The organism is Pseudonocardia sp. HH130630-07, from assembly GCF_001698125.1.
In the GTDB taxonomy this organism is placed as follows: domain Bacteria; phylum Actinomycetota; class Actinomycetes; order Mycobacteriales; family Pseudonocardiaceae; genus Pseudonocardia.
In genome coordinates this window covers 286,230-343,086 of sequence record NZ_CP013854.1, presented here as the reverse complement: position 1 = coordinate 343,086, position 56,857 = coordinate 286,230, and the positions used below count along the sequence as shown (strand labels likewise).

Below are 56,857 nucleotides of genomic sequence, written 5' to 3'. Positions count from 1 at the left end.
CGCTCGCCCGGTCCGGGAAGACGTCGTCGACGTCGGTGGTGCGGGCGAGCGTCGCGTCGTGCAGCAGGACGAGCTCGCCGTCGGCGGTGCGCTGCACGTCGACCTCGATCGAGTCCGCGCGCTGGGTGATCGCCTCCTCGACGGCGGCGAGGGTGTTCTCCGGGGCGTCGCCGGACGCCCCGCGGTGCGCGACGACCTCGGTTCGGGGGCCGCCGTCACCGGGATCGGCGAACGCGGCGGGGGTGGCGGCCAGCAGGGCGGCCGGGACCAGGAGAGCGGGGAGCACGGTGCCGAGCATGCGGCGTACGGGGCGCACGGGGGAGACCTCCGGACGGGGGGACACGATCGGGTGAGACCCTCCGTTGCCGGGACGGCCGGCGGGTGGCGCGACGGTGACGGCGTGGCGACGTCGCGCCGAACGCTCCGCTCAGGAGCGGGTGACCGCCGCCGTCATCGCGGGCAGGTAGCCGTCGGCGTAGCCGCGTGCCGTGGGGTGGTAGACCGACGGGGTCACCGGGTCCGCGGGCGGGTTGATCCACGGCGCGGAGCTGCAGATGCCGTGCCCCTCGAAGGCGTCCCGCACGTCGACGAACTGGCCGCGGAACCGCTCGGCCGCGTCGGCGAGCGCCGCGTTGAGCGTGTCGGCGCCGCGGTTGATCGCGGCGCGGCGGGCGGCGTTCGGCACCCCGGCGACGTCGCAGTCCTCGCCGGCGTCGAACAGCCGCGGATAGCCGAGGACGAGGATCTTCGCCTCCGGCGCCTGCAGCCGGACGCCGACGATGGTCGAGATCAGGCCGCCGGGCGCGACGAAGCGGGCGGCCCGCTCCCCGCCGCGGACGGCGCGGAAGCAGCTCTCGTCGTCGGGCGCGGTGCTGCAGACCGCCAGCACCGGGCCGAACCCGGTGTCGTTGCCGCCGACCGTGATCGTGACCAGGGTGGTGTCCGCCCGCACCGTGCGGACCTGCTTGGTCACCACCTCACCGCTGGTGGCGCCGCTGCACGCCACCGTGGTGAACGACGCCGGCGAGTTCTCCGCCGCCCACAGGGCCGGGTAGGAGCGGTCGCTGCGCCGGCAGTCGCCGGTGGCCGGGTCGGGCGTCGCGCCGACCCCTGCCGCGTAGGAGTCGCCGAGCGCGACGTAGCGGGTCGCGGTCGCCGCCGCGGCGGCGCCGTGGGCGGCCCGTTCGGCGGTGCCGGCGCGGGTCTCCGCCGCACCGGGTGCGGCGAGCGCCGCCGGCGCGAGGCCGAGGAGCAGCAGCACCGCGAGGGCGCAGACCGGCAGCGTGAGCAGGCGTCGGGGCACGGGACCAGCCAACCCCGGCGGTGACGCCCGCGGCAAGCGTGGGTCCGGGTGAGGGTCCGTACGCGCCGTCGACGCCGGTGTGGGCCGAACGGGGCCGGCGGCCGGGCGTTCTCCGTCCTCGGCGGGGCCGGTCCACGACGCCGGTCGCGAACGTCCTCCCACCCGGCGGCCGGACCCGCAGGCGTCACTCGTCCGGGCGGCGGGATCGCCATCGGCCCAGGTCACAGCATTGTCGTCGATGCGACAGGAGAGTGCTTCCTGCGACGAGCGGCCGATCCCGGGCCCGGTGGGAACCCGGACCCGTTCACCGCCCGGCGGGTTCCGGTGGTCTCGTGATCACTCGAACGGGTGGGTCCCGGGCGAGGGTGGCGCTAGCGTGGCCTGTAGATCACGGAACGGTCACGAACCGGACGCGGCCCGACCCCAGCGGGCCGCCCGCTCCCCACGGGTGTCCGCCGTTCCGCGCTCTGAAAGGACGATCGTGGCACGGCATCGCTCCCCCCAGGGCCGGCACGCGGGCCTCGGGCTCCTGTCGCCGCAGTTCGCCATGGCCGGCGTCGGCGGCATGGCCGGTGCGTTCCCGGCCGGTCCCCGGGTCCGGCACGCCCGGCCCGCCGGCTGGTCCGTCGGCTCCGGATGGCCGACCGGCTCGGTCGGCTCCATCGGCTCGGCCGGCTCCGACCAGGGCTCCCGGATCTCGGCGTCGGCGAAGGTGGCCGCCGTGGTCGTCGCGGTCGGCGGGCTCGCCGGTGCCGCGCACGTCACGTCGGGTTCCGGTGCGCTGCCCTCCCCGGCCGCCTGGCTGGACACGTCGGCCGCCGAGGTGCCTGCCGCCGCCGTACCGGCCCCACGCGCCCCGCTGGACGCCGCACCGATCGCCGACCCGTCCACCATCGCCTCGCTCGCCACACCGGCCGCCGCCGGTGGCTCCGTCGCCGCGCGGACGGCGACCGTCGCTCCCGCGATGAACACCGGCGCGGCCTCGGCGGTCGAGGGTGCCTCGGCGTCGGTCACCGCGGTGCAGAAGGCCGCCGCCGAGCGTGCCCGTGCCGTCGAGGCGGCCCGGGCGGCCGGTGCGACCGGTTCGTTGCAGGCGGCGTCCGCCGGTGGCGCCGTGTCGATCGTGTCCGGCCGGGTCACCTCGGGCTTCGGTTCGCGCTGGGGCAGCCAGCACATGGGCCTCGACATCGCCGCGCCGATCGGCACCCCGATCAACGTCCCGCTCGGCGGCACGGTGATCAGCTCCGGGCCCGCGAGCGGGTTCGGCATGTGGGTCCGGGTCCGGCACGACGACGGGACCGTCACCGTCTACGGCCACATCAACCGTTCGCTGGTGTCGGTCGGGCAGAAGGTCGCCGCGGGCCAGCAGATCGCCGAGGTCGGCAACCGGGGCCAGTCCACCGGGCCGCACCTGCACATCGAGGTCGTCGACCCCGGCGGATCGAAGATCAACCCGAAGCCCTGGCTCGACGCGAACGGCTTCTCCTACACCTGACGGCCCGCTCAGATGTCCTGCAGCGACTGCAGGACACGGATCTTGTTCGTCGCGTCGAGGGCCGCCACCTTGTACGCCTCGGACAGCGTCGGGTAGTTGAGGACGGTGTCGACCAGGTAGTCGACGGTGCCCCCGCAGCCCATGACCGCCTGGCCGATGTGCACGAGATCGGTGGCGTTCGTGCCGAACACGTGCACGCCGAGCAGCGACCCGTCGGTGGGGGAGACCAGCAGCTTGAGCATGCCGTAGGAGTCCCCGATGATGCGCCGCGGGCCAGTTCCCGGTAGCGGGCGAGCCCGGTCTCGTAGGGGACCGCGGCCTCCGTCAGCTCGGCCTCGGTGCGGCCGCAGAACGAGATCTCCGGGATGGTGTAGATCCCGATCGGCTGCAGCTCGTGCAGCGCACGGACCGGCTCGCCGAAGAGGTGGTACGCCGCGAGCCTGCCCTGGTCCATGCTGGTCGAGGCGAGTGCCGGGAAACCGATCACGTCACCCACGGCGGCGATGTGCGGCACCGACGTGCGGAACTGGCCGTCCACCTGGATCCGGCCGCGCCCGTCCGCCTCCAGCCCGGCGTGGTGCAGGTCCAGCTCGTCGGTGATGCCCTGCCGCCCGGCGGAGTACATCACCATGTCCGCGGGGATCTTCTTGCCGCTGACCAGGCTGGTGACCGTGCCCTTCCCGTTGACCGTGACCGAGGCGACCTCCTCGCCGAACCGGAAGGTCACCTTCGAGTCGCGCAGGTGGAACTTCAGCGACTCGACGACCTCCGGGTCGCAGAAGCCGAGCATGGAGTCCCGCTTCTCGACGACGGTGACCCGGGTCCCGAGCGCGGCGAACATCGAGGCGTACTCGATGCCGATCACCCCGGCCCCCACGACGACCATCGACTCCGGCACCCGGCCCAGCTCCAGCACCTGGTCGGAGTCGACGACCCGTTCGCCGTCGAACGCGACGGTGTCCGGGCGGGCCGGGCGGGTGCCGGTGGCGATCACGAACCTCGCCGCGGAGACCGCGTTGTGGTCACCACGGCCCGGGCCCTCGACCACGACGGTGTGCGGATCGGTGAAGCGGGCGGTGCCGGTCAGGACGTCGACGTGGTTGCGCAGCAGCTGGTTGCGCACGATCTCGACCTCCCGGCCGATCACGTGCCGGGTCCGGGCGAGCAGGTCGTCGATGGTGATCTCGGACTTGACCCGGTAGCTGGCCCCGTACATCTCCCGCTGGTTCAGGCCGGAGAGGTAGACCACGGCCTCGCGCAGCGTCTTCGACGGGATCGTGCCGGTGTTGACGCACACCCCGCCGATCATGTGGCCGCGGTCGGCGATGGCGACCCGTCTGCCGAGCTTCGCCGCGGCGATCGCGGCCTTCTGGTCCCCGGGACCGGAACCGATCACCATCAGGTCGTAGTCGTACGCGCGGGTCTCGGTGGTGTCAGCGGTCACAGGTACACCCTTCCCGCTCGGTGCTTCACGTGGCAACCGATTCATGCGTCCGGCACCGTCAGCCGCGGTGGGCGCGCCGCCGCTCGCGGGACAGGAAGTGCGCGATGTCGCGGGTGGAGGTGTAGAGCGACCGGTAGTGCGGGTGGAAGCGGTCGTAGACCTCCCGCGCCACCGGATCCGGTTCGATGGTCCGGGCCACCGGGTTCCACCGGCGCAGGTCCGGCTCGGCGCCGGTCGCGGTGGCGGCCAGCCAGGCGTCGCCGAACGCGGCGCCGACGGTCTGCTCCGGGACGTCCTGCGGGACCCCGGTCACGTCGGTCACGATCCGGGTCCACAACCCGCCCTGGACGCCACCGCCCACCGCGACCAGCCGCTTCGTCCCGCCGCCCGCCTCGCGCATCACCTCGAGGTTGTGCCGGACGCCGTGCGCGATGCCCTCCAGCGCGGCCCGGTAGAGCTCGCCCCTGGTGTGCCCGGTGGTGAGACCGGCGAGGATGCCGCGGGCGTCGGGGTCGAACAGCGGGGTCCGCTCGCCCGCGAAGTAGGGGAGGAGCAGCAGGCCGCCGCTGCCCGGCGGGACGTCACCCGCCTCGGCGACGAGCTCGGCGAAACCCTCCCCGGTGAGGTCGCGCAGCCAGTTCGTGATCGCCCCCGAGGTCGCCATCCCGGCGGCGAGGGTGTGGGTGCCCGGCACGACGCCGCGGGTCGTCCACATCGCCGGGTGCGGCCGGGGGCGGTCGATCACCTCGATCAGGAACATCGTCGTCCCGTACATCACCATCACCTCGCCGGGGGAGGTGACGCCGGCGCTGGTCGCCTCGGCCCACGCGTCGACCGTCCCGGCGGTGACCGGCAGGCCCTCGGGCAGCCCGGTCAGCGCCGCCGCGGCGGCAGTGACGTGCCCGGCGACCTCGGTCGGCCACAGCAGCCGGGGCAACGCGATCCCCGGGGCCGTGGCCTCGGCCCAGTCGTGGGCCCAGTCGGCCGCGGTGAGGTCGTACATCGGGTCGCACTGGCTGGCGGAGTGGTGGTCCAGGACGTACTCACCGGTGAGTCGGTGCACGAGGTAGGACGAGCACATCAGGAACAGCTCGGTCCGCTCGAACACCTCCGGCTCGTGACGGGCGAGCCAGCGCCACTTCGGGCCGACGGCCTGGGAGGACAGTGCCGTCCCGGCCCGCCGGAGGATCGCGTCGGCGCCCAGTTCGGCGGTGAGCTCGTCGATCTCGGTGGCGGCCCGGGTGTCGACGCCGTAGAGGATCGCGGGCCGCAGCGGCCGGCCGTCGGCGTCGGCAGCCAGCAGCGTCGGCCCGATGCCGGAGACGCCGAGGCCGGCGGGCTCGGCGTCCGGCACGGCGTCGAGCAGTTCGCGCACCACGGCGGTGAAGTCGCCCCACCAGATCCGCTCGGCGTCGTGCTCGACCCAGCCGGGCCGGGGCTGCGCGGTCTCGTGCGCACGGTCGGCGCGGGCGAGGACCCGGCCGCCGGTGTCGACGACGACCCCCTTCGAGCCCGACGTACCGATGTCGACGCCCAGATAAACGCGCATGGTGCTCTTCCTACCGTCCGGTCCGCGGCGCGCGCAGTGCCGCGGGACGAGAACATCGGTGCAAGTCGGCCGGTGGACCGGTCCGCCCCGGAGCACGCACCACCGACGCGCCCGCCCGCCCGGCGGACGGGACGGACGCACTTGTCCACGATAGGGCATCGCAAAGCCACCGGGCGACGTGTTGTCCACAGCCGTTCGGTGCGTGCCGCCCGGGCCGCGGCCGGTCGGCCGACGATCACCGGCATGACCGCTCTCCCGCAGCACGATCCCGATCGCCCCCCGCACTGCTCCGCGCCGGGCCGTCCCGGCCCGTCGGCGGGTCCCGGTGGTGGCCCGCCCGAACTCCCGCCGCCGTCCGGTGCGCCGCCCGGCCGGGAGCCGCCCGCCCACGGTGGCGGGGCCGGTGCCCGGATCCGGCTCGGCTCACCGGCGGAGCTGGTCGCGGCCGTCCCCGTGCTCGTCGGGTTCCACCCGCAGGACTCGCTGGTGCTGGTCGGGGTCTCGGGCCCGGGCCACGGCGGCCGGATCGGGCTCACGGTCCGGATCGACCTGCCCGCCGGCCGGTACGCCCGCCGGGTCTGCACGGATGCCGGGGCGGTGCTCGCCGGGAGCGACCCGGCCAGGGCCGTCGTCGTGGTGGTGCGTCGCGGCCCCGGTGCGGGCGCGTCCCGCCCCGTCCGCCGGGACGTGGCGCTGGCCGCGGACCGCGCGCTGCGGGCCGCCGGGATCGAGGTGGCGGCGGTGCTCTGGGCGTCCGGTACCGGGGCCGGTGACCGGTGGTGCTGCTATCCGTTGCCCCGGCAGCGGTGCGGGTGCTCCGGCACCGTGCCCGATCCGGCGGGGACCGCGGTCGCAGCCGCCGCGGCGCTGAACGGCCGGGCGGTGCTGCCGGACCGGGCCGCGCTGGTCGCCCAGCTCGACGGGACCGCGGACGACCGGGCCCGGCGGGCCCGGCTGGGCGCCGTCCGGGATTCCGGTGACAGCCGTTCCGCCGACGGGCGTCGCCACCTGCTGGACGGGTGCCTGGCCGCGGCGGCCGACGGCCGGCTGGCCATGGACGACGGGCTCGTCGGGGACTTCCGTGCGGCCCTCGCCGATCCGGCGTTCCGGGACACGGCTCTGCGCTGCTGCCTGGGGCCGGACGCGCCGCACGCCGAGCAGCTCTGGGCCGTGCTCACCCGGGCCCTCCCCGCTCCGGACCGGGCGGAGCCCGCGGCGCTGCTCGGCGTCTGTGCGCTGCTGCGGGGCGACGGCGCGCTCGCGGGCCTCGCCGCGGAGCGTGCCCTGCGGGACCGGCCCGATCACGTCCTCGGCGCCGCGGTGCACGCCGCACTGAGCGACGCGCTCACCCCGGGGCACGCGCCCGGGCCCTTCGCCGGGCCGGACGGGCTGCGGCGTCTGCTGTCCGCGGTGGCCGGCCACTCGACCGGCCCCGGCCCCGGCGGCGGCGCGGCCGGGGCGGAGCCGGGCCGGTGAACGCCTCAGCGGTCGCCGGCGAACTCCCACGCGTCGGCGACGATGCGGTGCAGATCGGTCCGCGACGGCGTCCAGCCCAGCCGGGCGGTCGCCTCGGCGCTGGACGCGACGAGCACCGCGGGATCCCCGGCGCGGCGCGGTGCCACCACGGCCGGGATCGGGTGGCCGGTCACCGCACGGCAGGCCTCGACGACCTCCCGCACCGAGAAGCCCTGCCCGCTGCCCAGGTTGAACACGGCGTGCCGGCCGGGGACGGCCTTCTCGAGGGCCAGCAGGTGTGCGTCGGCGAGGTCGTCGACGTGGATGTAGTCGCGCACGCAGCTGCCGTCCGGCGTCGGCCAGTCGTCGCCGTAGATCGACACCGAGTCGCGGGTCCCCGCGGCGACCTGCAGGACGATCGGGATGAGGTGGGTCTCCACCGCGTGCCGCTCACCCAGCCGGCGGGTGCCGCCGACGTGGGCGCCGGCCACGTTGAAGTACCGCAGGCTCGTCGCGGCGAGCCCGTGGGCGTTCGCGTACGAGGTGAGCATGTGGTCGATCGCGAGCTTGCTCGCGCCGTACGGGTTGGTCGGCCGGGTCGGTGCCGTCTCGGGGATCGGCACCTGCTCGGGTTCGCCGTACGTCGCGGCCGTCGAGGAGAACACCAGGCGCGGGACCGCGTTCTCCCGGACCGCCTCCAGCAGCCGGAAGGAGGCGACCACGTTGCCCGCCCAGTACTTCTCCGGGTGCTCCACCGACTCGCCGACCAGCGAGCGGGCGGCGAAGTGCAGGACGCCGTCGAATCCCCCCGTGCCGAGCACCTCACCGGCGGTGGCGCCCAGCTCGCCCTCGACGAACGTGGCCCCGTCCGGGACGGCGTCCCGGTGGCCGGTCGACAGGTCGTCGAGCACGACGACCTCGTGCCCGGCGTCGAGCAGGTGTGCGGCGCACACGCTTCCGACGTACCCCGCACCACCCGTGACGAGCAGCTTCACTCCGGTCCTCCCCGCCTGATCCGCACCCTGCCGATCGCGCGGGCCGACCCTCTCACGGCGGGGTGGTGCGGCCGGCGAGCGGCTCCGCGGGGTGCGGAGCCGCCGCGGGCGGTGGGGTCACTGCGCCCGGACGAGCACCGCGTGCGCGACGAGCGGAGCGACGGAGGCCTTCTCGGCGTCGTCGGAGGCGACCGGGACGGGGTCGCCGAAGCGCGGGATCGACCCGACCTCGACGGCGTTGCCCGGCACGATGCCGGCGAGCTTCAGCTCCGACATCAGCTCCGAGTCGTTCTGGACGTGCTCGGCGATCCGCCGGATCTCGACCCGCCCGCCGCCACGGCGGGCGAGCTCGTCGAGCCGCTGCAGGCCGACCTCCAGGCTCGGCGGCACCGAGGACGCGGCCGACGGGCCGTCGTCGGAGCGCTCCAGCTCGTCGAGCCCGGGGATCGGGTTGCCGTACGGAGACACGGTCGGCTTGTCGAGCAGCCGGACCAGCTTCCGCTCCACGTCCTCGCTCATGACGTGTTCCCAGCGGCACGCCTCGGCGTGGACGAGCTCCCACTCGAGCCCGATGACGTCGATCAGGAGCCGCTCGGCGAGGCGGTGCTTGCGCATGACCGACACCGCGCGGCTGCGCCCCTCGTCGGTCAGTTCGAGGTGCCGGTCCCCGGCCACGACGACGAGACCGTCGCGCTCCATCCGGGCGACGGTCTGGCTCACGGTCGGACCGCTCTGGGTGAGGCGTTCGGCGATCCGCGCGCGCAGCGGGACGACGCCCTCTTCCTCGAGCTCGTAGATGGTCCGCAGGTACATCTCGGTGGTGTCGATGAGGTCGTTCACATGGGGCCCCTTCGTTCGAGGTCCAGTCTACCCAGTGTGGGCCCGGGGCACGGCGCGCCCGTCCGGGGCAGGATGGGGTGCGTGTCCGGTTCCATGATGTCCCCCGACGGCCTGGCGGCCCTGCTGGCCCCCACCGGTCCCGCCACGGTCGCACGGCCGGTCGTGCTCGACGTCCGGTGGCGGCTCACCGGTCCGCCCGGCCGCGCGGACCATCGGGCCCGCAGGGTACCCGGTGCGGTCTTCGTCGACCTCGACACCGAGCTGTCGGCCGGCCCGTCTGCGCCGGGCCCCGGCGGGCGGCACCCGCTGCCCGGGGCGGCCCGGCTGCAGCGGGTCCTGCGCGCCGCGGGCGTCGGCGAGGACGACCGCCCGTTCGTCGCCTACGACGACGGGGACTGCTCGGTCGCGGCCCGGGCCTGGTGGCTGCTGCGGTGGGCCGGGCTCGCCGCGGACCGGGTACGCGTGCTCGACGGCGGGTTCGCGGCCTGGTCGCAGGCCGGGCTGCCGCTCGCGGGCGTGGAGGGCGGCGCGGCCGAACCCGAGCCGCTCCCGCCCGGTGACCTGGTGGTGCGGCCCGGCGGGATGCCGGTCGTCGACGCCGACGGCGCGGCGGCGCTCGGGCGCGACGGCGTGCTGCTGGACGCGCGCGCCGCGGCCCGGTTCCGCGGGGAGACCGAACCCGTCGACCCCCGGGCCGGTCACGTGCCGGGAGCCCGCAGCCTGCCCGCCGCCGCACTCGCCGGACCGGGCGGCCGCTGGGTCGCACCGGAGGTGCTCGCCGACCGGTTCCGCGCGGTCGGCGTGGGCCCGGACTCCCCGGTCGGTGCCTACTGCGGATCCGGGGTGAACGCCTGCGCACTCGTCCTCGCGATCGAGGAGTCCGGGGTCCGGGCGCCCGGGGCCCCGGCGGCGCTCTACCCGGGGTCGTGGTCGGAGTGGAGCGCCGACCCCGCCCGCCCGGTCGCGACGGCCGACCGGCCGTGGGCGCAGGAGCAGTGACCGTGCGATCGCGCGTGCTGGCATACGGTTCCGTGTCATGAGCGAGCGGACCTCGGTCGTCTGGACCCCGGACTTCCTGACCTACCAGCTGTCCGACGACCATCCCCTGAACCCGGTGCGGCTCGACCTGCAGATGGAGCTGTCCCGGGAGCTGGGCGTGCTCGACGGGGTGGTGCCGATCGTGCCGGAACCTGCCACCGACGCGCAGCTGGGCCGGGTGCACACCGACGCGTACCGGACCGCGGTGCGCTCGGCACCCGAGGCCCCGTTCGGGGTCGGGCACGGGCTGGGCACCACCGACAACCCGGTCTTCTTCGGGATGCACGAGGCGTCCGCCCTGATCGCCGGCGGCTCGATCGCTGCCGCGCGCGAGATCGCCGAGGGCCGGGCGGACCGCGCGGTGAACCTCGCCGGGGGCCTGCACCACGCGATGCGGGACCGGGCCGCCGGGTTCTGCGTCTACAACGACTGCTCGGTCGCGATCGCCTGGTTGCTGGACCAGGGCTACGAGCGGATCGCCTACGTCGACGTCGACGTCCACCACGGCGACGGCGTGCAGGACTCCTTCTACGACGACCCCCGGGTGCTGACGGTCTCGGTGCACCAGCATCCGCTGACCCTGTGGCCGGGGACCGGCTGGGCCGGGGAGCTGGGTCGCGGGGCCGGCGAGGGCTACGCGGTGAACCTGGCCCTGCCACCCGGCACCGACGACGCGGGCTGGCTGCGCGCCTTCCACGGGGTGGTGCCCTCGGTGCTGGAGGCGTTCCGCCCGCAGATCCTCATCACCGAGTGCGGCGCCGACACCCACTCCGAGGACCCGCTCGCGAACCTGGAGCTGTCCGTCGACGGGCACCGGGCGATCTACCAGGAGCTGCGCCGGCTGGCGGAGACGACGGCGGGCGGCAAGTGGCTGGTCCTCGGGGGTGGCGGATACGCCCTGTACCGGGTCGTGCCGCGCTCCTGGACCCACCTGCTGGCCGTCGCGCTCGACCGGGACCTCGACCCGGACACCTCGATCCCGGCGGACTGGACGGCACGGGCCGCCGCACACACCCGGGCGCCCCTGCCCGTGTCGATGTCCGACGGGGCGGATCCGGCGTTCGACCGGTGGGGCGGGGCGAACGGCCACCGGGTCGACTCGGCCATCCTGGAGACCCGCCGTGCGGTGTTCCCCCTGCACGGTCTCGACCCCGACGATCCGCGGGACTGAACCACACGTGAACGAGACGACCACCGGCACCGGCACCACCGGCACCACCGAGCCCGGCCACCCGTACCCCCGGCACTGGGAGGCCGACGTCGTGGCCTCCGACGGGGGGATCGTCCATCTGCGGCCGATCACCCCCGGCGACGCCGAGACGCTCCTGGAGTTCCACGGCAGGCTCTCCGACCGCACCCGCTACCTGCGGTACTTCGGGCCGTACCCGCGCATCTCACCGCGCGACCTGCAGCGCTTCACCGTCGTCGACCACCGGACCCGGGTCGCGTTCCTCGCGCTGCTCGGCGACGAGATCATCGCCGTAGGCCGCTACGAGGGGCTGACCGCGGGCGGCGGTGCCGCGGCGTCGGAGGGGGCGGGGACCGACCAGCCGGTCACCTCGGCCGAGGTCGCGTTCGTGGTGCGTGACGACCACCAGTCCCGCGGGCTCGGGTCCATCCTGCTCGAACACCTCGCGGCCGCGGCGCGCGAGAACGGGCTGTCCCGCTTCGAGGCCGAGGTGCTGGTCGAGAACCACGCCATGGTGCGGGTGTTCCGGGAGGCCGGCTACCAGATCACCCGGGCGTTCGCCGAGGGCGTGCTGCACCTCGAGTTCGACATCGACCCCACCGAGAAGTCGATCGCGGTGCGCGACTCGCGGGAGCAGGCCGCCGAGGCCCGCAGCGTGGCCAACCTGCTGCGCCCGTCGTCGGTGGCCGTGATCGGCGCGTCCTCGGACGAGACCAAGCTGGGTCATGCGGTGCTCGGGAACCTGCTGCGGGCCGGGTTCACCGGGCCGGTGTACCCGGTCAACCAGGACGCGCGCTCGGTCCACGGGGTGCGGGCCTACCCGTCGGTGATCGACATCCCGGACGAGGTGGACCTGGCCGTCGTCGCCGTGCCGGCCGCGAACATCGACGAGGTCATGGACTCCTGCCTGGCCAAGGGCGTCAAGGTGCTGGTGGTCATCAGCTCCGGGTTCGCCGACGCCGGCGGCGGCGGGAAGGTCGCCGAGCGCCGGCTGGTCACCGAGGCCAGGGCACACGGCATGCGGGTGGTCGGGCCGAACGCGCTCGGCGTCGCGAACCCCGACCCGGCGGTCCGGCTCAACGCCACGCTCGCCCCCCGGCTGCCCGGTCCGGGGCGCACCGGGTTCTTCTGCCAGTCGGGTGCCCTGGGCACCGCGATCCTCGCGAGCGCCAGGGCCCGCGGCCTGGGGCTGTCCTCGTTCGTGTCCGCGGGCAACCGCGCCGACGTCTCCGGCAACGACGTCATGCAGTACTGGCAGACCGATCCCGACACCGACCAGGTCCTGCTCTACCTGGAGAGCTTCGGCAACCCGCGCAAGTTCGCCCGGGTCGCCCGTCGCCTGGCCCGGACCAAGCCGATCGTCGCGGTGAAGTCCGGGCGGCACACTGGGACGCTGCCGTCACTGGCCGGGACCTCGGCGCAGATCGACGAGTCCAGCGTCCAGGTCCTGTTCGAGCAGTCCGGCGTCATCCGGGTGCAGACCCTGCCGCAGCTGTTCGACACCGCGTTGCTGCTCGCCTACCAGCCGCTGCCCGACGGGCGCCGGGTCGCGGTCGTCGGCAACTCGACCGCGGTGAACCTCCTGGTCACCGACGGTCTGCTCGACGAGGGGCTCGATCCGGCCGGTGACCCGGTGGACGTCGGCACGCAGGCGTCACCGGAACGGTTCGCCGAGGCCGTGCGGTCCCAGCTGGCGGGCGCGGAGCCGCCGGACGCACTGATCGCCGTCTTCGTCCCGCCGGTCGCGGTGGCGGGGACCGCGCACGCCCAGGCGCTGCGGGAGGCGGCCGAGGGCGCCGGGATCCCGGTGCTCGCCGTCTTCCTCGCGGCCGAGGGGATCCCGGCCGAACTGTCGGTGCCGCAGGCCGACGGCACGCCGGGCCGCGGTTCGGTGCCGAGCTACGCGAGCCCCGAGCGGGCGACCTCGGCGCTCGGGCGGGTGCTGCGCTACGCCGAGTGGCGGCACACCCCGGTCGGCGAGTTCGTGGTGCCCGACGGCATCGACACCGACCGGGCCCGGCACCTGGTCGCGTCCTTCGAGCCCGAGATCCGGCGCGAGCTGAGCGACGACGAGGCGGTCGATCTGCTGGCCTGCTACGGCATCGCCGTCATCACCTTCCGCACGGTCAGCGGTGCCGACGACGCCGTCGCCGCGGCGGAGGCGGTCGGCTACCCGGTCGTGCTGAAGACCGCCCGCGAGCGGTGGCGGCACCGCGGCGACTTCGTCGGTGTGCGGCTCGACCTGGCGTCCGCCGAGGCGGTCCGCGTGGCGCACGCCGAGCTGGCCCGGCTGACCGGCTCGGATGAGGTCCACGTCCAGCGGATGGCCCCGAAGGGCACCTCGTGCACGATCGAGGTCGTCGACGACCCGTCGTTCGGCTCGCTGATCGCCTTCGGCCTCTCCGGGATGGCGACCCAGCTGCTCGACGACCGTGCCTACCGCGTGCTGCCGGTCTCCACCGAGGACGCGAAGCGACTGGTCCGGGCTCCCCGGGCCGCACCGTTGCTGACCGGGTACCGCGGTGCCGCGCCGGCCGACATCGTCGCGCTGGAGGACGTGGTCCTGCGGGTGGGGCAGCTGACCGAGGACATCCCGCAGATCCGTTCCCTGGCCCTGGACCCGGTGCTGGCCTCGCCGGAGGGCGCGTTCGTGACCGGTGCGCGGGTCACCCTCGGCCCGGTGCCCGACCGGCGCGACGCGGGCCCCCGCCGACTCCGCTGACCGCGCAGGCCGGGAGAACGGCAGGGTGCCCGCCCGCATCGGGCCGGCGGGTCGCCGAACCGGTGCCGGTCGGTCAGGTGCGGAAGGAGACCTGCAGCGTCGGGGCCGAGGTCTCGGCGAAGAAGTCGTTGCCCTTGTCGTCCATCACGACGAAGGCGGGGAAGTCCTCGACCTCGATCTTCCAGACCGCCTCCATGCCGAGCTCCGGGTACTCCAGCACGTCGACCTTGCGGATGCAGTCCTGCGCCAGCCGGGCCGCCGGGCCGCCGATGGAGCCGAGGTAGAACCCGCCGTTCGCGGCGCACGAGTCCACGACCTGCTTCGAGCGGTTCCCCTTCGCCAGCATCACCAGCGATCCGCCGGCCTCCTGGAACTGCTTCACGTAGGAGTCCATCCGGCCGGCCGTCGTCGGGCCGAACGACCCGGACGCGTACCCCTCGGGGGTCTTCGCCGGTCCGGCGTAGTACACGGCGTGGTCGCGCAGGTACTGCGGCATCGGCTCACCGGCGTCGAGCCGCTCGGCGATCTTCGCGTGCGCGATGTCCCGGGCCACGACCAGCGGCCCGGTCAGCGACAGCCGGGTCTTCACCGGCAGCTGCGAGAGCTGCGCGCGGATCTCGTCCATCGGCCGGTTCAGGTCGACCCGCACGACCTCGTCGGACAGGTCCTCCGAGGTCGCCTCCGGCAGGTACTGCGCCGGGTCGCGCTCCAGCTGCTCCAGGTACACACCGGACGGCGTGATCTTCGCCTTGGCCTGGCGGTCCGCCGAGCACGAGACGGCGACGCCGACCGGCAGCGAGGCGCCGTGCCGCGGCAGCCGGATCACCCGGACGTCGTGGCAGAAGTACTTGCCGCCGAACTGGGCGCCGATCCCGAAGTTCCGGGTCAGCTCCAGCACCTGCTGCTCCAGGTCGGTGTCGCGGATCGCGTGCCCGAGCGGCGAGCCTTCGGTGGGGAGCCCGTCGAGGTAGCGCGCCGAGGCGAGCTTCGCGACCTTGAGGTTGTACTCGGCCGACATCCCGCCGACGACGATCGCGAGGTGGTAGGGCGGGCAGGCCGCGGTCCCCAGCGAGCGCAGCTTCTCGTCCAGGAACGCGGCGAGCCGCTTCGGGTTCAGCAGCGCCTTCGTCTCCTGGTAGAGGAAGGTCTTGTTGGCCGAGCCGCCGCCCTTGGCCATGACCAGGAACTCGTAGTACGGGTCCCGGCCGGGCTTGGCGTACAGCTCGACCTGCGCCGGCAGGTTGGTGCCGGTGTTCTTCTCGTCCCAGAACGAGAGCGGCGCCATCTGCGAGTAGCGCAGGTTGAGCTCCTGGTAGGCGTCGAAGATCCCGCGGGACACGGCGGCCTCGTCGTCGCCGCCGGTCAGCACTGTCTCGGTCTTCTTGCCGACGACGATCGCGGTGCCGGTGTCCTGGCACATCGGCAGCACGCCGCCGGCCGAGACGCAGGCGTTGCGCAGCAGGTCGGTGGCGACGAACCGGTCGTTGCCGGACGCCTCCGGGTCGTCGACGATCGCGCGCAGCTGCTTGAGGTGCGAGGGGCGCAGCAGGTGCTGGATGTCGGTGACCGCGGCGCGGACCAGGCCGGTGATCGTCTCCGGCGGTACCTGCAGGAAGGTGCGGCCGGCGGCGTCGATCACCTGGCCGGGCGGGAGGTCGAGCTCGCGGTACTCGGTGTCGTCCGGACCGAGCGGGAGCACGTCGGTGTGGTGGAACTCGGGCATGGTCGCAGACGCTACCGGGCGGGGTCGGGGGGTGACCGCCGGTCGAGACGCAGCCGATGTGTGACCGCCGCCGCTCGGCGATTCAACCGGACGGCCCTCCGGTTCCGGTCGCCACCGGCGTCCGGGCGGCGATAGCGTGCGTGGCATGCCTGGCTCGATCCTGGGAACCTCCGTCCGCCGCGTCGAGGACGCCGACCTCATCACCGGTGCGAGCACCTACGTCGGGAACCTGCGGCGGGAGGGTCTGGCGCACGTGGCGTTCGTCCGCTCGCCGCTGGCCCACGCGCTCGTCACTGGTATCGACACCGGGGAGGCCGCGGCCGCGCCCGGCGTGCTCGCCGTCTACACCGCCGCCGACCTCGGTCTCCCCGCCCACCACGGGCTGATGGTGCTCAACCCGGAGCTGCCGCGCCCGCCGCTGGCGACCGACCGGGTCCGGTTCGTCGGCGAGGCCGTCGCACTCGTGGTCGCCGAGACCCGGGCGCTGGCCGTGGACGCAGCGGAGCTGGTCGAGGTCGACTACGAGCCGCTGCCCGCCGTCGTGGACCCGGAGGCGGCCCTCGCCGAGGGGGCCGAGCTGCAGTTCCCGGAGTACGGCAGCAACCTCGCCGCCGGCCAGCGCGGCCCGGAGCCGGACCCGCTGGCCGGCGCCGAGGTCGTCGCCCGGGCCCGGATGGTGAACCAGCGGGTGGCCGCGGTGCCGCTGGAGGGCAACGCCGTCGTCGTCGATCCCGCGCCGGACCCGGCGGACGGCGACTTCGATCTCACCGTGCACGTGTCCACCCAGATGCCGCACGGCTTCCGCGCCCAGCTCGCCGGCCTGTTCGAGCTCGACCCGGAGCGCGTCCGGGTGATCGCGCCGCACGTGGGCGGCGGGTTCGGGGCCAAGGCCGGTGTGCTCGCCGAGCACACCGCCGTCACCGGTGCGGCGCGGGCCCTGGGCCGTCCGCTGACCTGGGTCGAGACCCGTTCGGAGAACCTGGTCTCGATGCCGCACGGCCGCGGCCAGGTCGGCTACTACGAGCTCGGCCTCACCGCCGACGGCCGGATGACCGGTCTGCGGGCCCGGGTCGTCGGCGACTCCGGCGCCTACGCCGGCTTCGGCGGCGCGCTGCCGCTGCACATGACGTACCTGATGGCTCCCGGCGTCTACGACATCCCGGCGGTCCGGTACGACGCGGTCGCCGCGCTGACCAACACCACACCGATGGGCGCCTTCCGCGGCGCCGGCCGTCCCGAGGCGGCCGCCCACCTGGAACGGCTCGTCGACATCGCGGCCGCCGAGCTGGGCATGGACCCGGTGGAACTGCGCCGGCGCAACTTCCTGGCCAACGACGTCTTCCCGCACACCACGCCCACCGGTGCCGCCTACGACGTCGGGGACTACGACCTCCCGCTGCGCGAGGCCCTGCGCCTGGCCGGGTACGACGACCTGCGGGCCGAGCAGGCCCGTCGCCGCGACGCCGGCGAGCCGGTCCGGCTCGGCATCGGGATCGCCGCCTACGTCGAGGTGACGGCCGGTGGCGGTGGCGGCGAGTACGGCTCGGTCACGGTGCACGCCGACGGCACGGCCACCGTCTCGGCCGGGACGTCGGCCCACGGGCAGGGGCACGCGACGTCGTTCTCGATGCTCGTCTCCGACCGGCTGGGGATCCCGCTGGAGAAGATCACCTACGTCCAGTCGGACACCGCACGGGTGCCGCGCGGCGCCGGTACCGGCGGCTCCCGGTCGCTGCAGCTGGGCGGCACCGCGGTCTCCGAGGCGGCGCACGAGCTGTACGAGCGGGCCCGCAAGATCGCCGCCACGCTGCTGGAGGCGTCCGCGGAGGACGTCGAGATCACCACCGACGGCCGGTTCGGCGTGGCGGGGGTGCCCGGCGGGCCGTCCACCGGATGGCCCGAGGTGCACGCGCACGCGGCGACCACCGGTGAGGAGCTGCACGTCGGGCTGGACTCCGAGCAGGCGGGGGCGACGTTCCCGTTCGGGGCGCACCTGTCGGTCGTGGAGGTGGACATCGACACCGGGCGGGTCACCCCGCTGCGCCACATCGCCGTCGACGACTGCGGCCGGATCCTCAACCCGCTGCTCGTCGAGGGCCAGCAGCACGGCGGCATGGCCCAGGGCATCGCGCAGGCGCTGCACGAGCAGGTGCTCTACAGCGACGAGGGCGAGCCGATGACCGCCAGCCTCGCCGCGTACACGATCCCCACCGCCGCCGACATGTTCGCGTTCGAGGCGGTCACCACCGAGACGCCGACGCCGCTGAACTCGCTCGGGGCCAAGGGGATCGGCGAGTCGGCGACGATCGGGTCGACCCCAGCGGTGCAGAACGCCGTGGTCGACGCGGTGTCCGATCTCGGCGTCCGGCACATCGACCTGCCGTGCACCCCGGAACGGGTGTGGCGGGCGGTGTCCGCGGCCCGGGCCGGCACCCCGGAGGACTCCTGGCGCGAGCCGCCGGCGGTGTTCGACGACCTCCCGGTCCGCGGTGGCGGCTCGACCGACGAGGCCGGGGCGATCTGATCCGGCGGCGTCCGGGCCCGCCCGTGTGACCGGCCCGGACGCCGCCGACCCACCCCCTGGCTACCGTGCGTGCCCGCGGTGGCGCAGACTCAGCGCCGGACGCTCGACGGCGGCCACGAGGCGACACGGGAGGGGCACGCACGATGAGGCTCGCGACGATCCGGACCGCGACCGGGCACCGGGCGGTGCGGGTCGACGGCGACAGCGCCGTCGAGACGGGGGAGGCGGACGTCCGCGCCCTGCTGGAGCGCCCGGACTGGGCGGCGCACGCCGCGGCCGCCGACGGCCCGGTGCACGACGCCGCGAACCTCGACCTCGCGCCGTTGGTCCCGTCGCCCGAGAAGATCATCTGCGTCGGGCTGAACTACCGCGACCACGTGCTCGAGATGGGCAACGAGCTGCCCGAGTACCCCACGGTGTTCGCGAAGTTCGCCCCGGCGCTGATCGGCGCGCGGGACGAGATCGAGCTGCCGCCCGAATCCGACCGGGTCGACTTCGAGGCCGAGCTGGCGATCGTCATCGGGCACGCGGTCCGGCACGCCGACGCCGAGGCCGCGCGCTCGGCGATCGCCGGCTACACCGTGCTCAACGACGTCAGCATGCGCGACTACCAGCGCCGGACGAAGCAGTTCCTGCAGGGCAAGACGTGGGAGCACTCGACCCCGCTGGGCCCGGAGCTGGTCACCCCGGACGAGCTGTCCGCCGATCCGGCCGACGGCGGCGCGCTGCGCATCCGCTCCGAGCTGAGCGGCGAGACGATGCAGGACTCGACCACCGACCAGCTCGTCTTCGGTGTGCTCGACCTGGTCCGCTACCTGTCGACGATCGTCACCCTCAACCCCGGCGACGTGATCGCCACCGGGACCCCCGGCGGCGTCGGCGACGCGCGCACGCCGCCGCGCTACCTGACCGACGGGTGCGAGATCGTCACCGCCGTCGAGGGCGTCGGCGAGTGCCGCAACGTCGCGCGGAACCTGCGGTGACCGACGATGTACCGGTAGCCGTCCCTCCTCCCACCGCCGACTCGCTGGCCTGGGCCGCGGACGGCCAGGCCCACCTGCGCGGCCTGATGACGCGGATGGGCGACGAGGCGTTCGGCGCGCCGTCGCTGCTGCCCGGCTGGACGCGGGCGCACGTGCTGACCCACGTCGCCCGCAACGCGGACGCGATGGTCAACCTCCTGCACTGGGCCCGTACGGGGGAGCGGACGCCCGCCTACAGCAGCCCCGGGCAGCGCGACGCCGACATCGCCGACGGCGCACGGCGCGGCCCGGACGAGATCCGGGCCGACGTCGTCGCCTCGTCGGACCGGCTGGCCGACGCGGTGCGGGCCACGCCGCAGAAGAGCTGGTCGACGCGCGTCCTCACCTCGCGTGGCGACGAGGTCGAGGCGATGGCCGTCCCGTGGCTGCGGGCCCGTGAGGTCTGGGTGCACGCCGTCGACCTCGACGTCGGGGCGTCCTTCGCCGACCTGCCGGTCCCCATGCGCACGGTGCTCGTCGCCGACGTGGCCGCGACGCTGGAGACCCGCCCCGGCTGTCCCCGGGTACGGCTGGAGGAGAGCCGCACCGGGCAGACGCGCACGTTCGGTCCCGGCCCGGACGGCCCCGACGGCCCGCCGCCCGACCTCGGCACGGTCCGCGGGCGGGCCGTGGACCTCATCGCCTGGCTGCTCGGCCGCCTGTACGGCAAGGGCCTGCGCGACGCGGGCGGCGCCGTCCCGCCACCGCTGCCGGTCTGGCTCTGAGCCCCGGCCCCTCCCCGCGCACCCCGCCCCTGTCGCACTCATGGAGCTTCGGCCCGGTGTGACGAGGCCGAAGCTCCATGAGTGGACCGGCGCGGCGGGGGGTGAGTGGGGGAGGGAGGGTCAGTCCCGGCCCTCCAGGTCGTCGAGGCGGGCGCTGGCCCGGCCCAGTTGCCGGGCCATCTCGTCCAGGCGGGCCTGCAGCAACGCCATCTCCGCGGTGAGCACGGCGACGGCCCCGGCGGCGGCCATCGGATCGCCGCCGCCCGGCCCCGGCCCGTCCTGCTCCTCGGCCGGGGTGAACAGCTCGTCGGCCCGGTCCGGCGGCGCACCGAACGCGGAGTCGTCCAGCGGCCCGCCACCGGACCCGGGCGCGATCCGCGCGGGCGTCAGCGGCCCGGCCGGGACGTCGTGCGGGAGCAGGGCGACCCGGGCGAGGCGGGCGAACCGGTCCGGCGGCAGCACCGGGCGTGCCCCGCAGCAGCGCGCGCACACCGGTTCCAGCCGCCGCCAGCCGTGCTGGCCCGCGCCGGTGTCGGCGAGCGCCGTGACCGGCGCACCGCACCGGCACGCCCGCAGCCGGACCGCCCGCACGCGCTGCCGCGAGTAGCGCAGGCCCAGCTCGTAGCGCCGGAAGCGGCCGGACACGGCCACCTCGAGCAGCACCGCGCCCTGGTGCTCGGGCGCGCAGGCGAGCTCGCGGGCGTCGGACTCGGAATGGAAGCAGTAGAAGCCGCAGTCGCACCACCGCGACGGGCACGCGTGCCGGCACCCGTGGGCGCAGACGGCGTCGTCCACGGTCCGGTAGACGTGCGCACGACCGAGCGTGACCCCGCTGAACCCGGCCGTCGTGCCGTCCGCGGACAGCATCGGGAAGGCCAGCTTGTGCCCGTCCAGCGGGCCGGTGGGGTGCTCCTGCGGCGTGCGGCGGAACAGGCCGCGTGACATCTCAATCCTCGCGCGACCCCGAGCGCGCCGGCTCCGAGCCGGCCGGTGCCCACTCGGCGAGACCGGGCTCCGGCACGGGCGCGGGCAGCGGCGACTCCTGCGCGGCGGCGACGCGATCGGCCTCGTGGTCCACCGTGTAGCCCTCGGAGATCTTGCGACCCAGTCTCATGACGCCTCCCGCGCTCGGGGCTCCCGGCCGACCTGATGTGGCCGTCGTCACCAGGCTGACCGCTCGGCGCACCGATGTCCAGACCGGATCGGGCACGGATCGGGCACGGCCGGGCGCCGGTGCGGGATCACACCGGGGACGGGGGTCCCCGCCGGTACGGTCGGGGACCGGGTGGACACGAGGGGTGATCGATGCGGGGCGCCGCGCGGTACGGGATCGAGCACGAACTGGCCCTGCTGTACCCGGACGGGTCGCTGGCCGACTTCGCCGTCCTCACCCACGACGCCGTCGCGGCGATCGTCGACGAGCTCCCCGACTTCCCGGACGGGCAGCGCGACCTGCGGATCGGCGACGCCGGGATCCGCCGCAAGCACTGGTACGCCGAGGGCTACGAGCGGCTCGGCGACGACGGCGAGCTCGCCCGGTTCGACCCCAAGGGCATCGAGATCCGGACGGCCGTGCACGACTCGGCCGCCGCCGCGGGAGCCGCGCTGACCGCCGCCGCGTCCCGGCTCGCCGAGGTCGCCCGCCGGCACGGGCTGCGGCCGGTCGCCGTCGGGCACCATCCGCTGCGCTCGTCCTACCGGCTCGATCCGCCGCCGAACGCCCACGAGCGCGCCCTCATGGCGTCCTCGCCCGAGGAGCGGACCGCCCCGCTGCACATGGTCACCTGGGGCCCCGACCTCAACCTGTCCTTCCCCGGGGCGGGCACCGATCCCGCCGTGCTGGCCGACGCCGCGGCGAAGCTCACCCACTACAGCCCGTACCTGGTGCCGTGGTCGTTCTCCTCGCCGTTCCGCGACGGCCGCCCGTGGGGCGGGCTGTCCGCACGGACCTTCCGCCGGACCGGCCTGCGCCCGGCCGCGCTGGCCTACCTCGAACCCGGCGCGCCGCTGCTGCCGACCGACCCGAGCCTGGTGCGGCACGCGGGCATCCCCGGCGAGATCGGGCGGATCGAGTTCAAGGCGTTCGACGCGGTCCCGGTGATCGAGGGGGAGGAGCCGGCCGCCGGGTGCGGCACCGGCCTGCCGGGTGCGCTGCTCAGCCTGCTCACCGGCCTGCTGCGCGACGGGACCCTGCCCGGACGGCGGCGTACCCCGGACCCGGCCGCGCACCGCCGGTCGGCGCTGCTCGGCTGGACCGACGCCGCGGTGCGCGCCGGGTCGCGGGCCGTCCTGGCGGCCGCCGAGACGGCCCTGCGCGCCGAGCCGGACCACGCCGGGGGGCTCGCCCTGCTGCGCGAGCGGCTGGAGCGGCGGGACACCCCCGCCGCGCGGATGCTCGACCGGTACCGCTCCGGCGGCGGTATCGCGGGCGTCGCGCCCTGACCGCCGCCGGAGCGGACGCTCAGCGGTAGCTGTGCTCCTCGGCCGGGTACTCGCCGTCGCGGACGTCCGCGGCGAACGCGGCGGCCGCACCCCGCAGCACCTCACCGACCTCGGCGTAGCGCTTCACGAAGCGCGGCGCCCGGCCGCGGTTCATCCCGGCCATGTCCGACCAGACCAGCACCTGCGCGTCGCAGTCCGGGCCGGCACCGATCCCGACGGTCGGGATCCGCAGCTCGCCGGTCACCCGCTTCGCGACGTCGGCGGGGACCATCTCCAGCACCACCGCGAACGCCCCGGCCTCCTGGACCGCGAGCGCGTCCGCGACCAGCCGGTCCGCGGCGTCGCCCCGGCCCTGGATCCGGAACCCGCCGAGCGCGTGCTCGCTCTGCGGGGTGAACCCGAGGTGCCCCATCACCGGCACACCGGAGGTGGTCAGCGCCTCGACCTGGGGCGCGAACCGGGCGCCGCCCTCCAGCTTCACCGCGTGCGCCCCGGCCTCCTTCATGAACCGGAACGCGGACTCCTGCGCCTGGGCGGGCGAGATCTGGTAGCTGCCGAACGGGAGGTCGGCCACCACCAGCGCGCTGCGCGCGCCCCGGACGACCGCCCTGGTCAGCGGCAGCAGGTCGTCGACCGTCACCGGGATGGTGTTGTCGTGGCCGAAGACGTTGTTCCCGGCCGAGTCGCCGACGAGCAGGACCGGGATGCCGGCGTCGTCGAAGATCTCGGCGGAGTAGACGTCGTAGGCGGTCAGCATCGGCCAGCGCCGGCCCTCCTCCTTCCACTGCCGGAGGTGGTGGACGCGGGTGCGCCTCGGTGGGGCGGCGGGCGTGCGGTAGGGCGCCTCGACCTCGTTCTGGGAGTGTTCGCTCACCTGTGAGCTCCTTCCGTGCCTCGAGGCCCGCGCTGCTCGCGGGTCCCCGGGTTCGCCGTCGGTGGCGATGGCCAGGGTGCACCCGGTGGCCGGGGGGCGGGGCGCTCGTGTGGGGACGGTCACCGGCCGGTCGAGCCCCGCGCCCGGTCACCGTCGGGGGTCGATGGCATGCTCGCGGTCATGCTCGCCCGCCTGCTGCGCCCCCGCGGCCCCCGCTCCGTGCCCCCACCGCCCCGACCGTGGCCCCGGCGGCGGGGCGGGCGGGCGGGCGACGGCGGTCGCGGCGCTCGGCTCGGCGGTGCTCATGGTCACCGGAGCGTGCTCGGGCATCGGGAACACCTCGAACGAGGTGCCGACCGCGCAGGACCCGCCGGAGCTGGCGCAGTTCTACACCCAGGAGCTGTCCTGGGGCCCGTGCGGCGACTACGCGCAGACCACGCAGGACCAGCAGGCCTTCGCCGACCCGCAGTTCGACTGCACCCGGGTCACCGTCCCGCAGGACTACGCCCAGCCGGGCGGCGAGACCATGCAGATCGCGCTGCTGCGCAAGAAGGCCACCGGCGACCGGATCGGCTCGGTGTTCGCCGATCCCGGCGGTCCCGGCGGGTCGGGCACGTCGTTCATGGCGAGCTCGGCCGCGGGCTGGGCGGCGGCCGGGCTCGGCGACCGGTTCGACATGATCGGGTTCGACCCCCGTGGCACCGGCGCCAGCGAGCCGAAGATCGAGTGCCTGACCGACGAGGAGAACGACACCGACCGCACCAGGGTCTTCGCCGACCCGTCGCCCGCCGGGATCGCCGCGGCCGAGGCCCGCAACAAGGAGTACGCCGACCGGTGCGCCGAGCGCACCGGCACCGACGTGCTGGCCAACGTGGGCACCCGCGACGTCGCGAAGGACATGGACATCCTGCGGGCGGTCGTGGGCGACGAGAAGATGACCTACGCCGGGTTCTCCTACGGCACCGAGCTCGGCACCGCCTACGCCGAGGCGTTCCCGCAGAACGTCCGCGCCCTGCTGCTGGACGGGGCGGTCGACCCGACCCAGTCGCCGACCGACTCCGCGGTGAAGCAGAACGCCGGGTTCCAGCTGGCGTTCGACGCGTTCGCGAAGGACTGCACGAGCCGGCCCAACTGCCCGCTGGGCACCGACCCGGCCCAGGCCACCCGCGCCTTCCAGACGGTCGTGCAGCCGCTGCTCGACCGGCCGGTCCCGACCAGCGACGGGCGGACCCTGAGCTTCGACGACGCCCAGACCGGGGTGAGCCAGGCGCTCTACGTCTCCCAGCTCTGGCCGGCCCTGCAGCGCGGCATCTCGCAGGTCGCGACCGGCAACGGCGACATCCTCATGCTGCTCGCCGACCTCTACCACCAGCGCGACGAGCAGGGCTCCTACTCGAACATGCTGCAGGTGTTCCAGTCGATCAGCTGTGTGAACCAGCCGGCGATCACCGACCCGGCCGAGGCGGCCGAGCTGGCCCGCGCCGCGGACGAGGCGGCCCCGTTCCGCTCCACCGGGCGCGGCCCGGTCGGCGCCCGGGACGCGTGCGCGTTCTGGTCGGTCCCCCCGACCGCCGAGCCGCACACCCCGCAGGTCGACGGGCTCGCCCCGGTCGTCGTGGTGTCCGTCACCGGCGACCCGGCGACGCCGTACCAGGCCGGTGTCGACCTCGCCGACCAGCTCGGCGGCAACCTGATCAAGGTCAACGGCAACCAGCACGGCGCGTCGCTGCAGGGTGATCCCTGCGTGGACAAGCTGGTCGTGGACTACCTCGTGGACCTCAAGCTGCCCGACGAGGGCGCCGAGTGCACCCTTGCCCCGGCGTGAACCGGGTGTGCGGGCGGTCCGGCACCGTGCCGCCCGCGCACCCCGGTAACTTCCGTGTAACACGGGGTTCCTAGGCTCCGCCGCATGGACCGCCAGCAGGAGTTCGTGCTCCGCACCCTCGAGGAACGCGACATCCGTTTCGTCCGTCTGTGGTTCACGGACGTGCTCGGCTACCTGAAGTCGGTGGCGGTCGCGCCGGCCGAGCTGGAGGGGGCGTTCGCCGAGGGGATCGGGTTCGACGGCTCGGCGATCGAGGGCTTCGCCCGGGTCTACGAGTCGGACATGGTGGCGAAGCCGGACCCGTCGACGTTCCAGGTCCTGCCGTGGGAGAGCGCGTCCGGGGAGCACTACTCGGCGCGGATGTTCTGCGACATCGCGATGCCGGACGGGTCGCCGTCCTGGGCCGACCCCCGGCACGTGCTGACCAGGGCGCTGAACAAGGCCGGCGAGGCCGGGTTCACCTGCTACGTGCACCCGGAGATCGAGTTCTACCTGCTCAAGAACCTCCCCGACGACGGCTCGCGCCCGCTCCCCGCCGACTCCGGCGGCTACTTCGACCAGGCCAGCCACGACGTCGCACCGCACTTCCGGCGCAACACCATCGAGACGCTGGAGTCGATGGGCATCTCGGTGGAGTTCAGCCACCACGAGGGCGGGCCCGGCCAGCAGGAGATCGACCTGCGCTACGCCGACGCGCTCACGATGGCCGACAACCTCATGACGTTCCGCTACGTCGTGAAGGAGGTCGCCCTGACCCAGGGCGTGCGGGCGTCGTTCATGCCGAAGCCGTTCTCCGAGCACCCCGGCTCGGCGATGCACACGCACTTCTCGCTGTTCGAGGGCGACCACAACGCCTTCCACGACCTGGACGACCCGTACGAGCTCTCCGCCACCGGCAAGGCGTTCGTCGCCGGGGTGCTGCGGCACGCCAGGGAGATCACCGCGGTCACCAACCAGTGGGTGAACTCCTACAAGCGGCTGATCACCGGCGGGGAGGCCCCGACCGCGGTGTCCTGGGGCCACGCCAACCGCTCGGCGCTGGTCCGGGTGCCGATGTACTCACCGGGCAAGTCCTCCTCGCGCCGGATCGAGGTGCGCACCCTGGACTCCTCGTGCAACCCGTACCTGGCCTACGCGGTGATCCTGGGCGCCGGCCTGACCGGCATCCAGAAGGGCTACGAGCTGCCCCCCGCCACCGAGGACGACGTCTGGGCGCTCACCGACACCGAGCGCAAGGCGCTGGGTTACGAGCTGCTGCCGCAGAACCTGACCGAGGCACTGGACGTGATGGAGCGCAGCGAGCTGGTGGCCGAGTTCCTCGGCGAGCACGTGTTCGACTTCTTCCTGCGCAACAAGCGCGCCGAGTGGGACGCCTACCGCCGCAACGTCACCCCGCACGAGCTGGCGACGTACCTGCCCGTCCTCTGACCGGCGCTGCCCGGCCCGGTCCCGCCCCGGCCCGCCCCGGCCCGGTCCCACTCATGGAGCTTCAGCCCGGTATGGCGAGGCCGAAGCTCCATGAGTAGGAGGATCTCCCTGTCGCCACGGTTCCACTCATGGAGCTTCAGCCTCGTGTGGCCGGGCTGAAGCTCCATGAGTGGAACGGGGCCCGGGCGGCCAGGGATCAGTCGAACTCGCCGTTGCGGACGCCGGCGAGGAACGCCGTCCACTCCTGCTCGGTGAAGTAGTGCGGGGCCAGGGAGCGGTCCTTGGTGTCGCGCAGCCAGCGGCCGCCGGTGGGGTCGTCGGCGACCTCGACGCAGCCCTGGTCGGTGCTGCTGAAACTGGACTTGCGGAACTGCAGGTCGGACGAGGTCCGGTCGGTCATGATCTGTCGTTCTCCCATGCGTCTGCGTGCCGGCGGATCACCGCGAGCGACTCGCCGGGCTGCTCGGCGGCCCCGTCCAGGGAGCCGATCACCCGATCGTAGCTCTCCAGCTCGCCCGGCCCGAGCTCCATGAGTGGAGCCGAAGGGGGAGGGTGCGCGAGCCCTGGTGCGTGGAAGGAGGACCGGACGGGCAGTATCGACGCCTGTGATGGATCGTCGCGCGGGAACCTCGCTGGCCCGGCTGGGACTCACCGGACCGGACACGGACGCGACCCTGCGGGGACTCGGGTGGTGGAGCGGCGAGGCCCCGGCCGCCGGGTGCGAGGAGATCATGTGGGCCCTCGCCCGCAGCCCCGACCAGGTCCTGGCGTTGCGCGCGGTCGAGCGGCTCGCCCAGACGCCGCCCTGGCCCGACATCGACGCCGCCCTGCGCACCGACTCCGGGCTGCGCGGGCGGTTGTTCGCCACCCTCGGCTCCTCCACGGCGCTCGGTGACCACCTGGTCGCCCACCCGGACAGCTGGACGCTGCTCGCCGACACCCCGGACCGGCGCGACCCGGCCCCGGACCTCGCGCGCCGCACCGCGAACCTGCTGCGCGCGGTCGGTGCCGACCCCGACGCCCCCACCCCCGGCGCCCCCGGTGGTGCCCGGGCGACGGTGACCGGGGCGGCGGCGGTCACGGCCCTGCGCACCGCCTACCGCGACGAACTGCTCGGCCTCGCCTCGGCGGACCTGGCCGCAGTGGGGGACCCGGCGCTGCCGGTGATGGAGGTCGACGACGTCGCCGCCCAGCTCGCCGACCTCGCCGAGGCGGCGCTGCGGGCCGCGCTGGCGGTCGCCGTCGCCGAGCAGGAACCGCCCGAGGAGCTGCGCCTCGCCGTCATCGGCATGGGCAAGTGCGGCGGCCGGGAGCTGAACTACGTCTCCGACGTCGACGTCGTCTTCGTGGCCGAGCCCGGCGGGGAGCTGACCCAGGCCGCGACGAAGCTCGCCTCCCGGGTCATGCGGGTGGCCGGCGAGGCCTGTTTCGAGGTCGACGCGAACCTCCGGCCGGAGGGGCGCCAGGGGGCCCTGGTCCGGACCCTGGACGGGCACGTCACCTACTACCGGCGGTGGGCGAAGACCTGGGAGTTCCAGGCCCTGCTCAAGGCCCGCCCGATGGCGGGGGACCCCGAGCTGGGCGCGGCCTACACCGGCGCGCTGGCGCCCATGGTGTGGGAGGCCTCCACCCGGGACGACTTCGTCGCCGAGGTGCAGGCGATGCGCACCCGGGTGATCGAGAACATCCCCTCCGACCAGCGGGAACGGGAGCTCAAGCTGGGCCGGGGCGGGCTGCGCGACGTCGAGTTCGCCGTCCAGCTCCTGCAGCTCGTGCACGGCCGCAACGACGACACCCTGCGTTCCGGCAACACCCTGCAGGCGCTCGCGGAACTGTCCGCGGGCGGCTACGTGGGCCGGGACGACGGCGCGAACCTGGCCGCGTCCTACCGCTTCCTGCGGTTGCTGGAGCACCGGCTGCAGCTGCAGAAGCTGCGCCGCACCCACCTGCTCCCGGCCGCCGACGACACCGACGCGCTGCGCTGGCTGGCCCGCGCGGCGCGGATCCGGCCGGACGGTCGTCGCGACGTCGTCGGGGTACTGGTCGCCGAGTGGCAGCGCAACGCGCGCCGGGTGAGCCGGTTGCACGAGAAGCTGTTCTACCGGCCGCTGCTGTCCGCGGTGTCCCGGATTGCGGGGGAGGAGGCCGACGCCGTCCTGTCCCCGGACGCGGCGAAGGCCCGGCTCTCGGCGCTGGGCTGGGCGTCCGCCGACGGCGCGCTCGGTCACCTGCGGGCGCTCACCGGCGGGGTCTCGCGGGCGGCGTCGATCCAGCGCGCACTGCTCCCGGTGCTGCTCGATGAGCTGTCGCACGCCCCCGACCCGGACCGCGGCCTGCTCGCCTACCGGCGGGTCTCCGAGGCTCTGGCCGCGACGCCCTGGTACCTGCGGCTGCTGCGCGACGAGGGCGCCGTCGCCCAGCGCTTGATGACGCTGCTCGGTACCTCCGCGCTGGTGCCGGACCTCCTGGCGCGGGCGCCGGAGGTCCTGCGGATGCTGGCGACGTCGTCGGAGGTGCAGAGCCCGGAGCTCACCCGGGACCCGGCCGAGGTCTCGGTGGCGCTGCGGGCGACCGTCGCCCGGCAGACGACGCCCGAGGCCGCCGTCGCGTCCGCGCGCTCCTACCGGCGGCACGAGATGCTGCGCATCGCCTGCGCCGACCTGCTCGGCCTGATCGAGATCGACGCCGTCTGCGCCGCGCTGAACTCGGTGAACGAGGCGGTCATCGCCGCGACCCTGGACGCGGTGCTGCGGGCCGAGCCGGAGCCGCTCGCCGCGCTGGCGGTGATCGGGATGGGCCGGCTCGGCGGCGGGGAGTCCAGCTACGGCAGCGACGCCGACGTCATGTTCGTCTGCGCGCCGGCCGAGGGCGTCGAGGACCACGCCGCCGTGAAGTGGGCGACCCGGGTCGTCGAGAAGCTGCGCCGGCTGCTCGGCGCACCCAGCCCGGACCCGGCCCTGCCGGTCGACGCCGACCTGCGACCGGAGGGCCGGTCCGGGCCGATGGTGCGGACGCTGACCTCCTACCGGGGCTACTACGCCCGCTGGAGCGAGGTCTGGGAGACCCAGGCACTGCTGCGGGCCCGGCCGATCGCCGGGGACCGGGCGCTGGGCCGGGAGTTCACCGCGCTGATCGACCCGATCCGGTACCCGGGCGACGGGCTGTCGGCCGCCTCGGTGGCCGAGATCCGGCGGATCAAGGCCCGGGTCGACGACGAGCGGCTCCCGCGCGGTGCGGACCGCACCACCCACACCAAGCTGGGCCACGGTGGTCTCGCCGACGTCGAGTGGACCGTGCAGCTGCTGCAGCTGCAGCACGCGGGTGACCTGCCCGAGCTGCGGACCACCTCGACCCTCGACGGCCTGCACGAGGCCGCCGAGGCCGGGCTGGTCAGCGGGTCCGACGCCCTGGAGCTGGAGCAGGGCTGGCGGTCCGCCACCAGCGCGCGGAACGCGATCATGCTGGTCAAGGGCAAACCGGGCGACCAGCTCCCGCGCTCGGGGCGGGAGCTGGCCGCGGTGGCCGCCGCGCTCGGGTATCCGGCCGGCGGCGACTCCGGTGAGTTCCTCGACGACTACCGGCGCACCGCGCGGCGCGCCCGGCAGGTCGTCGAGCGGGTGTTCTACGGCTGGACCGAGGACTGACCCCCGTCACCGACCGGTGCCGCCCCCGGTGCCGCCCTCAACGCAGCGGCGAACCACTCGAAGGCCGGGATCGCCGGCTCGCGGGCCGGCCAGCCGTTCAACGTCCCGAGCAGGGCCCAGTAGCGCTCCACCCGGCGGTCGGCGAACAGCTCGACGGTGTCCGCGGCCCGGGACCGGGCCGCGGCGTCGAGCCCGGCCGCACCCGGGATCCGCTCCAGGACGGCGGCCGCCTCGGCCGAGGCGGGATCGACCCCCGCCGCCAGCGCCGCGCCCGCGTGCTCGGCGACGGCGGCCGGGTCGGCCTGCCGGTCCGCGTGCTCCGGTCCGTCGGTACCGGCGCCGGCGACGGCCATCTCCCGCACCCGGGCCCGGAAGCCGGGGTCCCGGACCAGCTCGGCCAGCTCCACCCACGCCGACACCTGGTCCGGTGTCGGGTCCTCGGGCAGTTCGGTCGGCAGGATCCGCATGCCGTCGGCGATGCCGGCGCCCGGCGCCGCCGGGTCGGTCCCGGCGAACGCCTCGGTGACGAACTCGTCGATCATGTTCTGACGCTCCGCGGCGGACAGCCGTGCGAGGTCGTTCATCAGGGTCACACTCCTCTCGTCGGGTTCGGAACCGGCAGCGGTCCGGGCCAGCAGCACGCACACCGCGCGCTGGGCCCGTAGCTCCCGGATCCGGATCTCCAGCGCCCGTACGTGCGCCTGTGCGATCTCGCCGACCCCCCGTCGGCGGGACAGCACGGCACGCACGTCGTCGAGGCCCAGACCCAGCTCGCGCAGGGTCCGGACCAGGTCGAGCCGGGCGACGGCGGCCGCGTCGTACACCCGGTGGCCCGATCCGCTCCGGTCCGAGGGCACCAGGCCCTCGTCGGACCAGAAGCGGATCGTGCGCACCGGCACCCCGGTCCACTCGGACAGGCGTCCGATGCTCAGCAGTACGGGGTCCTCGTGCGGCGTGGTCACGGGACACAGCCTCGCGGGTTCCAGCCGCTGGAGGTCAAGCACGAATCCCGGGAGACCTCCCGACGGGTGTCACGGGGCCGCTGGTTCACTGGACGGGTGGCTCCCCTCGAGTTGATCACCCGCGGGTACGAGCTGGTCGCGGCCCGGCCGGCGTCGTTGCTGGCCGCGCTGCTGGCGCTGGTCGTGGTGGCCTGGCGGCCGACGTGGCGGCTGACCAGGACGGCGGTGACGATCGCCCACGAGGGCGGGCACGCGCTGGTCGCGGTCCTGGTCGGGCGGGGGCTGACCGGGATCCGGCTGCACGCGGACTCCTCGGGCGTCACCTACTCGACGGGTGCCGGGCGCGGTGCCGGGGTCGTCGTCATGTTCCTCGCGGGGTACGTCTTCCCGCCGCTGCTCGGCCTCGGCGGTGCGGTGCTCGTCGCGGCGGACGCGGCGACGGTGATGCTCTGGATCGGCGCCGGGCTGCTGGCCGCGACGCTGCTGCAGATCCGCAACCTCTACGGCGGGCTCGCCGTCCTGGTCACCGGGGCGGTGCTGGTGCTGGTCGCGCTGCGCGCCGAGGAGGACCTCCGCACCGGGTTCGCCGCCGCGCTGGCCTGGTTCCTGCTGTTCGGCGGGGTGAAGGCCGCGGCGGAACTGCGGCGCGGGCGGCGCGGCGGCCGGTTGCGGCACTCCGACGCCGACCGGCTCGCCGAGCTCACCCCGCTCTCCGGCGGTGCGTGGGCCGGGTTCTTCCTGCTCGCCGCGGTCGTCGCGACCGCGACAGCCGGATGGGTGGTGTTCGCGCCCGGCGGCGCGCCCGCCTGAGCCGGACCTGGAAGGATCGGCCAGCATGGCAGAGGACTTCAACACCCGCGTCATCCGCGAGTTCCGGGAGAACGACGGCCGGGTCGGTGAGCCGTTCACCGGCCTGCCGATGGTGCTGCTCCACCACGTCGGCGCGAAGAGCGGCGCCGAGCGGATCGCGCCGCTGCGCTGGTTCGCCGACGGGGACCGGTACGTCGTCGTCGCGTCCGCAGCGGGTGCCCCGAAGCACCCGGCCTGGTTCCACAATCTCCTGGCGAACCCGGACGTCGTCGCCGAGATCTCCGACGGCCGGGGTGCCGTGGAGACGGTGCGGCTGCACGCCACCGAGCTGGAGCCGGGCGACCGCGAGCGGATCTGGACCCGGATCAAGGACGAGAACGGCGGGTTCGCCGACTACGAGCGCAAGACCGACCGGACCATCCCGCTGGTGGCGCTCACCCCACGGTGAGCGTGCACGGGAGTGTGATGGCAGGCTCGCCGGTATGACGATCACCCTGGACCAGGCGCAGACCATCGCCGCCGCCGCACTGGCGCACGGCACCGAGCAGGGCTTCAACCCGCTGACCGTGGCCGTGCTCGACCCGGGCGGCGCCGTCGTCGCGCTGGCCCGGCAGGACGGCTCCGGCTTCCTGCGCCCGGACCTGGCGATCGGCAAGGCCAGCGGCGTGCTCGCGCTGGGCATGACCAACCGCGCGATCGCCGCCCGCGCGGCGGACTCGCCGGAGTTCTTCACCTCGGTGGCGACCCTGGCCGGGGGGAAGATCCTCTCGGTGCCCGGCGGCGTCTTCGTGAAAGACGCCGGGGGCACCGTGATCGGCGCCGTCGGCGTGACCGGTGACGCGTCGCTGAACGACGAGGCCGCCGCCGTCGCCGGGATCGCGGCCGCCGGCCTGGTCGCGGTGACCGGAGCGGAGTGACCGCGCAGTGACGGGGTGACCGGCCCCGGACGAGCCGCACCCCCGGGCGACATGGTCAGCCCGGGGGCGCGGAGGGGACACGACCTGCCGCCGAGGAGGTCGTGCACGTGCAGGGGCACGGCGGAGTCACGCTCGTGCAGGATGACGCGTGGTGGTGAGTGCGGCGTAGCGCAGTCGGTGCGTCACGGACGGTACTCGGACGGATGCAGTCCTCACCCGTATGTGACGCGGAACACGGTGAAGACGAGTCAAGCAGTCGCAGGCCGTCCTGTCAACGGATCCCGGGAGCCTGCGGGCGCGGATCGCTGAGCCGTCCGGACGGTCGGGCACGACCGATCGGACCTGACCCGCTCGTGAGGGTCTGCGGTCCGCATCGGTGATGTCCCGGAGCCGGCCCCTGAGCTGCCTGACCAGCAGGTTGAGGGCGTTCACGCATGTGGACGGCCCACCGCCCGGACTAGCGTTCCCGGTGTCTCGACCGAAGCGGCGCGTGCCGGCCGGAGCCGAGGTGCGTCCGGCTCGACCGTCGAGCCGGACAGGGAGGAGCTCCTACCGTGTGGTCTCTCATCGTCACGATCGTCGTCGGACTCGTCGCCGGCTTCATCGCCCGTGCCGTCGTCCCGGGCAAGGACAGCATGGGCGTCATCGCCACGATCCTGCTGGGGATCGCCGGCTCGTTCGTCGGCGGCTTCCTCTGGACGCTCATCACGACGGGCACCCTCGCCCTGACGACCTCGGGTTTCATCGGCTCGATCCTCGGTGCGATCGTCGTGCTGCTGGCCTACAACGCGGTCACCGGCCGTAAGAAGGTCCGCCGCTGATCAGGCGTACGGGCGATGCCGTCCGGAGTAGTCACGGCGCCGTCGCTTTCCCGTCGCCGGATCGCACCCGAACGGTGACCGGAACGGACGTTTCGGCGACGGGCGATCCGGTCACTCGGAGGACAGCTAGGTCCGGTACGCCGGGCCGTTGCTCGTTCCATCCGTCGCTCAGAGGGGAAACCTCATGCTCTGGACCATTCTCATCGCGATCGTCGTCGGTCTGATCGCCGGCTTCCTGGCCCGCGCCATCGTTCCCGGTAACGACAGCATGGGCATCATCCCCACGATCGTGCTCGGTATCGTCGGCTCGCTCGTGGGTGGCCTGCTCTGGTCGCTCATCTCCAGCGGCGGCGGTGCGTCGGCGTTCATGAGCTTCTCGTTCGGGGGCATCATCGGTTCGGTGATCGGTGCGATCATCGTGCTGCTGGTCTACAACGCCATCACCGGTCGCAAGAAGGCCCGCCACTGAGGTAGCGGTCGCCTCTGCGCGGCACGGCGCCGTCCGCTCTCCCGAGCGGGCGGCGCCGTCGTGTGTCCGGCCCCGGCCCGTCGGATCCCGGTCACACGGGACGAGGCCCGGTACCCCTCGCGGGATACCGGGCCTCGACGTGTGTTCCGGTCTGACTCAGACGTGGATCACACGTCGTAGTACAGCGCGAACTCGTACGGGTGCGGGCGCAGCCGCAGCGGGTCGATCTCGTTCTCCCGCTTGTAGGCGATCCAGGTCTCGATCAGGTCCGGGGTGAACACGCCACCGTCGAGCAGATAGTCGTGGTCCTCCTCGAGCTTGTCGATGACCGCGCCGAGGCTGGACGGGACCTGGGCGATGTCCCGGGCCTCCTCCGGCGGCAGCTCGTACAGGTCCTTGTCGATCGGGGCCGGCGGCTCGATCTTGTTCTTGATGCCGTCGAGACCGGCCATCAGCATCGCCGAGAAGGCGAGGTACGGGTTGCCCGAGGAGTCGGGGCAGCGGAACTCGACGCGCTTGGCCTTGGGGCTGTCACCGGTCAGCGGGATCCGGATGCAGGCCGAGCGGTTGCGGGCCGAGTACACCAGGTTGACCGGGGCCTCGTAGCCCGGGACCAGACGGTGGTAGGAGTTCACCGTCGGGTTCGTGAAGGCCAGCAGCGACGGCGCGTGGTGCAGCAGGCCGCCGATGTAGTAGCGGGCGATGTCGGACAGCCCGCCGTAGCCGGACTCGTCGTGGAACAGCGGCTGGCCGTCCTTCCACAGCGACGAGTGCACGTGCATGCCCGAGCCGTTGTCGCCGAACAGCGGCTTCGGCATGAAGGTGGCGGTCTTGCCGTTCTGCCACGCCACGTTCTTCACCAGGTACTTGAAGAGCATGATGTCGTCGGCCGCACGCAGCAGCGTGTCGAACTTGTAGTTGATCTCCGCCTGTCCGGCGGTGCCGACCTCGTGGTGCTCGCGCTCGACCTCGAAGCCCGACGCCTGCATGGTGCTGACGATGTCGGCACGCAGGTCGGCGTAGTGGTCGACCGGCGGGACGGGGAAGTAGCCGCCCTTGTAGTTGACCTTGTAGCCGAGGTTCCCGCCCTGCTCCTCGCGGCCGGTGTTCCACCAGCCCTCGGAGGAGTCGATGTGGTGGTACGCCTGGTGCGGGTCGGTCCCGAAGCGGATCGAGTCGAAGACGTAGAACTCCGCCTCGGGCGCCATGAACGCGGTGTCGGCGATACCCGACGCGGCGAGGTACTCCTCGGCCTTGCGTGCGACGTTGCGCGGGTCCCGGGAGTACGGCTCACCGGTGACCGGGTCGTGCACGAAGAAGTTGACGTTCAGGGTCTTGTGCTTGCGGAACGGGTCCACGCGCGCGGTCGAGGTGTCCGCGAACAGTGCCATGTCGGACTCGTTGATCGCCTGGAAACCGCGGACGGAGGAACCGTCGAACGCGGCACCGTTCTCCAGGAGGTCGCCGGCCGTCTTGGCGGGGACGGTGAGGTGCTGCATGACGCCGGGCAGGTCGCAGAACCTGATGTCGACGTACTCGACCTTCTCGTCCGAGATGTACTTGAGTACCTCTTCGGCGTTGCTGAACACTCTCTCGGGCTCCTTCGATCGCTGGTGGAGATCGGGCCTGACGGTAGGAGCGCCGTGTTGCTCGCCCATCACCCACCTGTTTCACCGACGTTAACTGACGCGTACGCGACGCCGATCACAGTCGTCCCCGATGTCCGGTGCGGTCGTCGGGGGCACCGCCGGTCGAACGCCTAGGCTAGGAGCCATGGCCCGCTGGATCGAGTCCTGGCTGCCCGGTTCACCCGCCGGGAGCGGTGACCGTCCGGGCGGTCACCGCGGCGAGCGGTTCGGGCTGCCCGCCTCCGGGCACTACTCGGTGGCCGGGTTCGGCCGCCGGGTGCTCGCCCTGTGCATCGACTGGCTGCTGGCGTACCTGCTCGTGCTGCTCGTCGGGGGCGCGGAGGCGCTGGCGACGACCGAGTTCCGCTGGTGGGTCCTGGGCACCTGGTTCGTCGTCACCGTGCTGATGGTGGCGGTGCTGGGGGCCACCCCGGGGCACCTGGCCCTGCGCATGCGGGTCGCCCGTACCGACATGGGGCAGCAGGTCGGCATCCCGAAGGCGCTGATCCGGACGGCGATGATCGCCGTCGTGCTCCCGCCCTTCTTCCTGGACTCCGACGGCCGGGGCTGGCACGACCGCGCCTCGACGACCATCGTCGTCCGCACGGCCCCCGCCTGACGCTCTCTCCTCACCCCGCCCCGCCCCACCCCGCCCCGTTTCTCCACTCATGGAGCTTCGGCCCGGTGTGGCGAGGTCGAAGCTCCATGAGTGCACCCGGGACGGGTGTGCACATGTGCCGGATGCATCCACAGGCGCGCAGATCGTGGGTGCAGCCGGCCCGCGGGGCCGCACCGTGGGTACATGCCACGTTCACTCGCCGCCGCCCCGATGCTGGCCACCCGGTTCCCCGACGGTCTCGCCACCCGGTCCCAGCTCCGCGCGATGGGCATCGCGAAGGCCACGATCGACGCGCGCTGCCGGCCGGGCGGTCCGTGGCGCAAGCACCTGCTCGGTGTGGTGCAGCTCGACGGGCGTCGTACGACGCCGAGGCAGTACCGCCGTGCCGTCCTGTTGCACGCCGGCGAGGAGGCGATGCTGACCGGCGCCGCGGGCGCCGCACTGCACGGCGTGCACCGGCTGCCCGACGAGCACCGGATCGCGGTGCTGGTCCCGGCCGGTCACCGGACGACGAGCCGTGACTTCGCACTGGTCATGAGGACGGACCGGCCTCCGGAACCCGTCCTGGTCGGAGGGCTCCGGGTGGCGCCACCGGCCCGGTGCCTCGTCGACGCCGCCGCCCGGTGCACCGATCTCGACGTCGTCCGGGCGATGCTGGCCGATGCGGTACAGCGCGGTGCGTGCCGCATCGCGGACCTGGCCGACGAGCTCGACGAGCCGCGACGGCCCTACACCGCGCGGGCCCGGACGGCGTTCTTGGAGGTCGCGGACGGCACCCGCTCCGCGGCGGAGGCGTGGGCGCGGGAGGTGGTACGCCGCTCGTCGCTGCCCGCGCCGCGGTGGAACGTCGCCCTGTACCTCCCCGGCGGCGAGCTGCTCGGCGTCGTCGATGCGTACTGGGACGACGTGGGCCTGGCCTGGGAGATCCAGTCCCGGCGTTTCCACCTGGGGCCGCAGGCGTTCGACCGTGACGTCCGGAAGCAGGTGGACCTGCCACGCGCGGGAGTCGTACTGGTCCCGACCCTGGCCGTCCGGTTGCAGACGGAGCCGCGCGCCGTCGTCGCGGAGCTCGCCGATGCGCACGCCCGCGCCGCGGCCCTGCCGGCTCCGACCGTCACCGCCCGGCTCTGGCGCCCCTGACCATCGGACTCAGCCGTCACATCCGTCCCGAACCGGACAGCACTCATGGAGCTTCGGCCTCGTCACACCGGGCCGAAGCTCCACGAGTGCAGGAAGGAGCGGGGTCAGCGGCGGCGAACGGCCCGCTGGACGCTGCGCATCTTCGCGCCCTGGGGCATCGGGCCCTTCGGCATCGCCGCGGTGCGGTTGCCGAGCGCGTTGAGCCGGTTCTCCAGCGAGTCCATCTCCGCGGCCGAGATGTTGCGGGGCAGCTTGGTCAGCTGCCGCTGCAGGTCCTTGAGCGGGGTCTGCCCTTCCTCGTTCCCGACGATCATGTCGTAGATCGGGGTGGTGCCGGCGACCCGCGCCGTGCGCTTCTTCTCCTGCGCGAGGAGGCTCTTGACCCGGTGCGGCGCGCCCTCGGCCACGAAGATGATCCCGGGCCGCCCGATGACCCGGTGCACGGCGTCCAGCTGCGTGGTCCCCGCGACGCCCTGCGACACCCGCCACTGGCCGCGCATGTTGTCCAGGGCCCAGCCCGCGGCCCCCGGTTGCCCGTCGGCCTTCAGGTACACCGAGCGCTGCACCCGGCGACCGAAGATCGCGAACGCCGCGAGCGCGCCGATCAGCACGCCGAAGGGCACGGAGAACCAGACCAGCCCGACCAGCCAGCCGATCAGCGTGAGCAGCGCGATCGCGCCGACGAACACGCCGATCATGATCGGGAGGAGCTTCTTGTCCTCCTTGCGCTGCATCTGGAACGCCTGCCAGATCTGCTGGCGACGCTGCTTCGACGCGGCCTTCTTCTGGGCCTTGAGCGCCTTCTTCTCTTCGGGCGTGGGCTTACGGGGCTTGCCGGGCATGTGACCAGCGTACTTCCCCGCCGTGATCATCGGTCGCCGCGGTCAGCGCACGAACCTCCCATGCCCCATCCACACCATCAGCCCCGAACCGGACTCCACTCATGGAGCTTCAGCCTCGTGTGACGAGGCCGAAGCTCCATGAGTGCGACAAGGGGTGGGGCCGGCAAGGGTGGGGCCGGGGGAGGGGGAGGGAGGGTCAGCTGCGGGCCAGGAGGGAGCTCGCCTCCTGGGCGGCGGGGCCCGAGTCGGCCAGGTGGGCCAGGTCGGGGTGCAGGGTCTCGCCGCGGTGGGCGACGGTCTGGGCGTACAGGCGACCGGCGCGGTAGGACGAGCGCACCAGCGGGCCCGCCATGACCCCGGCGAAGCCCATCTCCTCGGCGGCCCGGGAGTGCTCGACGAACTCCTCCGGCTTCACCCAGCGCTCCACCGGGTGGTGGCGCTTGGTCGGGCGCAGGTACTGGGTGATCGTGATGATCTCGCAGCCGGAGTCGTGCAGGTCCTGCAGCGCGGAGGTGACCTCGTCGGGGGTCTCGCCCATGCCCAGGATGAGGTTCGACTTGGTGACCAGGCCCTGGTTGCGGGCCTTGGTGACGACCTCGAGCGAGCGCTCGTAGCGGAACGCCGGGCGGATCCGCTTGAAGATCCGCGGGACGGTCTCGACGTTGTGCGCGAGCACCTCGGGCCGGGTGTCGAACACCGGGTCGAGCTGGTCGTCGCGCGAGTTGAAGTCCGGGATCAGCAGCTCGACGCCGGTGCCGGGGTTCAGCTCGTGGATCTGGCGGACGGTCTCGGCGTAGAGCCAGGAGCCGCCGTCGGCCAGGTCGTCGCGGGCGACACCGGTGACGGTGGAGTAGCGCAGGCCCATCTGCTGCACCGACTCGGCGACCCGGCGGGGCTCGTCGACGTCGAGGTCGGACGGCTTGCCGGTGTCGATCTGGCAGAAGTCACAGCGCCGCGTGCACTGCTCGCCGCCGATCAGGAACGTCGCCTCCCGGTCCTCCCAGCACTCGTAGATGTTGGGGCAACCGGCCTCCTCGCACACCGTGTGGAGCCCGCCGGAGCGGACGAGCCCCTTGAGCTCGGTGTACTGCGGACCGGTCCGGGCGCGGGTGCGGATCCAGGACGGTTTGCGCTCGATCGGGGTCTCGCTGTTGCGGACCTCGAGGCGGAGCAGCTTGCGGCCTTCGGGTGCGACGGTCACTCCTGCACCCTACGCCCGGGGTCCGGTGTGACGCCGGTCGCGGCCGCCGTGACCTGCCACAACCTCCCGGCGAGCACCGGGTCCGCCGCGGCCGCGGAACGGCGTGCCGGGCCGGGCGGTCCGTGCAGCTCACCGCGCCCGGCCGGGCCGAGGAAGTCGCCGCCGTGCACCGGCCCGGCGACGGCGGCGAGCTGGGGGGCGATGCCGTCGGAGACCGGCTGCACCAGCCAGCGGTCGAGCACGCCGAACACCCGTCCCCGCCAGGCACCGCGCCCGCCGTGTCCACTGCGGCGGTAGGAGTTGGCCAGCAGCGACGACTCCGTCATGCCGGGGTGCGCGACCACCGAGAGCACCGGGTCACCGGCGAGCCGCAGCCGCCGGTCCAGCTCCGCACCGAAGAGCAGGTTCGCCAGCTTGGAGCATCCGTAGGCGGCGTTGGGCTCGTACCGCCGACGGGTCCAGTGCAGGTCGGTGAGGTCGAGCCGGGCGAGGCGGTGCCCGAGGCTGGTCGTGGTGACGACCCGGGACGGCCGTTCGGCGTCGCCCGCCGCGCGCAGCGCCGGCAGGAGCAGCCAGGTGAGCGCGGCCGGCCCGAGGTGGTTGGTGCCGATCTGCAGCTCGAAGCCGTCCGCGGTCGTGGCGCGCGGGCCCAGCGCCACCCCCGCGTTGTTCACGAGCGCGTCGACCCGGTCACCGGTGCGGTCCCGGATCTGCGCGGCGGCGCCCCGCACGGAGCCGAGATCGGCCAGGTCGAGCAGGACCAGCTCGGCGGCCCCACCGGCCGCGCGGACCTGCTCCACGGCGGCCGTCCCGCGGATCGCGTCGCGGGCGGTCATGAGCACCCTGGCCCCGGCCCCGGCGAGCGCGGTGGACAGGGCACGACCGAGACCGGACGTCGTCCCGGTGACGACGACGGTGCGGCCGGACAGATCGGGAAGCGGGTACACGGCGCCGACGGTAGCCGCCCGCTAGCGTCGTCCCCCGTGGACTTCCGGATCTTCACCGAACCCCAGCAGGGCGCGACCTACACCGATCTGCTGCGCGTCGCGCGCACCACGCAGGACGCCGGCTACGACGCCTTCTTCCGCTCCGACCACTTCCTCGCCATGGGCGGCGACGGCGGGCCCGGCCCGACCGACGCCTGGGTGACGCTCGCCGCGCTGGGCCGCGAGACCGAGCGGATCCGCCTCGGCACGCTCGTGACCAGCGCGACGTTCCGGCTGCCCGGACCGCTCGCGGTCGCCGTCGCGCAGGCGGACGAGATGTCCGGCGGCCGGATCGAGGTCGGGCTGGGCTCGGGCTGGTTCGAGGCCGAGCACGCCGCGTACGGCATCCCGTTCCCGCCGGTCGGGGAGCGGTTCGACATGCTCACCGAGCAGCTGCAGATCCTCACCGGGCTGTGGGCGACCCCGCCCGGGGAACGCTTCTCCCACCACGGCGAGCACTACGTCCTCGACGGGTCACCGGCGTTGCCGCGCCCGGTCCAGGACCCGCCGCCGGTGATCGTGGGCGGCACCGGGAAGCGCCGGACACCGGAGCTGGCGGCCCGCTTCGCCGCCGAGTTCAACGTCCCGTTCCAGCCGGTGGAGACCGTCGACACCCAGTTCGGCCGGGTCCGCGACGCGTGCACGGCGATCGGCCGCGACCCGGGCGACCTGACCTGGTCGGTGGCGCACATGCTCTGCCTCGGCCGGGACGACGCCGAGGTCGCACGGCGGGCCGCCGCCGTCGGCCGCGACGTCGACGAGGTCCGCGCGAACTGCCTCGCCGGCACCCCGGGCGAGATCGTCGACCAGCTCGGCGTCTGGCGGGAGAAGACCGGCATCAGCCGCTTCTACCTGCAGGTCCTCGACCTGTCCGATCTCGCCCACATCGAGGACTTCGCCGCGTCGGTGGTGCCTCAGCTGAGGTGACCCAGCTGGCCGGCCACGTCGGCCGCCGCCGTGAGCAGGACCAGTGCGGGCACGACCGACCGCGGCGCGACCCGGTAGCTGCCGCGGCCGTCCTGCTCGACCAGGCCGGCGTGGCTCAGGGCCTTGAGATGGTGGTAGAGCTGCCCGGTCGAGGCCAGCTCGGCGGCCTCGGTCAGCTCGGCGGTCCCGCGCGGGCCGCGCAGCAGGCTGCGGACGATCCGGACCCGGACCGGGTGGCCCAGCGCGGCGAGGACGGCGGTGCGGGGCTCGTCGTCGAGGGCGAGCGCGGCTCCGGCGTCGTACTCGATCGTCCAGCCGATCTGCCCGTGCAGCGCCACCTCGCCCGAGTACCGGACGATCCCCGCGCCGGTCGCCTCGGGGACCGCCGACGGGACGGCGGCGGCCTCCTCCAGCGCGGACACGCGCCGTTCCAGGTCGGTCAGGCGGGCATCGGCGTCGGGCATGCAGGGAATACTACGGAACTACGGAAGAACGTGCGATCAGCCGAGCCCGGACATCAGGTCGACCATTTTGGCGACCCGGTGCTCGGTGACCGGCAGCCGGCCGTCGAGCGCGTCGAGCACCGTGGCGGTCACCCCCTCGGTGACGTCGTCGACGGTGATCGTGCGGCCGAGCTCGGCGCTGAGCGTGGTCACCCCGGCGTCGGCGATGCCGCAGGGCACGATCCGGCCGAAGTCGCCCAGGTCGGCGTCGCAGTTGAGGGCGAACCCGTGCTGGGTGACACCGCCCTGGATGCGGACGCCGATCGCGGCGATCTTGCGCTCGGGGGTGAAGGCGCCGGAACGGGGGTCGGCGCCGGCGGGCAGCCACACGCCGGAGCGGCCCTCGACCCGGCCGGCCTGCTCCAGCCCGAGGTCGTGGCAGACCCGGATGAGCGCCTCCTCCAGCCGCCGCACGTAGTCGACCACGTCCATCGGCTCGCCGAGCGCGACGATCGGGTACCCGACGAGCTGGCCGGGCCCGTGCCAGGTGATCCGCCCGCCCCGGTCGACGTCGATCACCGGGGTGCCGTCGGTCGGCCGGTCCTCGGGCCGGGTGCGCCGCCCGGCGGTGTAGACCGCGGGGTGCTCCAGCAGCATCAGGACGTCCGGCCCGGTGCCCTCCTTGCGGGCCGCGGCGTGCGCGCGCTGGGTGTCCCACGCGGCCTGGTACTCCACGCGGCCCAGTCGGTCCACTCGGACGGCGTCGGTTCCGGCACGGCAGCTCAGGTGCGGGTCGGGCATGCGGCCAGGCTACTCCCGGCCCGGTGCGCCGAGACGGGCCAGCACCGCCCGCGCGGCCCGGCGGCCGGACACCAGCGCGCCCTGGGTGGACGGGGTGTCCCGGTGGTCACCGGCGACGAACAGGTTCCGGCCGAGGTCGACGTCACGCCGGACGGGGCGGCCGGGCCCGAACCGGGGCAGCGCCTCGGGGATCCGGGCCGTGTGCAGGTGCGCCCAGTCGGCGGTGGGGACGCCCCAGATCCGGGCGAGCTCGCGGCGCACGTCCGGCTCGCCGATGCCGGTGTCCTCCGGCGTCCCGGCGATCGACGACGCCACCAGCGGCCGTCCGTCCGCGGAGTAGCCGGGTGCGGCGGCGGTGAGCACGGTGGTGTTCACGACCGGGCCGCCGGTGCCGTCGAGGTGCAGCAGCGGCTCCGCGGACGGTGCCCGGGGCGGCACGTGGAAGAACGTGGTCAGCGCGTGCATCGCCGGTTCGGCGACGCCGGGCAGCAGCCGCGCCGCAGTGCGCGGGTCGGCCGCGACGAGGACGGCGCGGGCGGTCAGCGTCCCCTCGTCGGTGTCGGCCGACGGTGCCGGGCCGCCGTGCACAGCGTGCACCCGGACGCCGAGCGACACGGTCCCCCCGGGCAGCGCCGCGGCCAGCCGCCGGGGGAGTGCCTCCATGCCGTCGCCGGGCACCACGACCGTGCCGAGCGCGAAGCTGCGCCAGACCAGCCGGACGAACGCCGCCGACGTCTCGAGGGCCGGGTCGCCCAGCACCCCGGACAGGAACGGCCGCAGGAAGCGGTCGGTCACCGCGCCGCCGAGCCCGGCGGCGTCGAGGTCGTCGCGGGCGCTGCGGTCGATCATCGTCGCGGTCCGCGACGGCGGCGTGGCCAGCACCCGGGCCGTCCAGGCGACGAGCCGGGCCTTCTCGACCGGCCCGAACAGGTCGTCGCCCGCGAGGCCGGCGACGGCCGCCGGGCGGCGCAGCGGGTTGACGAACCGGTGCAGCGTCCCGTCCCCGGCCCGGACCGCCGCACCCGGCTCGAAGGCCCGGGCGTCGAGGGTGTCCAGGCCGTGCGGGGCCAACGCGGCCCGCAGCGCCGGATAGGACGAGTTGAGGACCTGGAACCCGCGGTCGCAGCGGAAGCCGTCGACCACGTCGGTGGCCATCCGCCCACCCACCCGGTCCGCGGCCTCCAGCACCCGGACCGACAGGCCACCGTCGTGCAGCACGGCGGCGGCCCGCAGCCCGGCGAGGCCGGCGCCGACGACCAGGACGTCGGTCACGAACCGACCGCGGCCGAGAGCGCGTCGCCCACCGTGTGGTGCCGGAACCCGAACCCGGCGTCGAGCAGGGCACGGGGTACCGCCCGCTGCCCGCCGAGCAGCATCTCGCGGCCCATCTCGCCCAGTGCCCCGGACACCACCGGCGCCGGCACCGCGAACGGCGCCGGGCGGCCGACCGCCCGTCCGAGCTCCCGGGTGAAGTCCGCGTTGGTGACCGGCACCGGCCCGGTCACGTTCACCGGGCCGCTCAGGCCGTCGGTCTCGACCGCGAACCGCAGGGCGGCCACCTGGTCGTCGAGCGAGACCCACGGCATGTACTGGGTGCCCTTGCCGATCCGGCCGCCGAGGAAGCCCTTGAACAGCGGGCGGAGCATGGCGAGCAGGCCGCCGGAGGGGGAGAGCACCAGACCGGTGCGGATCAGCACGACCCGGGCCCCGGCGTCCGCGGCGGGGGCGGTGGCCGCCTCCCAGTCCCGGCAGACGTCGGCGAGGAAACCGCTGCCCGACGGCGCGGACTCGTCGACCTCGACCGGCCCGGTGTCGCCGTAGTACCCGACCGCGGAGCCGCTGACCAGCACCGGGACCCCGGCCCGGGCGACCGCCCCGGCGAGGACGTCGGTGGGGACGTTGCGCGAGTCCCGGAGCAGTTGCTTGCGCGCCCCGCTCCACGGCCGGTCGGCGATCCCGGCCCCGTTGAGGTTCACCACCGCGTCGGCGCCGTCCAGCGCGCCGTCGGAGACGGTGCCCGACGGTGGATCCCAGCTGCGCTCGTCGGGCGCCGCGGACGTGCGCCGGACCAGGCGCAGCACCTCGTGCCCGGCGCCACGCAGGTGGGCGACCAGGGCGGTTCCGATCAGACCGGACGAACCGGCGATGACGACTCGCACGGCGGCGATCCTTCCCGTTCCGGGCGTCCGGCGCGACCCGGGCGTACTGCGACCGTGATCACCACGGCTCCGGACGGGTGACGCGGAGCGGCCCGCCCCGGTGAACACCGGGACGGGCCGCGACCGCCGGACGTGCCGAGCGGGGCCTACAGGCCGAGCTCGGACTCGAAGGCGCCCTCCTCCAGACGGGCCCGGATCGCCGAGATGAACCGGCCGGCGTCCGCGCCGTCGACCAGGCGGTGGTCGTAGGTGAGCGGGAGGTAGCAGACCGAGCGGACGGCGATGACGTCCTCGCCCTCCGGACCGGCGACGACCTTCGGCTCCTTGACGATCGCCCCGGTGCCCAGGATGCCGACCTGCGGCTGGTTGATGATCGGGGTGTCGAACAGGGCGCCGGCGGAGCCGATGTTCGTGATCGTGAAGGTACCGCCGGACAGCTCGTCCGGACCGATCTTCGAGCTGCGGGTCCGGGCCGCGACGTCGGCGATCTTCTTCGCGATCCCGGCGAGCGACAGGTCGTCGGCGTCCTTGATGACCGGGACGAGCAGACCGCGCGGGGTGTCGACGGCGATGCCGAGGTGCACCGACCCGTGGTAGGTGACCTGCTTGCCGTCCTCGGAGATCGAGGCGTTCACCGACGGGAACGCCTTGAGCGCCTCGATGGTCGCCTTGGCGATGAACGCCAGGAAGGTGAGGTTCGCGCCCTCACGCTTCTTGAAGTCCTCCTTGACCCGGTTCCGCAGCTTGACGATGCGGGTGAGGTCGACCTCCTGCACGGTGGTCAGCTGGGCCGAGACGGCCAGCGACTCGGTCATGCGCTGGGCGATGACCTGGCGCAGGCGCGGGAGCTTGACCGTGCTGCCCGGCTCCGGTGCGTCGGTCGGCCGGGTCGGGACGGCCTGCGGCTGCTTCGGCGCACCACCGGCCGGCTGCGCGGCCGCGGCGGCCGGGGCGGACTCCGCCGGGGCGGCCGGCTTCTCGGCCGCGGCCAGCACGTCCTGCTTGCGGATCCGGCCGCCGACGCCGGAACCGGTGACGGTGGCGAGGTCGACGCCGTGCTCCTGGGCGAGCTTGCGGACCAGCGGGGTGACGTAGGGCTTGTCCCCGGACCCGTTGGACGCCGCCGCGCCGCCCTGGGTGTCGGTCGACCCCTTGGGCTCGGCCTGCTGCTCCTTCGGAGCCTCGGCCTTCGGGTGCTCCGGCTTCGCCTCGGTCCTGGGCTCCGGCTTCGGCTCGGGCTTCGACTCCGGCTTCGGTGCCGGCTCGGGCTTCTTCTCCGGCGCGGGGGCGGACTCCTGCGCCGGGGCGGCCGAGCCGTCGCCGACCAGGGCCAGCTGGGCGCCGACCTCGACGGTCTCGTCCTCGCCGACGGTGTGCTCGAGCACCGTGCCGGCGACCGGCGACGGGATTTCGGTGTCGACCTTGTCCGTGGAGACCTCGAGCAGCGGCTCGTCGACCTCGACCGACTCGCCGACCTGCTTGAGCCAGCGGGTCACGGTGCCCTCGGTGACCGACTCGCCCAGCTCGGGCATGGTCACCGAGGTACCGGAGCCACCGCCGGAGCTGCCGCCGGAGCCACTGCCGGACTCCTGGGCCGGGGCGGACTCCTGGGCCGGCTCGGGCTCGGGCTCCGGCTCGGCGGCCTGCTCGGAGGCGGCCGAGCCGGAGCCGGAGGAACCGGAGTCGGACTCGTCGGCGTCGCCGATGACGGCGAGCTCGCCACCGACCTCGACGGTCTCGTCCTCGCCGGCGACGATGCGCTTCAGCACGCCCGCCGCGGGCGACGGGATCTCGGTGTCGACCTTGTCCGTCGAGACCTCGAGCAACGGCTCGTCGACCTCGACCGTGTCGCCCTCGGCCTTGAGCCAGCGGGTGACGGTGCCCTCGGTGACACTCTCGCCCAGGGCGGGCATCTCAACGGTGACGGCCATGTGGGGTGGAGCTCCTCTTGTTCCGCGTGGGTGTTCGGGTCGGGGACGGCCGGGATCAGCCGTGGGTGTGCAGCGGTTTCCCGGCCAGTGCGAGGTGGGCCTCGCCGAGGGCCTCGCTCTGTGTGGGGTGGGCGTGGATCAGTGCGGCGACGTCGGCGGGGGCCGCCTCCCAGTTGTAGATCAGCTGTGCTTCGCCGACCAGTTCGCCGACCCGGGACCCGACCATGTGCACGCCCACGACGGGGCCGCCGGAACCGGCCGGGCCCGCCTGGACGACCTTGATCGCGCCCGAGGTCTGCAGGATCTGCGACTTGCCGTTGCCGGCCAGGTCGTAGGTCAGGGTGTGCACCTCGCCGTGCCGGTCCCGGGCGGCGTCCTCGGTCAGGCCGACCGAGGCGATCTCCGGGTCGGAGTAGGTGACGCGCGGGATGCCGTCGTCGGTCACCGGGCGCGGGCCCAGGCCGGCGATCTCCTCGGCGACGAAGATGCCGTGTGCGAAGCCGCGGTGGGCCAGCTGCAGGCCCGGCGTCACGTCGCCGACCGCGTACACCCCGTCGAGGTTGGTGCGCAGGCGTTCGTCGACGGTGACGAACCCGCCGTCGGTCGCGACGCCGGCCTCGGTGAACCCGTGGCCGGTGGTGTTCGGGCCGCGCCCGACCGCGACGAGCAGCAGGTCGGCCTCGATCTCCTCGCCGGACTCCAGCGACACCGTGACGGTGTCACCGCTGCGGGTGGCCTTGGCGAAGCGCACCCCGGTACGGGCGGTGATCTTGCGGCGGCGGAACGCGCGGGCCAGGTGGGTGGAGGCGAACTCGTCCTCGTTCGGGACCAGCCGGGGCAGCGCCTCGACGACCGTGACCTCCGCGCCGAACGAGCGCCAGACGCTGGCGAACTCGACGCCGATCACACCGCCGCCGAGTACGACCACACGGCGCGGGACCTCGGCGAGCGACAGCGCCGCGTCGGAGGTGACGATCCGGTCGTCCAGCTCGAGGCCGGGCAGCGAACGGGCGTAGGAGCCGGTGGCCAGCACCGTGTTCCGGCCGCGGTAGCGGCGCTCGCCGACCCGCACGACGCCCGGTGCCTCCAGCGTCCCGGCGCCGTCGACCACGGTGATCCCGCGGGAGGCGACCAGGCCCTGCAGCCCCTTGTACAGCCGGGAGACGACGCCGTCCTTGTAGGAGTTCACGCCGGCCATGTCGACACCGTCGAAGGTGGAGCGGATACCGACCCGGGCGCCGTCGCGGGCGTGGTCGGCGACCTCCGCGGAGTGCAGCAGCGCCTTGGTCGGGATGCAGCCGCGGTGCAGGCAGGTGCCACCGAGCTTGTCCTTCTCGACCAGCACCACCGACAGACCCAGCTCGGCCGCACGCAACGCGCACGCGTAGCCGCCGGACCCGCCACCCAGGATCACCAGGTCGGCCGGTCCCGCATCCCTCTGGTCCCCCTCGGACACCGAACACTCCCTCCCGGCCGCGGCCCCGGCCTGCCGGCGCACTGCTCCGGTGCGCCGGTCGGACCGCGGCGTTCTGCTACGCCGGCCGCACCGCGGCGCCCATCTTGTCATTACCCGACCGCTGCGCCACCTCAGGTGTGGGGAAGGCGTCGGGAGCGAAACGCATGCGTCGTGCGTTGGGACGGGAGACGATCCGTGTCCGTTTCGCCGCTCGGGAGGACCGCGCGGCACGGGTACAGCACGAGCGGACGAGAAGGGGTGGCGCGCATGGGCCTGCTCGACAGGTTCCGTCCCCGCCGGTCAGCGGGCGGTGGACGGTCCGGAGAGGCCGAGTCCCACCTGCGGGAGTGGGCCGGCGCGCGGATCGGGGTCGAGGCGTTCGTGGAACCGCGGACGACCGTGACCGAGACGACGGTGGTGTTCGTCGCGCACGACGGCGAGTGGACCCGCCGGCGGGTCGGCAACCCGGCCAGGGCCCGCAAGCTCGCCCGGTCGATGAAGATGCCGATCTACGACGTGCAGCTGGTCGGCTACCCGAACCGGATGCGCGAGCACGACGCCCGCGAGCGCGCGCTGCGCAAGCGGGCCCGCCAGGACGAGATGCTGCGCCAGCTGCGGGACAAGGACCGGGAGGACCGCTGAGCCTCAGCCGCGCAGCGACCGGGCACGCCGGGCACCGCGGGCCCGCAGCACCGGCTCCAGCCGCAGCGTCGGCCCGGGCAGCCACGCGGTGAGCCGGGACACGACGCCCCGCCCGGCCGGGAGCGTGCGGTAGACGCGGGACGTGCCGAACATCCCGACGAGCGCACCCGCGACCTGCTCCGGGGAGACGAGCCGCCCGGAACAGACGAGTGCCTGGGCCCGCCCGCCGGTCTCCATCCCGCGCAGCAGGTCGGTGTCCACCCCGGCCGGGCAGACGCCGTGCACCCCGATCCCGTCCGGTCGCAGTTCCGCGGCCAGCCCCGAGACCACCGAGAGCGCGGCGGCCTTGGAGGCCGCGTACAGCGACAGCCCCGGTGCCGGACCGAGCCCGGCCAGCGACACCGTGACCCCGATCTCACCGCCCCGGGCGGTGCCGGCCGCGGCCTGCTCCCGGAACGCGGCGACCGCGGCCCGGGCGCCCCACACCGGGCCGAGCACGTTGACCCCGACCAGCGCGCGGGCGTGCTCCTCGGTCAGCTCGGTGAGGGCGCCGTCGAAGCCGACTCCGGCGTTGGCGACCCAGGCGCCCAGCGGGGCGATCGCCCGCGCCCTGGCGACGACGGCGTGCGCGTCCGCCGGGTCGGTGACGTCGTGGGCGAGCCCGGCGACCGCACCGATGCGGTCCGCGGTGGCCTGCGCCGCGGCCGGGTCGAGGTCGGTGACCAGCACCCGGTAGCCGCGCCCGACCAGCTCGGCGGCGATCGCCGCACCGATGCCGCGGGCGGCGCCGGTCACCACCGCGGAGCGGGGGGCGTGCGCGGGAACCCGATGCCGTCCGGTCATGGCCGGAGTATGCCGCGTCCGGTTACCCGTCGGTAGCCCGGATGGCCGGTCGGGTGAATCCGGCCCCGCCGGGTGTGCCCCCGGCCGCGTCCGGCCGCGCGTGCGCGAGACTCCGGCGCCGTGACCGCTCCGATGCACCTGCCCCGCTTCCGAGTCCGCCAGCGGTTCACGCTGGGCGTGAACCGCTACGACGTCGTCGAGGTGACCCCGGACGGCGGCGAGGGCCGCCTGCTGGCCGTCGCCCAGCAGAAGCGGTTCGCGTTCAAGGAGGCGGTGACGTTCTGGGCCGACGACTCACGCAGCCGGCCGGTCTTCTCGTTCCGGGCCCGGCAGGCGCTCGACGTGGGTGCCCAGCACGACGTGCTCGACGAGCACGGCCAGGTGCTCGGGACCTTCGGCAAGCGGTTCGGCGCCAGCCTGTTCCGCTCCACCTGGACCCTGGCCGCCCCGGGGCTGGCCGCGACCGGGCAGGAACGGAGCCTGCCGGTCGCGATCCTGCGCCGGGTCTTCGACAGCCTCCCGCTGCCGTTCCACTTCGACTTCACCCCGGACGACGGCGGCCCGGTGGTGCTCAGCAGCGACCGCCGGTTCTCCCTGCGCGACGCCTACGACGTCGCCGTCCCCGACCCGCGGATCGACTTCCGGCTGGCCGCGTCGCTCGCGGTCGCGCTGGACGCGCTGCAGTCGCGCTGAACGACCCCGCCGTGCCGTGCCGGACGCCGGGGCCCGGCACGGCCCCCGGTCAGCCGTGCGCGGCGACGTCCTCCAGGAAGGCGATCAGGGTCCGCACCGGAACCCCGGTGCCGCCCTTGGTCGTGTACCCGCGCGGCCCGCTGGTGTTGTAGGACGGCCCGGCGATGTCGATGTGCGCCCACGGCAGCCCGTCCGGCACGAACTCCTTGAGGAACATCCCGGCCAGCAGCATGCCGGCGAAGCGCTGGCCGCTGACGTTCGCGATGTCGGCCACCCGGGAGTCCAGGTCGCTGCGCAGGTACTCCGGCAGCGGCATCGCCCAGGCGTCCTCGCCGGCGGCCGTGCCGAGCCGGGCGACCCGGTCGCGCAGCTCGTCGGAGCCCATCACCCCGGCGGTGCGCAGGCCCAGCGCGACCTGCTGCGCACCGGTCAGGGTGGAGGTCTCGACCAGGTAGTCGGGGGAGTCCTCGGCGGCCCGGACGATCGCGTCGGCCAGGATCAGCCGCCCCTCGGCGTCGGTGTTGAGCACCTCGACGGTCCGCCCGCCGTACATGGTCAGCACGTCGCCCGGCTTGTAGGCGGTCGAGGACGGCATGTTCTCCGCCATCGGCACCGTCGCGGTCACGGTGACCGGCAGCCCCAGCTGGGCGGCGAGCACCACGGTCGCGACCACGGCGGCCGCGCCACCCATGTCGGAGGTCATGTCGGCCATGCCCGCGTTCGGCTTCAGCGAGATGCCGCCGGTGTCGAACGTGATGCCCTTGCCGACCAGCGCGACCCGGGCCCGCGGCGACCCGCCGCCGTTCCAGGTGAGGCGGACCAGCCGGGGCGGGTTGGCCGAGCCCTGGCCGACCCCGCTCACCCCGCCGTAGCCGTTCTCCCGCAGCCGGGTGTCGTCGAGCACCTCGGTCACCAGCCCGGCCTGCTCGCCGAGCGCCACCGCGCGGGCCGCGAAGGTCTCCGGGACCAGCACATTCGGCGCGGTGTTGACCAGGCTCCGGGTGGTCGCGACGGCGCCGGCGATCAGCGCGGCCCGGCGCACGAGCGCCTCGTCGGTCCCGGTGAACGCCCAGGACGCGACCGGCGCCGACGCCGGGTCGGCCGAGGACCGGTGCACGTCGAACCGGTAGCCGCCGAGCACGGCCCCGACGACGGCGGCCTCGGCGTCGACCGCGCCGAGGGTGCTGACCGCGGACCCGGTGCCGGCCAGCGCGCGGGCGGCGGCCCCCGCGGCCCGGCGGACGGCCTCGGCAGCGGTGCCCCCGGCACCGGCTGCACCGGCTGCACCGGCTGCGCTGTCCGTGGCCGGGGCACCCAGCCCGACGGCGACGATCCGCGGTGCGGTCACCGCACCCCGCGACGGCAGCGACACGACCTGCTCGATCTTCCCGGTGGCCCCGACCGTCCGGAGCAGCTCGGCCAGCTCGCCGCCGAAGGCGGAGTCCACGTCGCCCGCGCCCGCGGCGAGCACCGGTGCCGCCCCGCCGCCGTCGGCCGGGTGCAGCCCGATCACCAGGGCGTCGGCGGCTGCGGACGCCGGCGAGCCGCTCAGGGCGGCGGTGTCCGGGATGGTCGGAACGTCGATCGGCACGGGTGGAACTCCTCGGTCGCAGGGGCGTCGGTCGGAGACCGGCGGGTCTCGATCGGGTGGTGCGCACGGTCTCCGGGGCACCCACGGTGACCGGTGTCCGGCACCCGTGTGCCGGTCGGTGGGGAGCGGGCCCGGTGAGACCGGACCGAGATGCTAATGACACCACCGCGGCGCCGCGCGCCACAGGGTCGGATGGGATGGTGAGCAGGTGCCCCGCCCCCCGCACCGGATCTCTGCCGTGACGGCTGTCGTCGTCGCGCTCGCGGCCACGTTCGGGACCGGCCTGTACGCGTCGTTCGCCCCGGCGGCGGCCGCGGCCGGGGTGTGGTTCCCGGTCGGGGTCGTCCTCGCGGGGCTGGTGGCGCTGGCCGTGGTGGCCTCGACGGCGCACCTGGCGACGGTGCGCCCGGCCGGGCCGGAGCTCGTCCGCGGTGATCTGCCCGGTCCGGCGCTGCGCCTCGGCGCGCTCGCCCGGCTGGTGTCGCGCACCGCCGCGGCGGCCGCGGCGGCCGGGGTCTTCGGCGCCTACGTGCTGCCCTCGTCGCCCGGCACGGTCGCGGTGGTGGCGGTGCTCGCGGTGGTCGGGGTGAACGCGGCCGGGGTGCGGATCTCACCGTCGGCGTCGCGCGGGCTCGTCGTCGCGACGCTGCTGGTGCTCGGCCTGGTGGTCGGGTTCGGGCTGTCCGCGGACGGCCCGGACGGCGCCCAGGCGTCGGCGATGCCCTCGGCGTCGACGGTCGCCGGTGGCGGCGCGACGCCGGACGACGCCGTCGCCGGGACGCTGCAGGCGGCCGTCGTCGAACCGGGCCCGCTGGGCGTGCTGACCGCGGCCGCGTTCCTGTTCTTCGCCTTCACCGGGCTGTCCCGGGTGGCGGAGCTGGGCGGCAGCCTGCGGGACCCGATGCGGGCCATCCGGCGGGCCCCCGCGGTCGCGGTGCTGATCACGACGACGCTGCTGCTCCTGCTGTCCGCCGCCCTGCTGCAGGGACTCGGTGTCGACCGGCTCGCCGGGTCCCCGACCCCGCTCGCCTCGCTGATGGACACCGGCAGCAGCCCGGCGTTCGGCGTCCTCGTCCGGATCGCGGCCGCGGCGGCGACCGCCGCGGCCCTGCTCGGTGCCCTGTCCCGGGCGGCGTCCGGGGCGGCCGGGCTGGCCCGGGCCGGTGAGCTGCCCGCCCTGCTCGGGCGGAGCGGGTCGCGTGGCTCGCCGTGGGTCGCGGACCTGGTGCTCGGCGGGGTGGTGGTCGCGATGACCCTCGCGTTCGGCCCGGTCGCCGCGATCGCCGTGTCGGTCGGCGCCGCGCTGGTGCACCACGCCCTGCTGCACGCGGCGGTGCTGCGGCTGCCCGGGCGGTCGGCCACCGCGGCGTTCGTCGCCGGCGCCGGTGCGACCGGGTGCCTCGTGCTCGCCGCCGTGCTGCCGGTCGGGCCGCTGGTGGCGATGGTGGTCGTACTGGCCGCCGGCTGGGCGCTCGCCACCGCCTGCGCCCGCTCCGCGGCGCCCGGTGCGGCCCGCCCGGCCCGCGGGCCGGGCGACCCGGAGGAACGCGCCGCCTGATCGGGCGTCGCCGGGGCACTAGGGTCGGGCCCGTGACCGACGATCTCCTGACCGGCCCGCTGCACGACCGGCACCTCGCCCTGGACGCCACCCTCGGTGAGTTCGGCGGCTGGTCGATGCCGATCTCCTACCCGGGCGGCACGGTGGCCGAGCACACCGCGGTGCGCGAGACGGCCGGGCTGTTCGACGTCAGCCACCTCGGCACCGTCCCGATCTCCGGACCGGGGGCCGCGGCGCACGTCAACACCTGCCTCACCAACGACCTGGGCCGGATCGGCCCGGGGCGGGCCCAGTACACGCTGGCCTGCACCCCGTCCGGCGGCGTCATCGACGACATGATCGTCTACCTGGCGGGCGACGACGACCTGCTGCTCGTCCCGAACGCGGCGAACTCCACCCGGATCGTCTCGATGCTCGCCGAGGGCGCACCCGACGGCGTCGTCATCACCGACCGGCACCGCGAGCTGGCCGTGCTCGCGCTGCAGGGCCCGCGCTCGGCGGAGGCGCTGGCGGCGGCGCTCGGCGCAGCCGGCCCGGCCGTCGCCGACCTGGACTACATGGCGTTCACCGACATCGAGGGCGGCTCGGTGCGGATCTGCCGGACCGGCTACACCGGCGAACACGGCTACGAGGTCGTGCTCGACGCGGCCGCCGCCCCGGCCATGTGGGACGCGCTGCTCGACGCGGTGCGCGGCGTCGGCGGCGTCCCGTGCGGGCTGGCCGCGCGCGACACCCTGCGCACCGAGATGGGTTACCCGCTGCACGGGCACGAGCTGTCCGAGGAGATCAGCCCGGTCCAGGCGGGCAGCGCGTGGGCGGTGGGCTGGGACAAGCCGTCGTTCTGGGGGCGCGAGGCGCTGACCGCGGAGCGCGCCGCCGGCCCGGCCCGGCGGCTGCGCGCGCTGCGAGCCACCGGCCGCGGGGTGCCGCGCGCCGGGATGACCGTGCTCGACGGCCCGGACGGCGCCCCGGTCGGCACGGTCACCTCGGGGACGTTCTCGCCGACCCTGCGGACCGGGGTGGCGCTCGCGCTCATCGCCACCGACCCGGCGGTCGCGATCGGCGACGAGCTCGTCATCGACGTCCGGGGGCGGGCCCTGCCGGTCGAGGTGGTCAAGCCGCCGATGGTGCCCTCGCACGTGCGCTGACCCGGGCGCGGGGACTGTGAGGCGATCGACTTCCCGACATTCGGTAATCCGACTACTTCTCCCCGGTGTGGTACGGCTACCGTCTGGGCATGAGCGCGCCGCAGTTCACCGTGACCCGAAACCCTGCACCGGCGTCCCCGCAGCGGCGCGCCGAGGTGCTGGCGAACCCCGGTTTCGGCCGGTACTTCACCGACCACATGGTCACCGTCGGATGGACCGAGGGGTCCGGCTGGCAGGACCCGCAGGTCGTGCCGTACGGGCCGCTGAGCCTCGACCCGGCGACGATGCTCCTGCACTACGGGCAGGAGATCTTCGAGGGGCTGAAGGCCTACCGGCAGGCGGACGGCTCGATCGCCACGTTCCGGCCGGACGCCAACGCGGCCCGCTTCGCCGGGTCCGCGCGCCGGATGGCGATGGCCGAGCTGCCGGAGGACCTGTTCCTCGCCTCGCTGTCCGAGCTGCTCGCCGTCGACTCCGAGTGGGTCCCGGCGGCCGGCGGTGAGGACTCGCTGTACCTGCGCCCGTTCATGATCGCCACCGAGGTCGGGCTCGGGGTGCGCCCGTCCGCCGAGTACCTCTACTCGGTGATCGCCTCGCCGGCCGGTCCGTACTTCGCCGACGGCGTGGCCCCGATGGACGTGTGGCTGGAGACCGAGTACACCCGGGCCGCGATGGGCGGGACGGGTACCGCCAAGTGCGGCGGGAACTACGCGGCCTCGCTGCTGCCGCAGTCGGTCGGCGCCCAGCACGGCTGTGCCCAGGTCGCCTACCTCGACGCGGAGGAGCGCACCTGGATCGACGAGATGGGTGCGAACAACCTGTTCTTCGTCTTCCGGGACGCCGCGGGCGCCGTCGAGCTGGCGACCCCGGACCTGCGGGGATCGGTGCTCGCCGGCATCACCCGGGACTCGCTGCTCACCGTGGCCCGCGATCTCGGGATCACCGTCACCGAGCGCCGCATCTCCGGCCAGGAGTGGCTCGGCGGCGCCGCGAGCGGCGTGCTGACCGAGGTGTTCGGGTGCGGCACCGCCGCGGTCATCACCCCGATCGGGACCGTCAAGCACACCGGCGGCGAGGTGACGATCGGCGACGGCCGGCCGGGCCCGGTCACCCTGCAGCTGCGCGAGGCGCTGACCGCGATGCAGCGCGGCTCGGCCCCGGACCCGCACGGCTGGATGCACACGATGGTGCCCGCGCCGGCCACCGTCTGAGCGCGCGGCCGCCGGTCACCCGGTGAACGCCGCCGCCAGCACGACGAGGACGGCGGTGTTCCCCAGCTCGGCGGCCGCGCCCAGTACGTCCCCGCTGGTGCCGCCGAACCGGCGGCGGGTGTGCGCGGCGAGCCCCGCGACCAGTGCCGCGGCGAGCAGCACCGCGCCACCGACCGCCGCCGCCCCGGCCGGGGCCGGCGCCGGCCCGGTCGCGACCACGACGCCGGTCGCCACCCCGGCGAGGGCCAGCCACCAGAGGGGGGCGACCCAGGCCGGCTGGGACCCGGCGACCGTCGCCCCCAGCCCGCCGGGACGGGCCGCGGGCGTCCCGCGGCGGGCGACCCAGCAGAACCCCGCCCGTCCGGTGGCGGCGGCCAGCGCGCACGCCGTGAGCGCGGCGACCGGTGCCGCGGTGCCGAGCTGGGCCAGCGCCGCGGCCCGGGTGCCCAGCACCACCAGCAGTGTCACGACGGCGAACGGGCCGGCCCCGCCGTCGGCCATGATCCGCAGGGCGCGCTCCGGGGGGCCGTAGCTGCCCAGCCCGTCGGCGGTGTCGGCGAGCCCGTCCACGTGCATGCCGCGGGTGGCCAGGGCGCCCGCGCCCACCACCAGCAGGCCGGCCACCAGCGGTGCGGTCCCCGCCGCCAGGAGGCCGAGCAGCAGCGCACCGGCGCCGAGCCCGCCCAGCAGGCCGACCACCGGTGCCCAGCGCAGCGCGGCGGCCGGGACCCCGGCGGGCAGGTCGCCGCCGGTCGTCGTCCGGACCCGTACCGGCAGCACCGTCAGCCAGCTCACCGCGAGGGCGAGCCCGGCGAACGGGCC

General features: G+C 74.5%; 50 protein-coding genes and 1 pseudogene (2 of these 51 only partly in view). 25 read left to right on the top strand and 26 right to left on the bottom strand.

The window, feature by feature from the left end:
* Together AFB00_RS01660 and AFB00_RS01655 are read right to left on the bottom strand one after the other, a co-directional pair.
* Positions 1–316 carry the 5' portion of a glycerophosphodiester phosphodiesterase gene (locus AFB00_RS01660; protein ID WP_068795732.1) on the bottom strand. 533 nt of this gene lie to the left of the window's left edge, so only the first 316 of its 849 coding nucleotides appear in the window; the start codon lies at positions 314–316; the stop codon falls past the left edge of the window.
* 111 nt (positions 317–427) lie between these two features.
* Positions 428–1,303: an SGNH/GDSL hydrolase family protein gene (locus AFB00_RS01655; RefSeq protein WP_197519716.1), complete on the bottom strand. Its 876-nt coding sequence runs from the start codon at positions 1,301–1,303 to the stop codon at positions 428–430.
* Between the two features lie 481 nt (positions 1,304–1,784).
* Here AFB00_RS01655 and AFB00_RS32865 point away from each other — a divergent pair, with 481 nt between their 5' ends.
* Complete coding sequence (locus AFB00_RS32865; protein ID WP_231974159.1) at positions 1,785–2,798, top strand: M23 family metallopeptidase; 1,014 nt, start codon at positions 1,785–1,787, stop codon at positions 2,796–2,798.
* Positions 2,799–2,806: 8 nt separating this feature from the next.
* Here AFB00_RS32865 and sthA read toward each other — a convergent pair.
* A pseudogene (gene sthA / locus AFB00_RS01645) lies at positions 2,807–4,197 on the bottom strand (Si-specific NAD(P)(+) transhydrogenase).
* A gap of 103 nt (positions 4,198–4,300) precedes the next feature.
* On the bottom strand, positions 4,301–5,791 hold the full coding sequence (locus tag AFB00_RS01640) for an FGGY-family carbohydrate kinase (protein WP_068795731.1): 1,491 nt from the start codon (positions 5,789–5,791) through the stop codon (positions 4,301–4,303).
* 243 nt (positions 5,792–6,034) lie between these two features.
* Here AFB00_RS01640 and AFB00_RS01635 point away from each other — a divergent pair, with 243 nt between their 5' ends.
* Positions 6,035–7,267 carry a DUF4192 domain-containing protein gene (locus tag AFB00_RS01635; protein ID WP_156819325.1) on the top strand — a complete coding sequence of 411 codons (1,233 nt, stop codon included), beginning with the start codon at positions 6,035–6,037 and terminating at the stop codon, positions 7,265–7,267.
* A 5-nt stretch (positions 7,268–7,272) separates the two neighbouring features.
* Here the strand turns inward: AFB00_RS01635 and galE are convergent, their stop codons facing one another.
* Complete coding sequence (gene galE / locus AFB00_RS01630; RefSeq protein ID WP_068795729.1) at positions 7,273–8,241, bottom strand: UDP-glucose 4-epimerase GalE; 969 nt, start codon at positions 8,239–8,241, stop codon at positions 7,273–7,275.
* 117 nt (positions 8,242–8,358) lie between these two features.
* The gene (locus tag AFB00_RS01625; protein ID WP_068795728.1) at positions 8,359–9,081 is read right to left on the bottom strand and encodes a metal-dependent transcriptional regulator; all 723 of its coding nucleotides are present in this window, start codon (positions 9,079–9,081) and stop codon (positions 8,359–8,361) included.
* Between the two features lie 93 nt (positions 9,082–9,174).
* Here AFB00_RS01625 and AFB00_RS01620 point away from each other — a divergent pair, with 93 nt between their 5' ends.
* The 3 genes from AFB00_RS01620 to AFB00_RS01610 are packed head-to-tail and all read left to right on the top strand — an operon-like array spanning position 9,175 to position 14,030.
* A complete protein-coding gene (locus AFB00_RS01620) occupies positions 9,175–10,080 on the top strand; it encodes a sulfurtransferase (protein ID WP_083275175.1) in 906 nt (301 codons plus the stop codon).
* A gap of 37 nt (positions 10,081–10,117) precedes the next feature.
* Positions 10,118–11,290: an acetoin utilization protein AcuC gene (locus AFB00_RS01615; protein ID WP_068795727.1), complete on the top strand. Its 1,173-nt coding sequence runs from the start codon at positions 10,118–10,120 to the stop codon at positions 11,288–11,290.
* A 7-nt stretch (positions 11,291–11,297) separates the two neighbouring features.
* A complete protein-coding gene (locus tag AFB00_RS01610) occupies positions 11,298–14,030 on the top strand; it encodes a bifunctional acetate--CoA ligase family protein/GNAT family N-acetyltransferase (RefSeq protein ID WP_068795726.1) in 2,733 nt (910 codons plus the stop codon).
* Positions 14,031–14,103: 73 nt separating this feature from the next.
* Here the strand turns inward: AFB00_RS01610 and AFB00_RS01605 are convergent, their stop codons facing one another.
* Entirely contained in the window at positions 14,104–15,753 is a 1,650-nt protein-coding gene (locus AFB00_RS01605; RefSeq protein ID WP_068795725.1) for a fumarate hydratase, read from the bottom strand.
* A gap of 145 nt (positions 15,754–15,898) precedes the next feature.
* Here AFB00_RS01605 and AFB00_RS01600 point away from each other — a divergent pair, with 145 nt between their 5' ends.
* The 3 genes from AFB00_RS01600 to AFB00_RS01590 all read left to right on the top strand — a co-directional run bounded on the left by AFB00_RS01600 (position 15,899) and on the right by AFB00_RS01590 (position 20,024).
* Complete coding sequence (locus AFB00_RS01600) at positions 15,899–18,277, top strand: xanthine dehydrogenase family protein molybdopterin-binding subunit (protein WP_068795724.1); 2,379 nt, start codon at positions 15,899–15,901, stop codon at positions 18,275–18,277.
* 143 nt (positions 18,278–18,420) lie between these two features.
* Positions 18,421–19,260: a fumarylacetoacetate hydrolase family protein gene (locus tag AFB00_RS01595; RefSeq protein ID WP_068795723.1), complete on the top strand. Its 840-nt coding sequence runs from the start codon at positions 18,421–18,423 to the stop codon at positions 19,258–19,260.
* Entirely contained in the window at positions 19,257–20,024 is a 768-nt protein-coding gene (locus AFB00_RS01590) for a maleylpyruvate isomerase family mycothiol-dependent enzyme (protein WP_068795722.1), read from the top strand. Before AFB00_RS01595 ends, AFB00_RS01590 begins: the two co-directional genes overlap by 4 nt.
* 120 nt (positions 20,025–20,144) lie before the next feature.
* On the opposite strand, the gene AFB00_RS01585 is transcribed toward AFB00_RS01590, so the two are convergent.
* Together AFB00_RS01585 and AFB00_RS32860 are read right to left on the bottom strand one after the other, a co-directional pair.
* A complete protein-coding gene (locus AFB00_RS01585) occupies positions 20,145–20,969 on the bottom strand; it encodes a hypothetical protein (RefSeq protein WP_068795721.1) in 825 nt (274 codons plus the stop codon).
* A 1-nt stretch (position 20,970) separates the two neighbouring features.
* Complete coding sequence (locus AFB00_RS32860) at positions 20,971–21,138, bottom strand: hypothetical protein (protein WP_156819324.1); 168 nt, start codon at positions 21,136–21,138, stop codon at positions 20,971–20,973.
* Between the two features lie 191 nt (positions 21,139–21,329).
* On the opposite strand from AFB00_RS32860, the gene AFB00_RS01580 reads away from it, so the two are divergent.
* On the top strand, positions 21,330–22,466 hold the full coding sequence (locus AFB00_RS01580) for a glutamate-cysteine ligase family protein (protein ID WP_068795720.1): 1,137 nt from the start codon (positions 21,330–21,332) through the stop codon (positions 22,464–22,466).
* Between the two features lie 19 nt (positions 22,467–22,485).
* Here the strand turns inward: AFB00_RS01580 and panB are convergent, their stop codons facing one another.
* Positions 22,486–23,340 (bottom strand): 3-methyl-2-oxobutanoate hydroxymethyltransferase, encoded by an 855-nt coding sequence (gene panB / locus AFB00_RS01575; protein WP_068795719.1) that lies wholly within the window; start codon positions 23,338–23,340, stop codon positions 22,486–22,488.
* 304 nt (positions 23,341–23,644) lie between these two features.
* Here panB and AFB00_RS01570 point away from each other — a divergent pair, with 304 nt between their 5' ends.
* Together AFB00_RS01570 and glnA (AFB00_RS01565) are read left to right on the top strand one after the other, a co-directional pair.
* The gene (locus AFB00_RS01570; RefSeq protein ID WP_068795718.1) at positions 23,645–25,165 is read left to right on the top strand and encodes an alpha/beta hydrolase; all 1,521 of its coding nucleotides are present in this window, start codon (positions 23,645–23,647) and stop codon (positions 25,163–25,165) included.
* Positions 25,166–25,249: 84 nt separating this feature from the next.
* The gene (gene glnA / locus AFB00_RS01565) at positions 25,250–26,593 is read left to right on the top strand and encodes a type I glutamate--ammonia ligase (protein WP_068795717.1); all 1,344 of its coding nucleotides are present in this window, start codon (positions 25,250–25,252) and stop codon (positions 26,591–26,593) included.
* Between the two features lie 196 nt (positions 26,594–26,789).
* Here glnA (AFB00_RS01565) and AFB00_RS01555 read toward each other — a convergent pair whose 3' ends face one another.
* Both AFB00_RS01555 and AFB00_RS35460 read right to left on the bottom strand, forming a co-directional pair.
* Positions 26,790–26,993, bottom strand: a complete 204-nt coding sequence (locus AFB00_RS01555) for a DUF397 domain-containing protein (protein WP_068795715.1) — start codon at positions 26,991–26,993, stop codon at positions 26,790–26,792.
* Entirely contained in the window at positions 26,990–27,124 is a 135-nt protein-coding gene (locus AFB00_RS35460; RefSeq protein WP_257785249.1) for a hypothetical protein, read from the bottom strand. The genes AFB00_RS01555 and AFB00_RS35460 overlap by 4 nt, the downstream gene beginning before the upstream one ends.
* 77 nt (positions 27,125–27,201) lie before the next feature.
* Between AFB00_RS35460 and AFB00_RS01550 the strand changes: the two genes are divergently transcribed.
* Positions 27,202–30,237 carry a bifunctional [glutamine synthetase] adenylyltransferase/[glutamine synthetase]-adenylyl-L-tyrosine phosphorylase gene (locus AFB00_RS01550; RefSeq protein WP_068795714.1) on the top strand — a complete coding sequence of 1,012 codons (3,036 nt, stop codon included), beginning with the start codon at positions 27,202–27,204 and terminating at the stop codon, positions 30,235–30,237.
* Here the strand turns inward: AFB00_RS01550 and AFB00_RS01545 are convergent.
* Complete coding sequence (locus AFB00_RS01545; protein ID WP_231974157.1) at positions 30,216–31,199, bottom strand: MerR family transcriptional regulator; 984 nt, start codon at positions 31,197–31,199, stop codon at positions 30,216–30,218. The two genes, AFB00_RS01550 and AFB00_RS01545, sit on opposite strands and share 22 nt — an antisense overlap.
* Positions 31,200–31,295: 96 nt before the next feature.
* Here AFB00_RS01545 and AFB00_RS01540 point away from each other — a divergent pair, with 96 nt between their 5' ends.
* The 5 genes from AFB00_RS01540 to AFB00_RS01520 all read left to right on the top strand — a co-directional run bounded on the left by AFB00_RS01540 (position 31,296) and on the right by AFB00_RS01520 (position 34,216).
* The gene (locus AFB00_RS01540) at positions 31,296–32,009 is read left to right on the top strand and encodes a M50 family metallopeptidase (protein WP_083275174.1); all 714 of its coding nucleotides are present in this window, start codon (positions 31,296–31,298) and stop codon (positions 32,007–32,009) included.
* Positions 32,010–32,034: 25 nt separating this feature from the next.
* Complete coding sequence (locus AFB00_RS01535; RefSeq protein WP_068795713.1) at positions 32,035–32,457, top strand: nitroreductase/quinone reductase family protein; 423 nt, start codon at positions 32,035–32,037, stop codon at positions 32,455–32,457.
* Positions 32,458–32,491: 34 nt separating this feature from the next.
* Positions 32,492–32,926 carry a GlcG/HbpS family heme-binding protein gene (locus AFB00_RS01530; protein ID WP_068795712.1) on the top strand — a complete coding sequence of 145 codons (435 nt, stop codon included), beginning with the start codon at positions 32,492–32,494 and terminating at the stop codon, positions 32,924–32,926.
* A 554-nt stretch (positions 32,927–33,480) separates the two neighbouring features.
* Positions 33,481–33,747: a GlsB/YeaQ/YmgE family stress response membrane protein gene (locus AFB00_RS01525; RefSeq protein ID WP_068795711.1), complete on the top strand. Its 267-nt coding sequence runs from the start codon at positions 33,481–33,483 to the stop codon at positions 33,745–33,747.
* A 184-nt stretch (positions 33,748–33,931) separates the two neighbouring features.
* The gene (locus AFB00_RS01520; RefSeq protein ID WP_068795710.1) at positions 33,932–34,216 is read left to right on the top strand and encodes a GlsB/YeaQ/YmgE family stress response membrane protein; all 285 of its coding nucleotides are present in this window, start codon (positions 33,932–33,934) and stop codon (positions 34,214–34,216) included.
* Between the two features lie 167 nt (positions 34,217–34,383).
* On the opposite strand, the gene glnA (AFB00_RS01515) is transcribed toward AFB00_RS01520, so the two are convergent.
* Positions 34,384–35,805 (bottom strand): type I glutamate--ammonia ligase, encoded by a 1,422-nt coding sequence (gene glnA, locus AFB00_RS01515; protein WP_068795709.1) that lies wholly within the window; start codon positions 35,803–35,805, stop codon positions 34,384–34,386.
* A 184-nt stretch (positions 35,806–35,989) separates the two neighbouring features.
* Between glnA (AFB00_RS01515) and AFB00_RS01510 the strand changes: the two genes are divergently transcribed.
* A complete protein-coding gene (locus tag AFB00_RS01510) occupies positions 35,990–36,463 on the top strand; it encodes an RDD family protein (RefSeq protein WP_068795708.1) in 474 nt (157 codons plus the stop codon).
* Positions 36,464–36,646: 183 nt separating this feature from the next.
* Positions 36,647–37,603, top strand: coding sequence for a hypothetical protein (locus AFB00_RS01505; protein WP_156819323.1), 957 nt, complete (start codon positions 36,647–36,649; stop codon positions 37,601–37,603).
* Between the two features lie 104 nt (positions 37,604–37,707).
* Here the strand turns inward: AFB00_RS01505 and AFB00_RS01500 are convergent, their stop codons facing one another.
* The 3 genes from AFB00_RS01500 to AFB00_RS01490 all read right to left on the bottom strand — a co-directional run bounded on the left by AFB00_RS01500 (position 37,708) and on the right by AFB00_RS01490 (position 40,593).
* A complete protein-coding gene (locus AFB00_RS01500; protein ID WP_068795706.1) occupies positions 37,708–38,445 on the bottom strand; it encodes a DUF4191 domain-containing protein in 738 nt (245 codons plus the stop codon).
* A gap of 196 nt (positions 38,446–38,641) precedes the next feature.
* Positions 38,642–39,646 carry a lipoyl synthase gene (gene lipA / locus AFB00_RS01495; protein ID WP_068795705.1) on the bottom strand — a complete coding sequence of 335 codons (1,005 nt, stop codon included), beginning with the start codon at positions 39,644–39,646 and terminating at the stop codon, positions 38,642–38,644.
* On the bottom strand, positions 39,643–40,593 hold the full coding sequence (locus AFB00_RS01490; RefSeq protein ID WP_068795704.1) for an SDR family NAD(P)-dependent oxidoreductase: 951 nt from the start codon (positions 40,591–40,593) through the stop codon (positions 39,643–39,645). Before AFB00_RS01490 ends, lipA begins: the two co-directional genes overlap by 4 nt.
* Positions 40,594–40,629: 36 nt before the next feature.
* Between AFB00_RS01490 and AFB00_RS01485 the strand changes: the two genes are divergently transcribed.
* Entirely contained in the window at positions 40,630–41,559 is a 930-nt protein-coding gene (locus AFB00_RS01485) for an LLM class F420-dependent oxidoreductase (RefSeq protein WP_068795703.1), read from the top strand.
* On the opposite strand, the gene AFB00_RS01480 is transcribed toward AFB00_RS01485, so the two are convergent.
* From AFB00_RS01480 to lpdA, 6 genes are all read right to left on the bottom strand, one after another.
* Entirely contained in the window at positions 41,547–42,023 is a 477-nt protein-coding gene (locus AFB00_RS01480; RefSeq protein ID WP_068795702.1) for an ArsR/SmtB family transcription factor, read from the bottom strand. The genes AFB00_RS01485 and AFB00_RS01480 overlap by 13 nt on opposite strands.
* Before the next feature lie 36 nt (positions 42,024–42,059).
* Positions 42,060–42,803, bottom strand: a complete 744-nt coding sequence (gene lipB, locus AFB00_RS01475) for a lipoyl(octanoyl) transferase LipB (RefSeq protein ID WP_068795701.1) — start codon at positions 42,801–42,803, stop codon at positions 42,060–42,062.
* 9 nt (positions 42,804–42,812) lie between these two features.
* Complete coding sequence (locus AFB00_RS01470; RefSeq protein WP_068795700.1) at positions 42,813–44,075, bottom strand: NAD(P)/FAD-dependent oxidoreductase; 1,263 nt, start codon at positions 44,073–44,075, stop codon at positions 42,813–42,815.
* Positions 44,072–44,962: a TIGR01777 family oxidoreductase gene (locus AFB00_RS01465; RefSeq protein WP_068795699.1), complete on the bottom strand. Its 891-nt coding sequence runs from the start codon at positions 44,960–44,962 to the stop codon at positions 44,072–44,074. The genes AFB00_RS01470 and AFB00_RS01465 overlap by 4 nt, the downstream gene beginning before the upstream one ends.
* A 146-nt stretch (positions 44,963–45,108) precedes the next feature.
* Positions 45,109–46,893: a 2-oxoglutarate dehydrogenase, E2 component, dihydrolipoamide succinyltransferase gene (gene sucB / locus AFB00_RS01460; protein WP_068795698.1), complete on the bottom strand. Its 1,785-nt coding sequence runs from the start codon at positions 46,891–46,893 to the stop codon at positions 45,109–45,111.
* Between the two features lie 55 nt (positions 46,894–46,948).
* Positions 46,949–48,349: a dihydrolipoyl dehydrogenase gene (gene lpdA / locus AFB00_RS01455; RefSeq protein WP_068799909.1), complete on the bottom strand. Its 1,401-nt coding sequence runs from the start codon at positions 48,347–48,349 to the stop codon at positions 46,949–46,951.
* Between the two features lie 267 nt (positions 48,350–48,616).
* Between lpdA and AFB00_RS01450 the strand changes: the two genes are divergently transcribed.
* The gene (locus AFB00_RS01450) at positions 48,617–48,991 is read left to right on the top strand and encodes an oxidoreductase (RefSeq protein WP_068795697.1); all 375 of its coding nucleotides are present in this window, start codon (positions 48,617–48,619) and stop codon (positions 48,989–48,991) included.
* A gap of 3 nt (positions 48,992–48,994) precedes the next feature.
* Here AFB00_RS01450 and AFB00_RS01445 read toward each other — a convergent pair whose 3' ends face one another.
* Positions 48,995–49,834 (bottom strand): SDR family NAD(P)-dependent oxidoreductase, encoded by an 840-nt coding sequence (locus tag AFB00_RS01445; RefSeq protein ID WP_068795696.1) that lies wholly within the window; start codon positions 49,832–49,834, stop codon positions 48,995–48,997.
* 120 nt (positions 49,835–49,954) lie between these two features.
* Here AFB00_RS01445 and AFB00_RS01440 point away from each other — a divergent pair, with 120 nt between their 5' ends.
* On the top strand, positions 49,955–50,527 hold the full coding sequence (locus AFB00_RS01440) for a hypothetical protein (RefSeq protein WP_197519715.1): 573 nt from the start codon (positions 49,955–49,957) through the stop codon (positions 50,525–50,527).
* Positions 50,528–50,576: 49 nt separating this feature from the next.
* Here the strand turns inward: AFB00_RS01440 and AFB00_RS01435 are convergent, their stop codons facing one another.
* Positions 50,577–52,118, bottom strand: coding sequence for a leucyl aminopeptidase (locus AFB00_RS01435; protein WP_442965840.1), 1,542 nt, complete (start codon positions 52,116–52,118; stop codon positions 50,577–50,579).
* Positions 52,119–52,356: 238 nt separating this feature from the next.
* Between AFB00_RS01435 and AFB00_RS01430 the strand changes: the two genes are divergently transcribed.
* The 3 genes from AFB00_RS01430 (at position 52,357) to AFB00_RS01420 (ending at position 56,035) form a co-directional block, all read left to right on the top strand.
* Positions 52,357–53,676 (top strand): amino acid permease, encoded by a 1,320-nt coding sequence (locus AFB00_RS01430; protein WP_068795695.1) that lies wholly within the window; start codon positions 52,357–52,359, stop codon positions 53,674–53,676.
* 32 nt (positions 53,677–53,708) lie between these two features.
* A complete protein-coding gene (gene gcvT / locus AFB00_RS01425) occupies positions 53,709–54,824 on the top strand; it encodes a glycine cleavage system aminomethyltransferase GcvT (protein WP_068795694.1) in 1,116 nt (371 codons plus the stop codon).
* Between the two features lie 89 nt (positions 54,825–54,913).
* On the top strand, positions 54,914–56,035 hold the full coding sequence (locus AFB00_RS01420; protein WP_068799906.1) for a branched-chain amino acid aminotransferase: 1,122 nt from the start codon (positions 54,914–54,916) through the stop codon (positions 56,033–56,035).
* Positions 56,036–56,050: 15 nt separating this feature from the next.
* Here the strand turns inward: AFB00_RS01420 and AFB00_RS01415 are convergent, their stop codons facing one another.
* Positions 56,051–56,857 carry the 3' portion of an adenosylcobinamide-GDP ribazoletransferase gene (locus AFB00_RS01415; RefSeq protein ID WP_068795693.1) on the bottom strand. Its footprint extends 18 nt past the window's final position, so the window shows 807 of its 825 coding nt (coding positions 19–825); the start codon falls outside the window, past its right edge; its stop codon occupies positions 56,051–56,053.

What these genes read in the sequence shown, in the direction of transcription:
- AFB00_RS01640 (WP_068795731.1), bottom strand. Translation starts at nt 5,791, where the DNA reads ATGCGCGTTTATCTGGGCGTCGACATCGGTACGTCGGGCTCGAAGGGG.
- AFB00_RS01635 (WP_156819325.1), top strand. Translation starts at nt 6,035, where the DNA reads ATGACCGCTCTCCCGCAGCACGATCCCGATCGCCCCCCGCACTGCTCC.
- AFB00_RS01620 (WP_083275175.1), top strand. Translation starts at nt 9,175, where the DNA reads ATGATGTCCCCCGACGGCCTGGCGGCCCTGCTGGCCCCCACCGGTCCC.
- AFB00_RS01615 (WP_068795727.1), top strand. Translation starts at nt 10,118, where the DNA reads ATGAGCGAGCGGACCTCGGTCGTCTGGACCCCGGACTTCCTGACCTAC.
- AFB00_RS01605 (WP_068795725.1), bottom strand. Translation starts at nt 15,753, where the DNA reads ATGCCCGAGTTCCACCACACCGACGTGCTCCCGCTCGGTCCGGACGAC.
- AFB00_RS01600 (WP_068795724.1), top strand. Translation starts at nt 15,899, where the DNA reads ATGCCTGGCTCGATCCTGGGAACCTCCGTCCGCCGCGTCGAGGACGCC.
- AFB00_RS01595 (WP_068795723.1), top strand. Translation starts at nt 18,421, where the DNA reads ATGAGGCTCGCGACGATCCGGACCGCGACCGGGCACCGGGCGGTGCGG.
- AFB00_RS01585 (WP_068795721.1), bottom strand. Translation starts at nt 20,969, where the DNA reads ATGTCACGCGGCCTGTTCCGCCGCACGCCGCAGGAGCACCCCACCGGC.
- AFB00_RS32860 (WP_156819324.1), bottom strand. Translation starts at nt 21,138, where the DNA reads ATGAGACTGGGTCGCAAGATCTCCGAGGGCTACACGGTGGACCACGAG.
- AFB00_RS01580 (WP_068795720.1), top strand. Translation starts at nt 21,330, where the DNA reads ATGCGGGGCGCCGCGCGGTACGGGATCGAGCACGAACTGGCCCTGCTG.
- AFB00_RS01570 (WP_068795718.1), top strand. Translation starts at nt 23,645, where the DNA reads ATGGTCACCGGAGCGTGCTCGGGCATCGGGAACACCTCGAACGAGGTG.
- glnA (WP_068795717.1), top strand. Translation starts at nt 25,250, where the DNA reads ATGGACCGCCAGCAGGAGTTCGTGCTCCGCACCCTCGAGGAACGCGAC.
- AFB00_RS01555 (WP_068795715.1), bottom strand. Translation starts at nt 26,993, where the DNA reads ATGACCGACCGGACCTCGTCCGACCTGCAGTTCCGCAAGTCCAGTTTC.
- AFB00_RS35460 (WP_257785249.1), bottom strand. Translation starts at nt 27,124, where the DNA reads ATGGAGCTCGGGCCGGGCGAGCTGGAGAGCTACGATCGGGTGATCGGC.
- AFB00_RS01550 (WP_068795714.1), top strand. Translation starts at nt 27,202, where the DNA reads ATGGATCGTCGCGCGGGAACCTCGCTGGCCCGGCTGGGACTCACCGGA.
- AFB00_RS01535 (WP_068795713.1), top strand. Translation starts at nt 32,035, where the DNA reads ATGGCAGAGGACTTCAACACCCGCGTCATCCGCGAGTTCCGGGAGAAC.
- AFB00_RS01530 (WP_068795712.1), top strand. Translation starts at nt 32,492, where the DNA reads ATGACGATCACCCTGGACCAGGCGCAGACCATCGCCGCCGCCGCACTG.
- AFB00_RS01520 (WP_068795710.1), top strand. Translation starts at nt 33,932, where the DNA reads ATGCTCTGGACCATTCTCATCGCGATCGTCGTCGGTCTGATCGCCGGC.
- AFB00_RS01510 (WP_068795708.1), top strand. Translation starts at nt 35,990, where the DNA reads ATGGCCCGCTGGATCGAGTCCTGGCTGCCCGGTTCACCCGCCGGGAGC.
- AFB00_RS01505 (WP_156819323.1), top strand. Translation starts at nt 36,647, where the DNA reads ATGCCACGTTCACTCGCCGCCGCCCCGATGCTGGCCACCCGGTTCCCC.
- AFB00_RS01500 (WP_068795706.1), bottom strand. Translation starts at nt 38,445, where the DNA reads ATGCCCGGCAAGCCCCGTAAGCCCACGCCCGAAGAGAAGAAGGCGCTC.
- AFB00_RS01480 (WP_068795702.1), bottom strand. Translation starts at nt 42,023, where the DNA reads ATGCCCGACGCCGATGCCCGCCTGACCGACCTGGAACGGCGCGTGTCC.
- lipB (WP_068795701.1), bottom strand. Translation starts at nt 42,803, where the DNA reads ATGCCCGACCCGCACCTGAGCTGCCGTGCCGGAACCGACGCCGTCCGA.
- sucB (WP_068795698.1), bottom strand. Translation starts at nt 46,893, where the DNA reads ATGGCCGTCACCGTTGAGATGCCCGCCCTGGGCGAGAGTGTCACCGAG.
- AFB00_RS01450 (WP_068795697.1), top strand. Translation starts at nt 48,617, where the DNA reads ATGGGCCTGCTCGACAGGTTCCGTCCCCGCCGGTCAGCGGGCGGTGGA.
- AFB00_RS01445 (WP_068795696.1), bottom strand. Translation starts at nt 49,834, where the DNA reads ATGACCGGACGGCATCGGGTTCCCGCGCACGCCCCCCGCTCCGCGGTG.
- AFB00_RS01420 (WP_068799906.1), top strand. Translation starts at nt 54,914, where the DNA reads ATGAGCGCGCCGCAGTTCACCGTGACCCGAAACCCTGCACCGGCGTCC.